At 65.3% G+C, this 56271-nt stretch carries 50 protein-coding genes, 1 tRNA gene and 1 pseudogene (2 of these 52 cut by a window edge); 23 read left to right on the top strand and 29 right to left on the bottom strand.

What is annotated here, in order from left to right; genetic code table 11:
- On the top strand, positions 1–645 hold the 3' portion of the coding sequence (locus NA2_RS12250) for a multidrug effflux MFS transporter (protein ID WP_008597226.1). 618 nt of this gene lie to the left of the window's left edge; 645 of the gene's 1263 nt are visible here — the last part of the coding sequence; its start codon lies off the left edge, out of view; the stop codon is at positions 643–645.
- Positions 646–660: 15 nt separating this feature from the next.
- Here the strand turns inward: NA2_RS12250 and NA2_RS12245 are convergent, their stop codons facing one another.
- The 3 genes from NA2_RS12245 to NA2_RS12235 form a co-directional block, all read right to left on the bottom strand.
- Positions 661–1302, bottom strand: coding sequence for a carbonic anhydrase (locus NA2_RS12245; protein ID WP_008597224.1), 642 nt, complete (start codon positions 1300–1302; stop codon positions 661–663).
- Between the two features lie 61 nt (positions 1303–1363).
- Positions 1364–2248 carry a pyridoxal kinase PdxY gene (gene pdxY / locus NA2_RS12240; RefSeq protein WP_008597223.1) on the bottom strand — a complete coding sequence of 295 codons (885 nt, stop codon included), beginning with the start codon at positions 2246–2248 and terminating at the stop codon, positions 1364–1366.
- Between the two features lie 6 nt (positions 2249–2254).
- Positions 2255–2491: a hypothetical protein gene (locus NA2_RS12235; protein ID WP_008597221.1), complete on the bottom strand. Its 237-nt coding sequence runs from the start codon at positions 2489–2491 to the stop codon at positions 2255–2257.
- Between the two features lie 126 nt (positions 2492–2617).
- Between NA2_RS12235 and NA2_RS12230 the strand changes: the two genes are divergently transcribed.
- The 5 genes from NA2_RS12230 to ppa all read left to right on the top strand — a co-directional run bounded on the left by NA2_RS12230 (position 2618) and on the right by ppa (position 6112).
- Positions 2618–3247 carry a LemA family protein gene (locus tag NA2_RS12230; protein ID WP_008597220.1) on the top strand — a complete coding sequence of 210 codons (630 nt, stop codon included), beginning with the start codon at positions 2618–2620 and terminating at the stop codon, positions 3245–3247.
- Between the two features lie 14 nt (positions 3248–3261).
- A complete protein-coding gene (locus NA2_RS12225) occupies positions 3262–4119 on the top strand; it encodes a TPM domain-containing protein (RefSeq protein WP_008597219.1) in 858 nt (285 codons plus the stop codon).
- 1 nt (position 4120) lies between these two features.
- A complete protein-coding gene (locus NA2_RS12220; protein ID WP_008597217.1) occupies positions 4121–4765 on the top strand; it encodes a TPM domain-containing protein in 645 nt (214 codons plus the stop codon).
- An 87-nt stretch (positions 4766–4852) separates the two neighbouring features.
- Complete coding sequence (locus NA2_RS12215) at positions 4853–5359, top strand: GNAT family N-acetyltransferase (protein WP_008597216.1); 507 nt, start codon at positions 4853–4855, stop codon at positions 5357–5359.
- 213 nt (positions 5360–5572) lie between these two features.
- Positions 5573–6112: an inorganic diphosphatase gene (gene ppa / locus NA2_RS12210; protein WP_008597214.1), complete on the top strand. Its 540-nt coding sequence runs from the start codon at positions 5573–5575 to the stop codon at positions 6110–6112.
- A gap of 8 nt (positions 6113–6120) precedes the next feature.
- Here the strand turns inward: ppa and NA2_RS12205 are convergent, their stop codons facing one another.
- From NA2_RS12205 to NA2_RS12195, 3 genes are all read right to left on the bottom strand, one after another.
- Positions 6121–6720, bottom strand: a complete 600-nt coding sequence (locus tag NA2_RS12205) for a hypothetical protein (protein ID WP_008597212.1) — start codon at positions 6718–6720, stop codon at positions 6121–6123.
- 64 nt (positions 6721–6784) lie between these two features.
- Complete coding sequence (locus NA2_RS12200; protein WP_008597211.1) at positions 6785–7114, bottom strand: DUF167 family protein; 330 nt, start codon at positions 7112–7114, stop codon at positions 6785–6787.
- An 18-nt stretch (positions 7115–7132) separates the two neighbouring features.
- The gene (locus tag NA2_RS12195) at positions 7133–7423 is read right to left on the bottom strand and encodes a YggT family protein (protein ID WP_008597209.1); all 291 of its coding nucleotides are present in this window, start codon (positions 7421–7423) and stop codon (positions 7133–7135) included.
- A gap of 258 nt (positions 7424–7681) precedes the next feature.
- Here NA2_RS12195 and NA2_RS12190 point away from each other — a divergent pair.
- Positions 7682–7757: transfer RNA gene (locus NA2_RS12190), tRNA-Ala, on the top strand.
- 352 nt (positions 7758–8109) lie between these two features.
- Here the strand turns inward: NA2_RS12190 and NA2_RS21965 are convergent.
- The 4 genes and pseudogenes from NA2_RS21965 to NA2_RS12175 form a co-directional block, all read right to left on the bottom strand.
- Positions 8110–8223 (bottom strand): annotated as a pseudogene (locus NA2_RS21965) (IS6 family transposase); the annotation flags it as partial.
- Positions 8224–8294: 71 nt separating this feature from the next.
- The gene (locus NA2_RS21290; protein WP_244423639.1) at positions 8295–12041 is read right to left on the bottom strand and encodes an autotransporter domain-containing protein; all 3747 of its coding nucleotides are present in this window, start codon (positions 12039–12041) and stop codon (positions 8295–8297) included.
- Positions 12042–12043: 2 nt separating this feature from the next.
- On the bottom strand, positions 12044–14347 hold the full coding sequence (locus NA2_RS12180; protein ID WP_008597206.1) for a Calx-beta domain-containing protein: 2304 nt from the start codon (positions 14345–14347) through the stop codon (positions 12044–12046).
- A 711-nt stretch (positions 14348–15058) separates the two neighbouring features.
- Positions 15059–15796 (bottom strand): GntR family transcriptional regulator, encoded by a 738-nt coding sequence (locus NA2_RS12175; RefSeq protein WP_008597205.1) that lies wholly within the window; start codon positions 15794–15796, stop codon positions 15059–15061.
- 148 nt (positions 15797–15944) lie between these two features.
- On the opposite strand from NA2_RS12175, the gene NA2_RS12170 reads away from it, so the two are divergent.
- The 4 genes from NA2_RS12170 (at position 15945) to NA2_RS12155 (ending at position 20234) form a co-directional block, all read left to right on the top strand.
- Positions 15945–17516, top strand: a complete 1572-nt coding sequence (locus tag NA2_RS12170; RefSeq protein WP_040677630.1) for an ABC transporter substrate-binding protein — start codon at positions 15945–15947, stop codon at positions 17514–17516.
- Between the two features lie 109 nt (positions 17517–17625).
- A complete protein-coding gene (locus NA2_RS12165; protein WP_040677628.1) occupies positions 17626–18573 on the top strand; it encodes an ABC transporter permease in 948 nt (315 codons plus the stop codon).
- A gap of 64 nt (positions 18574–18637) precedes the next feature.
- The gene (locus tag NA2_RS12160) at positions 18638–19477 is read left to right on the top strand and encodes an ABC transporter permease (protein ID WP_192814181.1); all 840 of its coding nucleotides are present in this window, start codon (positions 18638–18640) and stop codon (positions 19475–19477) included.
- A 22-nt stretch (positions 19478–19499) separates the two neighbouring features.
- A complete protein-coding gene (locus NA2_RS12155) occupies positions 19500–20234 on the top strand; it encodes an SDR family oxidoreductase (protein ID WP_008597200.1) in 735 nt (244 codons plus the stop codon).
- Between the two features lie 51 nt (positions 20235–20285).
- Here the strand turns inward: NA2_RS12155 and NA2_RS12150 are convergent, their stop codons facing one another.
- Genes NA2_RS12150 through NA2_RS12140 form a run of 3 tightly spaced genes read right to left on the bottom strand, consistent with a single transcriptional unit; the run spans position 20286 to position 22986 of the window.
- Positions 20286–21131, bottom strand: a complete 846-nt coding sequence (locus NA2_RS12150) for a fumarylacetoacetate hydrolase family protein (protein WP_008597198.1) — start codon at positions 21129–21131, stop codon at positions 20286–20288.
- Between the two features lie 15 nt (positions 21132–21146).
- Entirely contained in the window at positions 21147–21893 is a 747-nt protein-coding gene (locus tag NA2_RS12145) for an SDR family NAD(P)-dependent oxidoreductase (RefSeq protein WP_008597197.1), read from the bottom strand.
- A 49-nt stretch (positions 21894–21942) separates the two neighbouring features.
- Complete coding sequence (locus NA2_RS12140) at positions 21943–22986, bottom strand: mandelate racemase/muconate lactonizing enzyme family protein (protein ID WP_244423637.1); 1044 nt, start codon at positions 22984–22986, stop codon at positions 21943–21945.
- A 264-nt stretch (positions 22987–23250) separates the two neighbouring features.
- Here NA2_RS12140 and NA2_RS12135 point away from each other — a divergent pair, with 264 nt between their 5' ends.
- The 3 genes from NA2_RS12135 to NA2_RS12125 are packed head-to-tail and all read left to right on the top strand — an operon-like array spanning position 23251 to position 27004.
- Positions 23251–24291 (top strand): succinylglutamate desuccinylase/aspartoacylase family protein, encoded by a 1041-nt coding sequence (locus NA2_RS12135; RefSeq protein WP_008597195.1) that lies wholly within the window; start codon positions 23251–23253, stop codon positions 24289–24291.
- A 25-nt stretch (positions 24292–24316) separates the two neighbouring features.
- Complete coding sequence (locus NA2_RS12130; RefSeq protein ID WP_008597194.1) at positions 24317–25807, top strand: M81 family metallopeptidase; 1491 nt, start codon at positions 24317–24319, stop codon at positions 25805–25807.
- Positions 25808–25828: 21 nt separating this feature from the next.
- Positions 25829–27004, top strand: coding sequence for a mandelate racemase/muconate lactonizing enzyme family protein (locus NA2_RS12125; protein ID WP_008597193.1), 1176 nt, complete (start codon positions 25829–25831; stop codon positions 27002–27004).
- Between the two features lie 42 nt (positions 27005–27046).
- Here NA2_RS12125 and NA2_RS12120 read toward each other — a convergent pair whose 3' ends face one another.
- From NA2_RS12120 to NA2_RS12110, 3 genes are all read right to left on the bottom strand, one after another.
- Positions 27047–28033 carry an ABC transporter ATP-binding protein gene (locus NA2_RS12120; protein WP_008597192.1) on the bottom strand — a complete coding sequence of 329 codons (987 nt, stop codon included), beginning with the start codon at positions 28031–28033 and terminating at the stop codon, positions 27047–27049.
- A complete protein-coding gene (locus NA2_RS12115) occupies positions 28020–29069 on the bottom strand; it encodes an ABC transporter ATP-binding protein (protein WP_008597190.1) in 1050 nt (349 codons plus the stop codon). The genes NA2_RS12120 and NA2_RS12115 overlap by 14 nt, the downstream gene beginning before the upstream one ends.
- A gap of 790 nt (positions 29070–29859) precedes the next feature.
- A complete protein-coding gene (locus NA2_RS12110) occupies positions 29860–31092 on the bottom strand; it encodes a glycosyltransferase family 4 protein (RefSeq protein WP_008597189.1) in 1233 nt (410 codons plus the stop codon).
- Between the two features lie 104 nt (positions 31093–31196).
- Between NA2_RS12110 and NA2_RS12105 the strand changes: the two genes are divergently transcribed.
- On the top strand, positions 31197–32963 hold the full coding sequence (locus NA2_RS12105) for a DUF2194 domain-containing protein (protein WP_008597188.1): 1767 nt from the start codon (positions 31197–31199) through the stop codon (positions 32961–32963).
- A gap of 19 nt (positions 32964–32982) precedes the next feature.
- Here the strand turns inward: NA2_RS12105 and NA2_RS12100 are convergent, their stop codons facing one another.
- Positions 32983–34383 carry a hypothetical protein gene (locus NA2_RS12100; protein ID WP_008597186.1) on the bottom strand — a complete coding sequence of 467 codons (1401 nt, stop codon included), beginning with the start codon at positions 34381–34383 and terminating at the stop codon, positions 32983–32985.
- Between the two features lie 141 nt (positions 34384–34524).
- Here NA2_RS12100 and NA2_RS12095 point away from each other — a divergent pair, with 141 nt between their 5' ends.
- Positions 34525–36102 carry a bifunctional helix-turn-helix transcriptional regulator/alpha/beta hydrolase gene (locus tag NA2_RS12095; protein WP_008597185.1) on the top strand — a complete coding sequence of 526 codons (1578 nt, stop codon included), beginning with the start codon at positions 34525–34527 and terminating at the stop codon, positions 36100–36102.
- Positions 36103–36136: 34 nt separating this feature from the next.
- Here the strand turns inward: NA2_RS12095 and NA2_RS12090 are convergent, their stop codons facing one another.
- The 6 genes from NA2_RS12090 to NA2_RS12065 form a co-directional block, all read right to left on the bottom strand.
- On the bottom strand, positions 36137–37066 hold the full coding sequence (locus NA2_RS12090) for an isoaspartyl peptidase/L-asparaginase family protein (RefSeq protein ID WP_008597184.1): 930 nt from the start codon (positions 37064–37066) through the stop codon (positions 36137–36139).
- Positions 37067–37147: 81 nt separating this feature from the next.
- Positions 37148–38197 carry a P1 family peptidase gene (locus tag NA2_RS12085; RefSeq protein WP_008597183.1) on the bottom strand — a complete coding sequence of 350 codons (1050 nt, stop codon included), beginning with the start codon at positions 38195–38197 and terminating at the stop codon, positions 37148–37150.
- An 8-nt stretch (positions 38198–38205) separates the two neighbouring features.
- Entirely contained in the window at positions 38206–39072 is an 867-nt protein-coding gene (locus NA2_RS12080) for an ABC transporter permease subunit (RefSeq protein ID WP_244423636.1), read from the bottom strand.
- A gap of 39 nt (positions 39073–39111) precedes the next feature.
- Positions 39112–40032, bottom strand: coding sequence for an ABC transporter permease subunit (locus NA2_RS12075; RefSeq protein ID WP_008597181.1), 921 nt, complete (start codon positions 40030–40032; stop codon positions 39112–39114).
- Positions 40033–40089: 57 nt separating this feature from the next.
- Positions 40090–41622 (bottom strand): ABC transporter substrate-binding protein, encoded by a 1533-nt coding sequence (locus tag NA2_RS12070; RefSeq protein ID WP_008597179.1) that lies wholly within the window; start codon positions 41620–41622, stop codon positions 40090–40092.
- Positions 41623–41665: 43 nt separating this feature from the next.
- Positions 41666–43528 carry an ABC transporter ATP-binding protein gene (locus NA2_RS12065; RefSeq protein WP_008597177.1) on the bottom strand — a complete coding sequence of 621 codons (1863 nt, stop codon included), beginning with the start codon at positions 43526–43528 and terminating at the stop codon, positions 41666–41668.
- Positions 43529–43712: 184 nt separating this feature from the next.
- Here NA2_RS12065 and NA2_RS12060 point away from each other — a divergent pair, with 184 nt between their 5' ends.
- Positions 43713–44663 (top strand): LysR family transcriptional regulator, encoded by a 951-nt coding sequence (locus NA2_RS12060; RefSeq protein ID WP_008597176.1) that lies wholly within the window; start codon positions 43713–43715, stop codon positions 44661–44663.
- On the opposite strand, the gene NA2_RS12055 is transcribed toward NA2_RS12060, so the two are convergent.
- From NA2_RS12055 to NA2_RS12040, 4 genes are read right to left on the bottom strand one after another with little or no spacing between them, the layout of a single operon-like run.
- Positions 44637–45182, bottom strand: coding sequence for a TetR/AcrR family transcriptional regulator (locus NA2_RS12055; protein WP_008597175.1), 546 nt, complete (start codon positions 45180–45182; stop codon positions 44637–44639). The two genes, NA2_RS12060 and NA2_RS12055, sit on opposite strands and share 27 nt — an antisense overlap.
- Positions 45183–45209: 27 nt before the next feature.
- The gene (locus NA2_RS12050; RefSeq protein ID WP_008597174.1) at positions 45210–46253 is read right to left on the bottom strand and encodes a saccharopine dehydrogenase family protein; all 1044 of its coding nucleotides are present in this window, start codon (positions 46251–46253) and stop codon (positions 45210–45212) included.
- The gene (locus tag NA2_RS12045; RefSeq protein WP_008597173.1) at positions 46253–46924 is read right to left on the bottom strand and encodes a class I SAM-dependent methyltransferase; all 672 of its coding nucleotides are present in this window, start codon (positions 46922–46924) and stop codon (positions 46253–46255) included. The genes NA2_RS12050 and NA2_RS12045 overlap by 1 nt, the downstream gene beginning before the upstream one ends.
- A complete protein-coding gene (locus tag NA2_RS12040) occupies positions 46921–48120 on the bottom strand; it encodes an MFS transporter (protein WP_008597172.1) in 1200 nt (399 codons plus the stop codon). Before NA2_RS12040 ends, NA2_RS12045 begins: the two co-directional genes overlap by 4 nt.
- 709 nt (positions 48121–48829) lie before the next feature.
- On the opposite strand from NA2_RS12040, the gene NA2_RS12035 reads away from it, so the two are divergent.
- The 4 genes from NA2_RS12035 to NA2_RS12020 all read left to right on the top strand — a co-directional run bounded on the left by NA2_RS12035 (position 48830) and on the right by NA2_RS12020 (position 53105).
- Positions 48830–49816 (top strand): TRAP transporter substrate-binding protein, encoded by a 987-nt coding sequence (locus NA2_RS12035; RefSeq protein WP_157188217.1) that lies wholly within the window; start codon positions 48830–48832, stop codon positions 49814–49816.
- A 67-nt stretch (positions 49817–49883) separates the two neighbouring features.
- On the top strand, positions 49884–50378 hold the full coding sequence (locus tag NA2_RS21285) for a TRAP transporter small permease (RefSeq protein ID WP_008597170.1): 495 nt from the start codon (positions 49884–49886) through the stop codon (positions 50376–50378).
- Positions 50375–51661 (top strand): TRAP transporter large permease, encoded by a 1287-nt coding sequence (locus NA2_RS12025; RefSeq protein ID WP_008597168.1) that lies wholly within the window; start codon positions 50375–50377, stop codon positions 51659–51661. The genes NA2_RS21285 and NA2_RS12025 overlap by 4 nt, the downstream gene beginning before the upstream one ends.
- 40 nt (positions 51662–51701) lie before the next feature.
- Positions 51702–53105 (top strand): FAD-dependent oxidoreductase, encoded by a 1404-nt coding sequence (locus NA2_RS12020; protein WP_008597166.1) that lies wholly within the window; start codon positions 51702–51704, stop codon positions 53103–53105.
- Positions 53106–53127: 22 nt separating this feature from the next.
- Here NA2_RS12020 and NA2_RS12015 read toward each other — a convergent pair whose 3' ends face one another.
- Complete coding sequence (locus NA2_RS12015) at positions 53128–53787, bottom strand: GntR family transcriptional regulator (RefSeq protein ID WP_051011630.1); 660 nt, start codon at positions 53785–53787, stop codon at positions 53128–53130.
- 395 nt (positions 53788–54182) lie between these two features.
- Between NA2_RS12015 and NA2_RS12010 the strand changes: the two genes are divergently transcribed.
- Together NA2_RS12010 and NA2_RS12005 are read left to right on the top strand one after the other, a co-directional pair.
- Positions 54183–54620 (top strand): MerR family transcriptional regulator, encoded by a 438-nt coding sequence (locus tag NA2_RS12010; protein WP_008597162.1) that lies wholly within the window; start codon positions 54183–54185, stop codon positions 54618–54620.
- Positions 54535–55722, top strand: a complete 1188-nt coding sequence (locus tag NA2_RS12005; RefSeq protein WP_202803243.1) for an MFS transporter — start codon at positions 54535–54537, stop codon at positions 55720–55722. The genes NA2_RS12010 and NA2_RS12005 overlap by 86 nt, the downstream gene beginning before the upstream one ends.
- Positions 55723–55740: 18 nt before the next feature.
- Here NA2_RS12005 and NA2_RS12000 read toward each other — a convergent pair whose 3' ends face one another.
- Positions 55741–56271: the 3' portion of a Gfo/Idh/MocA family protein gene (locus NA2_RS12000; RefSeq protein ID WP_008597160.1), read on the bottom strand. 576 nt of this gene lie beyond the right edge of the window; the window shows 531 of its 1107 coding nt (coding positions 577–1107); its start codon lies beyond the right edge, outside the window; its stop codon occupies positions 55741–55743.

The raw sequence follows: 56271 nt of genomic DNA, 5'->3' as shown, positions 1-56271 counted from the left end.
ATCCGACCGGCGGCGCTGATCCAGTCCTACGGACTGCTCCTGCGCAGCGGTTACTTCATGCTGTCGAGCATCGTCATCGCCGGCTCGGTGGGCGCGCTCTACACGCAGGCGACGGTGCTGCCCTTCATCCTGATGGGGCGCGTCGGTCTTTCGCCCTCCGAGTTCGGCATCGGCATGCTTGCGCAGACCGGCATGTACTTCACCGGCTCGCTGATCGTGCGGCAGTTGATGAAGCGCTACGGGGCCTATCGGCTGGTGCCGGTGGGGCTGACCTTCATCGGCATCGGAAGCACGGCGGTGGCGCTGTCGCTGACCTTCGTGCCCCTCAGCTTCGTCAGTGTGATGGCGCCGGTGGGCGTCTATGCCTTCGGCATCGCCTTCGTCACGCCGGCGATGATGACGGCTTCGCTGGCGCCATTCCCGCGCATCGCCGGGTCAGCCTCGTCGCTGACGGGCTTCCTGCAGATGGGCATGGGGCTTCTGGGCGGAACGCTGGCGGCGCTGATCGGCGACCCGGTGCTGGGCATGGCGATCATCATTCCGTCCCTGGGCGCGACGGCGATCATCGCGTGGCTGATCTGGCACCGCCTGCCGGAGCCAGAGCTGGCGACGGCGGTCCATCCGACGCCCTCCACACCGGTGTAGCGCCGGCAGAAACGTCTACTTAAGCTGCGGCCGTTCGAAATCGCCGGTTTCCGGGTTCATCACCCACAACTCGCCGGTCGAGATGTCGAACCATGCGCCATGCAGGGTCAGGCGTCCCTTGCCTTCCAGGATCTTGACGCAGGGAAAGCTGCGCAGATTGGCCACCTGGTAGCGGATGGAGATGCGCTCCAGCGCGGTCTGGCGCTCGGCGGCGGTCATCAGATTGCCCGACAGCGCCTCGGCGGCAGGCGCCACCAGCCCCATCCACTTGCCGATGAAGTCGCCGGGCGAGAGCGGTTCGGCCGACGGGTTGAGGGCCGCGCCGATGCCGCCGCAACGGCCATGGCCCATGACGACGATGCTGCTCACCTTCAGGCTCTGGACGGCGAATTCGAGCGCCGCCGACGTGCCGTGATGCTGGCCGTCCGGCGCATAGGGCGGCACGAGATTGGCCACGTTGCGCACGACGAACAGTTCGCCCGGACCGGCGTCGAAGATGGTTTCGGGCGCGGCGCGTGAATCGCAGCAGGCGATCACCATGGTTGTCGGAGACTGGCCATCCTTGGCCAGCGAGCGATAGCGGTCGCTTTCGGCGGAATAACGCCCCGCCATGAAGTTGCGATAACCGGCGAGAAGGCGTTCGGGCAGATGGGTCATGGAATGCGAGATAGCGGGAAATGCGCCATCAGGCAATGCGCTTTGTGCGCGGTGCCGAGGCTCAGGCGGAATGCGCGTATGGCTGCCGCATGGGTTTCACCTCGATGGCGGTTTGCGGACGGGTCAGGCTCGGCCGGTCGGTTTCCAGCATCAGCTCGTCGGCCCCGCGCGCGGCTGCCTTGCCCAGGATCTCGACCACGGAACCGGTGGTGAGCGCAAGCGCCTGTCCGGCATTGTCGCCCTGCAGCGTGTGCGCCAGGAACAGGGCGGCCGTCAGGTCGCCGGTGCCGTTGGGCGCCTTCGCGATGGCATCGTGCTCGGCGCGCAGCGCATCGTCACGCCCGACGAGCAGATTGGCCAGCCGTCCCTCGCGGTCGGTCGGTGCGGAGGTCACCAGCATGCGCGGCGGCGCGGCCTTGCGGGCGGCGGCGACGGTGGCGGCGGTGTCGGGCGTTGCGCTGCCCGTCAGCCATTCCAGCTCGTAGCGGTTGGGCGTGGCGAGATCGGCCAGCGGCATCAGCGTGTCGCGGATGGCGATGGCCGTCTGCTCGGGCACGTAAAGCCCCTGCCGATCGCCCAGCACAGGGTCGCAGACATAGAGCGCCGAGGGATTTTTCGTCCTGACCTTCTCCACGAGGCTGGCGACGGCGTCCGCCTGGCTCGCCGCGCCGAGATAGCCGGTCATGACGGCGGCGACCTCGCCGAGCCACGGGGCGTTGCCCAGATCGGCGAGGAAGGCGGCGAACTGTTCCGTATCCGGAACGATCCTCGTGGCCGGGCCGTGGCCCGGATGCCAGGGCAAGAGAACGGTCGGGACGGCCCAGACGGGGAAGCCCAGGGTCTCGAGGGCGAAAACGGCGGCGCGATTGCCGACGCTGCCCCGCGCCACATGGCTGGAGATGACGATGACGGCAGGCGGAGCGCCTTCGGGAAACGGTTTGCTCATGGAGTGCTATCCACCAAAAACATTGAGGAGGAGCCACAGGATCGTCGCCGCAAGAACGGCGAGGGCGATCACCCGGCCGATGCGCGTTCCCCACAGCTCGATCGGATCGTCCTGCCGGGCATCGTCGGCGGCCACGTGTCTGCGCATGCGGTGCAGCAGGGCGTTCTCGCTCTCCTGGCCGACGCGGTCGAGGATGCGGCGCGATTCGCTCCGCTGGTCGTCGTCCGACTGTCTTCGCGCCATAATACAATCCGCTTGATACTGCCGAGGGCAGACCCTACAGCAAGCCTCCCGCGATCGGAATTGGTTTCCTATCACTGGACCATGTTCTAAGGTCGTCGAGATCCAAGTCCGATGAGAGGTCGCTTCATGTCCGCCGCCAAGATGTCTGCTGTCCGGCCGGTTTCCGCCCTCGTGGCGCTGTTCGTCATGCTGCCGCTGCTTTCCGCCTGCGGCTTCAACACGATCCCGACCCGCGAGGAACAGGCGAAGGCCGCCTGGAGCGAGGTGCTGAACCAGTATCAGCGGCGCGCCGACCTGATCCCCAACCTGGTCGAGACGGTGAAGGGCTTCGCGGCGCAGGAGCGCGAGGTTCTGCAGGGTGTCGTGGAAGCGCGGGCGAAGGCGACGCAGGTGCAGGTCTCGCCCGAGATGCTGAGCAATCCGGAAGCCTTCAAGGCGTTCCAGGAGGGACAGTCCGGTCTGACCGGCGCCCTGTCGCGGCTTCTGGCGGTGGTCGAGAACTATCCGGACTTGAAGTCGAACCAGAATTTCCTCGCCCTGCAGGCGCAGCTCGAGGGGACCGAGAATCGCATCGCCGTCGCCCGGCGCGACTATATCGAGGCCGTCCGCCTCTACAACACGTCGCTCAGGACGCTGCCCTCGATGCTGTGGGCGAAGTTCTGGTTCACCGGTGCGCAGCCCTATGAGACCTTCAGCATCGCCGAGGACAAGATGTCGGTGCCGCAGGTGAACTTCGGCACGAACAGCGGCGGCTGAGCGGGGTCCGGCAGATGGGGGATGCGATCGGGTCGGTCCCGGCGCGGCTTCAACAGGGTGGCCGCCGTCCGGTGAGGGCGCTGCTGCTGGCGCTGCTGGTCGGCCTGCTGCTGCCCGTCCTGGTGTTGTCGGGGGCGCTGTCGGCCGCCGAACTGCCGGCGCTGACGGGACGGGTCGTCGACAATGCCGGCATCATCGACGCGGCGAGCGAGGAGGCGCTGACCGCCCGTCTTGCCGCCTTCGAGCAGAAATCCTCCGATCAGATCGTCGTCGCCACCATCAGGAGCCTCGATGGCGAGGCGCTGGAGCCTTTCGCCAACCGCCTGTTCCGCGCCTGGGGGCTGGGGCAGGCCGGGGAAGACAACGGCGTCCTCGTGCTGGTTGCCGTCGACGACCGCAAGATGCGCATCGAGGTGGGCTACGGCCTTGAAGGTACGCTGACGGACCTGCACTCCAAGCTGATCATCGAGAACACCATGGTGCCGGCCTTCCGGGCCGGCGACTTCGCCGGCGGGATCAGCGGCGCCGTCGACGACATCGTCATGGTGCTGGAGGGCAATGCCGCCGAGCTGGAAGCGCGCGCCGAGCGCAATTCCGACGAGAGCTCGGATATGGACTGGCCGGGCATCCTGTTTCTCATGGTCTGGTGCTTCTTCTTCTTCGGCGGTCTCTCCATGACGATCCTGCCGCCGATCTTCGGCCGGAAGATCGGCCCGGGCCGTTATCGCTGGCTCGGCATGAATGTGAACTACAACAAGTCGGGGGGACGCTCGTCCGGCGGCGGATGGTCTTCGGGGGGCTCCTCGTCCGGTGGTGGATTCTCCGGCGGCGGCGGTTCGTCCGGCGGCGGCGGTGCTTCGGGGAGCTGGTAGGATGGCAGGGCGCAAGACGATGCTTTCCGCGGAGGAACATGCCCGGGTCACTGCGGCGATCGGCGCGGCCGAGCGCGGCACCAGCGGCGAAATCTACTGCGTGCTGGCGCGCGACAGCGACAGCTATCTCTATCCGGCCTGCCTGATGGTCGCGATCGCGATCCTGATCCTCGGTCCGCTCCTGGCGATCGGCTTGCACACATGGTGGATCGACGTCGGACCGGTGCTGTTCGCCTCGGCGCAACTGGCGGCGTTTGCCGCCGCGGCGCTGCTGGTCGTCGCGCTGCCTGGCCTGCGCGCCTGGCTGGTGCCGCGCGCGCTGAAATATCGCCGCGCGCACGACAATGCGCAGAAGCAGTTCCTCGCCCACAACATCCACGTCACGGAACACCGCACGGGCGTGCTCATCTTCGTCTCGCTCGCCGAGCGTTACGTGGAAGTGGTCGCCGATCGCGAGATCGACGCCTGCGTCGACCAGAGCGTGTGGAACGAGACGGTGGCCATGCTGCTCGCCCACGGGCGGCGCGCCACGCTCGCCGACGGCTTCGTCGAGGCCGTGGCGCGGGTCGGCGCGGTGCTTGGCGAGCACTTCCCGGCGCAGGCGGGCGACCGCAACGAAATCGACGACCGTCTGACGGAAATCTGAGCCGTTTTGCCCATCTGTGCGCTACCGGAATGAGGGGGGTTCTAATGCTTGCGCATACCCCGCCGGCGCAGCTATGGTTAAGAAACCATGAACACGCTGACGATCGACATCAGACGGGCAGAACCGAGGGACGCGGAAGCGGTGGCGGAGGTGCATGACAGCGCCTGGCGCGGCGCTTATACCGGCATCATCCCCTATCAGGCGCTGAACCGGATGATCGGCAGGCGCGGCCCGAAATGGTGGTCGAACGCGATTCGCCGGTCGGCGACGGTGCTCGTCATCGAGATCGGCGGCGAGATCGCCGGTTATGCGACGCTCGGCCGCAACCGCGCCCGCGAATTATCGCAGGAAGGCGAAATCTACGAGCTCTACCTCCGGCCCGAGTATCAGGGCGTCGGCCTCGGTTCCCGGCTGTTCAGGGCGGCGCGCGAGATGCTTTCGGCACATGGCCTGAAAGGACTCGTCGTGTGGGCGCTGGAAGACAATGGCAATGCGCTGGCCTTCTACGCCGGCGCCGGCGGCCGCGACGTGGCCGAAGGGGTCGAGGTTTTCGACAACAGGGCCCTGCGCAAGCTGGCCTTCGTCTGGGACTGATCTTCCGGTTTCATCACCGTCATCCAGGGTTTTGACGTGCCTGCGGAACGCCAATTGTTTCGCAGTGCAACATCGTGCGCATTGCCATGCGGCGCATGACGCGATAAAGCGCACCCATTCATTTCCTGGCTGCACGTCCGGCTGGTCGTCATCCGTAGCGACCGCACCGGGGAGAACAGCCGCCACCTGCCAGAACGAAGGGTTTCTCTTTCCATGCGCATAGACGCCATCGCCATCGGCGATAATCCCCCCGAAGACGTCAACGTCATCGTCGAAGTGCCGGTCGGCGGCCAGCCGATCAAGTACGAGATGGACAAGGAGTCCGGGACGCTGGTCGTCGACCGCTTCCTGTACACGCCGATGACCTATCCGGGGAATTACGGCTTCGTCCCGCACACGCTGTCCGACGACGGCGACCCGATCGACGTTCTGGTCTGCAACACGCGCCAGCTCATTCCCGGCTGCGTGATCAATGTGCGGCCGATCGGCGTGCTGGTGATGGAGGACAATTCCGGCCAGGACGAGAAGATCATCGCCGTGCCCTCGCCGCACCTGACGCGCCGCTACGAGGACGTCAAGAACTACACGGACATGCCGGAGATCACGCGGCAGCAGATCCAGCACTTCTTCGAGCACTACAAGGATCTGGAACCCGGCAAGTGGGTGAAGATCGGCGACTGGCTGGATGCCGCGCATGCGCGCAAGCTGATCGTCGAGGCGATCGATCGGGCAAAGGCGAAGAAGGCCGGGTAGACCCTCTCCTATTCCCCGCCGGAAGGCTCCGGCAGCGGGACCGTTCCGGCGTCGATCACGGGCTGATCGGCGCCGCAGGCGAAATCGAAGGCCTGCTCATCGGCGATGCGGCGGGCCTTTTCATTGGCGCCTTCGTTGCCCGTCGCCACCACATAGCCCATGACGCAGCCCTCGTGCTGCAGAAGCTGCCCGACCCTTTCCACCACCAGAACCTCGATGTCCTTCTCGGTCTCGTCGGCGTTGGCGACGAACCAGCGATGGATCGTGGCGACCGGCGTGCGGCGGTTTCCGTCCACGAGGATGCGCCACTCGATGGTCGGCCCCGTGTTGTTGAAGCCGGCGAAGCTCTCCCATTCCGGCGCCATCTCGCCGGCCGGCGGGAAGCCGTAGAAGACGGATTCGCGCAGGTCGCTGTAGTAGATCAGGACCGGGTAGCCGCGCCAGCCGGGGCAGACGAAGTTCGTCCAGTCGCCCCCGTCGTCGCCGGCATTGGCGAAAGGCGCGCAATCCTTCTCGACGTCGATCTCGGTGTAGGCGCTCTCCAGTTCCGCCGCGCCGGCAAGTCCCGCCGTGGCAGCGAGAAAGAACGCGCATAGGGTCAGCCGCATGGACGATGCTCCCGAAATCTCCAACGATCCTCGCGCGCACCATAGCGGGTTTCGCCGGCGGCTTCTATCGGCTGTCTTGCACCAGTTGCGTGAGCCGGGCAAGCAGGGCCGATGTCTCGCCACGCAGCGCGATGGTCTTCAACCGTGCCGTCGCCCCGGCTTTCAGGGAAACGGCACCGGCAGGGATGCCGAAGGTCTTCGCGAGGAGCTTTTCGAGCGCGGCGTTGGCCTTGCCGCCTTCCGGCACGGCGCGGACGCGTGCCTTGAGATGGGCGCTGCCATCATCGGCGCTCACCATCCCTTCCACGGCGTCGCGGGAGGATTTCGGCGTCAGCCGGACGAACAGCAGCAGCCCGTCTTCAACGGGCCGGCAGCATGCGGGATGATCGGCCATGTCTCCGATCAGGCCGGATCAGATCAGGGCCGGGGCAACCGTTGTCAGGATGAACTGGCGCACGAAGAACAGGATCAGCAGCAGGATAATCGGCGAGATGTCGATGCCGCCGAGATCGGGGAGGATCCTGCGGATCGGTCGCAGCGCCGGCTCCGTCACGCGGAACAGGAAGTTGCCGACAGAGCCGACGAACTGGTTGCGCGGGTTGACCACGTTGAAGGCGTAGAGCCAGGAGAAGATGGCGGAGGCGATGATCAGCCACCAGTAGATATCGAGCGCCATGACGATGGTCTGGATTAGCGCGATCATGCCGGTCTCCTGATGGGTGTTGGGCCTTGTCCGGGTGCGACGCGTGAGCGCCGGACGGGATGCCGTCCTGCGCCGCCGCGACGCGAATTCTGCGACATGTAGCCATTGCAGCCAAGCCCGACAAGTCTGCATGGTTTTTTTGCCGCGCGGGAGCATCTTCGAAAGATGCCGGCGCGACGCATCGTCCCCGGCCCCGACACGCACTCGCTGCTTGACAGGCGGGGGGAGGCGGACCTAAATGCGGCCCACCGGCGAAACGGGGCTGTAGCTCAGATGGGAGAGCGCGTCGTTCGCAATGACGAGGTCAGGGGTTCGATTCCCCTCAGCTCCACCAACCGTCCGCCGGTTAAATTTCGCCCACAAGTCTCGATCCGAACAGCGGCGGGTTTTCTGTCGACACACGACCTGCCGTTCAATGGGTCCTGAGCCTTGGTTTGCGATAGAATCCTCGAAAGGGGTGGCCGTGTTGGTGAAAGGCGTTGGGCCGAGCCAAAAAGCGCCTGATGTTCTGCATCCACCTTCCCGTGGCTCATAGGTGGCAAAGACCGTCAGGATCGCAATTTCCCCGACGTCCGCCGACCGGTTGAAGCCGAGCCTTGATCGGACTGGGTGCTTCATGCGCCGGTGTTCCTGCTCCGTCTGATTGCTGAGGTGCTGGCTCTGCCGGATGCGGATCGGCTTCGAGGAATGCAGCGCTCGGCCATCATCTCTTCCAGATCGCGAAGGCCGAGTTTGTAGGCAAGGTACCAGCGTACGGAAAGCAGGATCGCCGGGCGATCAAAATGATGGGCCTCGAACATGACGAACGCTGCCGAAACCACGGAGCCTTCATGCTCCCCTGGCCATCACCCGATGGTTTGCGACAGAGCCGCTAGAACTGTTTGCCGACTTTCAGCCCGAACGTGTGATCCTGGCGCGCATTTCCGAAGGCGGTCCGATAGTCGACGCCGAGCGTCCATGCCTGCGGCAGTTCCGCATCAAGTGAGAGCCCCAGCGTCACGTAACTCCTGCTGGAGGCCTCGACGTCGAGCCAGTAGGGTAGGTGATCTAGGTCGATATAGCCCAGCTTCGCTTGGCTCGACCCGGCGAAATCATGCGTGTATTCGATACGCGCGCCGGGCGTCAGCGTGCCCCAGCTCCTTTTGAACGCATATTCCGCACGAAGACCGATGACGCCGGAAACCGTGTCGATGGTCTGGTCTCCATAGCGCAGGCCGAAAGTGCCTCCGCCTTCCTCAGCGAAGCCGTCGAGCCATGTCCGGGACATCTCGATGCGGCCGTAGGGTGACAGGAGCCATGTTTCGTCGCGGAACTCGTAAGCGGCGCTCAACGATCCGAAGACCTGCTGGCCCGACCGGCTGCCCATGGCGAAATCGCCGGTGGCGGTGATATAGCGGCGGCTGTCGAAGTCGAGCCAGCTCGCACCGATGAGCCCGTCGATGAAGAAATTGTCGGCCGGCTTGTAGCTTCCGTAAAGTGCGGCGCTGTAGGCAAGTCCCGTGCTTTCGGTGCCGTTTGCGCCGATATCGGTACGGTCGCGGCCAAACCCGACGCCGAACCCGCCGATGAACCTGTCGGAAAAGCGGTAGTCGATGCCGGCGCTTACCCCGACGAGCGTGCCGTCAAGATCGATGCCGCCATTGTCGCTTTGGCTGAAATCGACGAAGCCACCCGTCCATATGGCGTAGGGTCCGAGGTCCATGCTGCCATCCGAGGCACCCAGCCCGTTCGCCTTGCCCGCAGCAAGCCCCCCTTCGCTGGCTCCGCCGGAAGATTGAGGAGCATAGCCGAGAAGACCGGGCGCATCGGCTCCTGCCTCGTTCAGTGATCCGGCCGTGCGGTCGCCGCGCTCCGCACTCTCACTATAGCCCAACCGCACATTCAGGCTGTTTCTGCGGCGGTCGCCCTCGTCGTGAAGCTGCTCGAGCCGCCCGTTGAAATTGCGTGTCTGCGCCTGCGCGAAGCGCTTAGAAGCATCGACCTGAGCTCTCAACAGTCCAAGGACTTCGGCATCCAGTGCGGGGTCGGGCCGTGCGAGAACAGTGAAGGAGATCGTTCCGGGAGCCGAAGTTCCATGAGCGCTCGAAAGTGTGAACCGGACGTCGGCGCCACCTGAAAAGGTCGGGCTGGATGCGAACACAAGCAGGAAACTCTGCCCGTTCTGTTCGATGTGAGCGGAACCGGCGCTGCTGTCGGATATGTCTATAATCGCCGCGCCGGTGAACGGACCGCCCGTCGCGCCGTCCGTGAGTTCGACAGACGCCGTCTGGCCCGCGTTGATCGCGACGATGCGGGACACAACGGTCGGGGCGGGGGAAGCCCGCGTGACCGTGACCGTATAGGTGCGCGTGGTTGCGCCGTCCTGTGCCGTGACCACGACAGGGATCGCCGTTGCTCCGACTGAAAGGGTGATCGGCTGGCTGACGTTGCCGGAAGCAACCGCCGTGCCGTTGACGGTGATCGTCGCGTTGGCGTCATCGGCGGTCGGGGTCAGGGTGAGGCTTGCAACCGAATTGGCGACAGCAACGGCATAACCGAACGTAGCCGCATTGAACGCGGGATCGAGGGCACCAGCACTCGGTGCAAGGCCGGCCAGCGAGGCGTTGGAGGATCCGCTGCGCACCCAGGGCGTTCCGGACGCGTACGCTGCGGTCATCGGATTGCCGGGCGTATCGGTAATCGATCCGTCCGCCAGAACATCGAGCCGCAGCGAGCCTGTTCCGGAAACACCAGTGACGCTGACCGTATATGTCACGTTGTCCGAGGTGGCGACGTTGGTGACCGCCCCTGAGGCACTCCCCGTCCTCGTCAGGACGAAATCCGATGAATCGACGCCATTTACCGGCTTCGAGAATGTCACCAGGAAATCAACGGCGACCGCATCCGGCGCCGGACTGCCGCTCACCGAGCTGGAGGTTGCCGTCGGCGCTATTGTGTCAACGAGGACACCTGTGGTGCTCCCAACGTTGTTGAGGGCCAGGTCGGCAGGCGTGCTGAAGGCGTTTGCAATTGCGCCGCCGTTCAGACCGATGACGCCTCCGATCTGAATGCCGTTCAGGTCCAGATCGCCCGGATCGACCAGATACTGGAAGACAAGTGCGTTCGATCCGCTTCCGGACACATAGCTGGCATCGACCGTTGCAGCGCCGATTACCAGGGGAACGCTTGGCGAACCGCCCGACGTATCCACCAGAACGGTTTCGTTGAAATTGACCGTGAAGGAAAGAACCTCCCCCGCGCGATAATACCCGTTGGCGGGAACGCTCACGGAACCGACCACCGGCGGAGTGCCGACGCCTATCTGGAACGAATAGGCCTGGCTGCCGCCATATGGACCGTTGCCGGTGCTGCTGTCAGTGGCGGTGATGGTGAAGTTGAATGTTCCGTTTACAGTTGGCGAGCCTGAGAGCACACCGGTGCTGCTCAGGCTCAGGTTCGAAGGCAAGCCGCCGGCGGTAACTGAGTAAGTATAAGGCGCCGTGCCGCCGCTGGCAGTTATGGTCTGTGAGTAGGGGACACCCTGGGTGGCGGGTGGCAACGTGGTGGGGCTCACGGTGATGACGGGCGCTGCAACGGTGAGCGTATAGGCCCTGCTCCCGCTGTACGGCCCGGTTCCGCCGCTGCTGTCGGTGGCGGTGATGGTGAAATTGAACGTCCCGCCGGCCGTGGGGGTACCGGAAAGTAACCCCGCTGGGCTCAGGTCTAGGCCCAGGGGTAAAGCGCCGGTCGTAACTGCATAACTATGCGGTGCTGTTCCGCCAGTGGCGGTCACGGATTGGCTGAAGGGCGTGCCGACGATTGCGGCAGGCAATGTGGCTGGGCTCACGGTCACTGTGGGCGCAGCGACGTCAATCGTGTAGGCCCTGCTGCCACTGTATGGCCCGGTTCCACCGCCGCTGTCGGTTGCGGTGATGGTGAAGTTGACTGTTCCCTCATTCGTCGGCGTGCCGGATAGCACGCCCGAGGCGCTCAACGTCAAGCCCCCGGGCAAGGCGCCCGCGGTGACGGCATAGGTGTAGGGCCCTGTTCCGCCGCTGGCGGTCACGGTTTCGCTGTAGGGCGCCCCGACTGTTGCTGCTGAAAGGCTGGCAGGAGTCAGAGTGATCGTGGGTATGGAATCGTCGTTGACGATTGTGCCCAGTCCCTGGAGATCGGCCCCGGTAGCGCCTGTCAGGTTGGTGATGTTGACGAAAAACGTCTCGGTGGTTTCATGGGTTGTATCGCCGTAGAGATCAACGTTGAAAACATAGGTGTTCTGCCCTGCGGATATGCTGGCGCCCACGATGCTGGTTGCTGCGTAGTCCTCGCCTGCTGTTGCCGTGCCGTCGGCGGTGGCGATATCGAACGTTACACCACCGGGTCCGGCGGGACTGCTGAGCGATATTGTGAACGGTATCGCTTGAGTTCCGGAGTCATCCTCGGAAAAGGTGACATTGTTGATCGTCAGAACCCCAAGGTCGTCGTTCAGGATCGTGCCTGTGGCAGAGGACGGCGCACCGATGGTATAGCCTGAGCCGCTCTGTATGCTAACGGTTACAGTCTCGTCCGCCTCCACGGTGACATCGGCGGACGGGTTTATCACCACGATGCCGCTCGTCGAGCCGGACGGAATGGTCACGGTCAAGGTCGCACCGGTATAGTCGCTGGCATCAGCGCTGCCCGTGTAACCGAGATTGACGATCGTGGATGACGACAGGTTCTGGCTGCGCGTGACCGTGTAAACCCCCCGCCGGTACCGGCGGGGCTGCTGAGCGTCACTGTAAATGGTATTGATAGAGTTCCGGTGTCACCCTCGGGTAAGGTGACGTTGTTGATCGACAGGGAAGGAGGAACGGGCGGATTGTAGGTGAAGCCACCTGTTTCCGTATCCGTGCCGCCGGGTGTCGTCACCGCCACATCCACCGCGCCGGCCGTCCCGGCCGGCGTCACTGCCGAAATAGTCGTGCCGCTGTTGACCGTGAAACTCGCAGCCGCCGCGCCGCCAAAGGTCACGGCCGTTGCGCCGGTGAAGTTCGTTCCGGTGATCGTCACTGACGTGCCGCCTGCCTCCGGACCATTGTTCGGCGAAATGGAAGTGACCGACGGGCCCGCAAGGTCGTCGTTGACGATGGTGCCCACGCCCTGGCCATCGCCCGTGATAGCGTTTGTCACGTTGGTGATGTTGACGAAAAACGTCTCATTGGGTTCGTTGGACGTATCGCCGTATACATCAACAGAGAAGACATAAGTGCTCTCCCCCGGCGCGATGGTGGCGCCCACGATGCTTTTCGCCTGATAGTCCTCGCCTGCTGTCGCTGTGCCGTCGGCGGTTGCGATGTCGAACGTTACACCACCGGGTCCGGCGGGACTGCTGAGCGATATTGTGAACGGTATCGCTTGAGTTCCGGAGTCATCCTCGGAAAAGGTGACATTGTTGATCGTCAGAACCCCAAGGTCGTCGTTCAGGATCGTGCCTGTGGCAGAGGACGGCGCACCGATGGTATAGCCTGAGCCGCTCTGTATGCTAACGGTTACAGTCTCGTCCGCCTCCACGGTGACATCGGCGGACGGGTTTATCACCACGATGCCGCTCGTCGAGCCGGACGGAATGGTCACGGTCAAGGTCGCACCGGTATAGTCGCTGGCATCAGCGCTGCCCGTGTAACCGAGATTGACGATCGTGGATGACGACAGGTTCTGGCTGCGCGTGACCGTGTAAACCAGATCGGCTGCGCCGTCCTCACTCACCGAGGCCGGGCTGGCGCTGATGGACACGGACGGTGCCGGTGCCACCGTCACAGTGAAGCTCTCAAGCTCGAAATAGGCACCCGGTCCGGTGCTGGAATCCGTGACCCGCAGCATCAGAGGGTAAGATCCGGGCGCGCTGGAGGTGGTGCCGCTGAAAAGGCCGGTGTTGGACAGGGACAATCCCGCGGGCACAAGACCGCTCTCCACGGAGAAGGTGTGCGGGCCGACGCCGCCGCTGGCGAAGATGGTCTGCGAGAACGATACGCCCTGGATGGCTGTCGCCGATGTCGGGGAAATGGAGATCGTCGGATTCAGCACCGTGCCGGTGTAGCCCTTGTCGACAAACTGGCCGATGTTGTCGATCGCCCTTACGGTAAATGCGTAACCTCCGCGCTGCGTTGGCGTTCCGCTCAGCAGTCCCCCGGAGGTTAGGGAGATTCCGAGAGGTAACGATCCCGACTGCAGGCTGTAGGTGTAAGGCGCCGTACCGCCACTTGCCGACAGCGCCTGGCTGAAGGCCGTTCCCGCGGTCATGGCCGGCAGCGTCCCCGGCGAGACCGTGATGGGCGAGGCCGGCGGATCGATGGTTATGTTGACCGTCACGACCCCGAGGTCGTTGTCCTCCAGAAAGAACTGGTCGCTCGTCGCCGAATCGCCGCTGTGCGCATAGGTCACGAACTGCGTGCCGCCGCTGTTGGTGCCGATGGTCACCGTGCCGTGCTGGGCATCTGGCAAGATCGGCCCGCTCATACCCCCATCTGGCGGTCCATCGCATGTGCTGACATCGATGGCCACCGATCCGCCATTTGCGACAGTGGCGTTCAGGGTCGGGCAGTAGACAGACGGTGCGGCGAAAGCCGTCGCTGGCGAGACCAGCAGGCCAATCAGAAGCGTAAGACCCAAGAGGATGAACCGGCTCTCGGCGAACAACTGCGTAGACCAAGTTGGCCTCTTGGTCCCGAACGCCGCTTGCTGAATCACGGCCGAAAGAACGAGCAGGGCTGTACCCAAGAACAGGCCTAATCCACACATCAATAGCGTAAAATCGGCCATCGTGAGCTTCCTCTCCCGCCGTGCGAATGCATCCATTTGGATCCCATCGCTCGACATCATCCATTGCCGGTTGACTGCCATCCGGTGACTAAAAGACTCTTTCAATCGCTTCCAAATCTGCCGGTTCGGAAGAAGATCATCCATTCAACCCTTCTTCTATTACAGAGTGTCATGCACCAGATTCCACCAATCAATTCTGACTAATTCTGACGAAATCTAGCGGTCAGTGCTTTCTGTAAGAAGTGCATCGTGTGTGAAACTGATCACCCCCATCTGAGTGGTCCAGTAGGTAAGTCATGAGCAACGAGCTCCGAACCGTTGTCGGATCGTATGAACGCGGGCACATCGCGCAGGATGAACAGATTGCTCAAGACTTCGAGGATGTTCAGCGTTTAGAAGATCTTGCCGCCATCGGTGCGGCAATAGATGCTGCGACGCTTGCACTGGGTCATGCCATCGACACGGTTCCCCGGGACGGGAGACCGATTTCAGGATGCGATTGGTGGACGCCTGGAAAGCTCGACAACAGAATGAACGGACGATCGAACGCTCCGATAAATGCCCGGCCTGCTCACCGCATTCGAATTAATCATCCGTCCGCCACCCGCTACTTGTGGGTGATGCTGAAGGGGTCGCGACTGGCCGAGACTTGGGCAGCCACGGCCTTGTCACGCGCTCGGCGGAACGTTTGCTTACGGCAAAGGCAAGTCTCGCTGAATGCCCGCCATCGTTGCTGCTGAATTATTGCATCTGCCGGGACCGGAACGGGTTCCGTATTCTGCGAACGGGGCTTGCAGCCATTGGCGCCGGGCGCCAGCAACCAAGATCGGCGCGGCTTTCCGTTGTTCCGGGCGATCAGGATTTGAGCGCCTTGTCGCGCTCGCTCCGCCGCGCCGTCACCAGGCCCTCGTAGTCGAGCGCGCGCGAGTAGTCGAGGATGTGCACCTTCATCAGCTCGATGAACTGATCTCCATCCCCCGCCTTCAGCTTGGCGAGAAGCTCGTCATGCTCCTCGACGATCAGATGAAGGTCTTTCTGCAGGGTCGACAGGCCGAAGATGATCGTCAGCTGGCGCGACAGCGGCTCCCACATGCGCAGCAGAACGTCATTGCCGGACAGGCGGCACAGCGTGCGGTGGAATTCGGTGTCGAGACGGGCGACACCGAAGGAATCCTTCTGCTTCATCGCCGCATGCAGTTGCCGCACCACATCCTCCAGCGGCTCGACAATTGAGGGGTCGTTCTGCATCTGCTCGAGAACTTCCTGGGCCGCCAGCGTTTCGAGCGCCGTGCGCACCTTCAGGATCTTCTCCAGCCGGTCGATGCTGACATCCATCAGCCGCATGCCGCGATAGCGCGTGCTCACCACGATGCCCTGGCTCTCCAGCAGGCGCAGCGCCTCGCGCACCGGCACCCGGCTGACGTTCAGCGAGCGTGCCACTTCCGCCTCTACGACCCGGTCGCCGGGCAGGAACACACCGGTGGCGGTGGCCTCGACAATCGCATCGACAACCTGGTCGACCAGGGTTTTCGCCTCGAGCGGCAGAAGCTTCGGCAAACTGCCCTTGTTGGAGCTGGCGCGGTCTATGGACATTTTCCTGTTCTCACGGTTCTTGATCGCCTCGGTAAAATCGTATACGATTATACGATAAGTGCAAAGTCCAGCATGTCCGTTTGTGCTCGGAAACGCCTGTAGTCTGCACTTGAGTGCCTAAAAGATCACATACAGAGGGAGACGAAAAATGGCAAAGACCGGTAGGCTGGGAAGAGCCAGGCACATGTGCCTGGCAGCGGCCGCTGCAGCGTTCCTTGGATTGTCGTCGGCAACAGCCCTGGCGCAGACGGCGGGTGGAGACCTGGTCGTCGTACAGAGCTCGAACCCGCCCAGTCTCGATGCGATGGTGACCTCTTCACAGGCATCGCGCAACATCACGATGAACATCTACGAGCCATTGTTCGGCTTCAGCGAGAAAATCCAGCCGATCCCGATCCTCGCGGAATCCGTCGAGATCTCTGCCGATGGCAAGTCGTACCGCATCCCGCTGCGCCAGGGCGTCAAGTTTCACAACGGCAAGGAAATGACGGCGGAGGACGTGAAAGCGTCGCTCGACCGCTACGTGAAGCACGGCGCCACGCAGAGCATGCTGAAGCCGGTCGAGAAGATCGAGATCACCGGTCCCAACGAAGTCACCCTGACACTGAAGGAGGCGACCCCGACCTTCCTCGAGGCCTTTGCCTCGCCGCGTGCGCCGGCCGTCATCATTCCGGCCGAGGAAGCATCCAAGGGTCCCAACGAGATCGAATTCATCGGCACCGGTCCGTACAAGTTTGTCGAGTACGTTCCCGACAGCCATGTGAAGCTGGCGCGGTTCGAGGACTACAGCGCCAACGAAGCCTTTGAGGGCATCGACGGATTCGGCGGCAAGAAGACGGCCTATCTCGACACGGTCACCTTCCGGGTCATTCCGGAGCCGGGCGCTGCCGTTGCCGCGCTGGAAACCGGCGAGGTTCAGTTGCTCGAGCAGCTTCCCGTGCCGACGGCGCGCCGCCTGGCCTCGAACGAGAACATCGAGATCTACGAGAACATGCCGTGGGCGTTCCTGACCTTCATCTTCAACATGAAGGAAGCGCCGGGAGACAATCCGAAGTTCCGCGAAGCGGTGCAGGTAGCCCTGAACAACGAGGAGGTCATGGCGATCGCCACGGAGGGCCTGTTCCAGCTCTATCACGGCTGGATGTACGAAGGTTCCACCTATGACGCGGGCGATGTCGGCAAGGAGTACTACAATCTCGCCGATGCCGACCGGGCCAAGGCGCTGCTGAAAGAGGCCGGTTACAACAACGAGCCGTTCTCCATCCTGACCGACTCGACCATTCCCGAGCATGGCAAGGCCGCCGTGGTGATCGGAGAGCAGCTGAAGGCGGTCGGCATCAACGCGGTCATCAACCAGGTCGACTGGCCGACGGCACTCAACATCCGCCTGCAGGATCAGGGCTGGAACGGCTGGACCCTGATGATGGGTATCGAGCCCTATCTCGGACCGGCTGCCCTGATCTCGACCCTGACCGGGGAGGCGCCGCACTTCCGCGCCAACGACGAGCAGCTCGATGCGCTCTACAAGGAGCTGATCGCGACGGACAGCGTCGAGGGACGCAAGGCGGTGTTCGCCGAGATCCAGAAGCGGCTCTACGCGTTCTTCGGCGTCATCAAGGTCGGCGAGACCGGCCTGATGCAGGCTGCCCGCGCCGATGTGAAGGGTTTCAAGCCGTTCCGCTTCCCGCGCGTCTATGACGTGTGGATCGAAAAAGAGTAGGCTCTTCACAGCATCCGGGGAGGGACATCGCACCATCCCCGGATCGCCACCCGCAGGCTGAAATCCGGCCCGCCGCACGTGCGGGGGCTGCCCTACCGGAGCATGAATATTGATTGGGTTTCTGGCTCGACGTCTCTTGAGCGCTCTGCCGGTGCTGTTTGTCGTCTCGCTTGTCAGCTTCGTCATCATCGCCATCGTGCCGGGCGATGTCACGGCGGAGATCGCCGGCAGCGACTCCACGGAAGCGCAGCGCGCCGAAATCCGTGAGAGGCTTGGCCTGGACCGGCCCATGGTCGAGCAGGCGGTGCGCTGGTACGGGCGGCTGCTGCAGGGAGATCTCGGCCAATCCTACCTGCTCAACAAATCCGTCACCGAAGCGGTTCTCGAAAGGCTGCCGATCACGCTGTCGCTGGCGGCGATCGCGCTCGTGCTCGCGGTGATGCTCGGCGTTCTGCTGGGCATCCTGGCGGCGATCAAGCATGACAGCTGGCTCGACCAGGGATCGATGTCGATCGCCCTGTTCGGACTGTCGATCCCCGACTTCTGGTTCGCACTGATCCTGATCTCCGTCTTTGCCGTCGGACTCGGCTGGCTGCCGACGGGCGGCTATGTGCCGGCCAGCGAGAGCCTGATCGGCTGGGCGCGCTCGATGACGCTGCCGGCGCTGGCGCTGGCCATCACCCAGATGGGTGTCGTGGCTCGAATGACCCGCTCGTCGATGCTCGAAGTGATGAGCCAGGACTATATCCGCACCGCGCGCGCCAAGGGCATGCGCCGCCATACGGTCATCTTCAAGCATGCGCTGCGCAATGCGCTGGTGCCCATCGTCACGGTGGTGGGGGTGATGACCGGTGTGCTTCTCGGCGGGGCGGTGGTCATCGAATCCGTCTTTTCGCTGCCGGGCGTCGGGCGCCTGATCATCGGCGCGATCCAGCGCCGCGACTACCCGATCATCCAGGGTGGCCTGCTGATCACCGCCGCCACATTCGTCTTCGTCAATATCCTGGTCGACCTCGCCTATGGTTGGCTTGATCCGAGAGTGCGTGATGGCCGTTGAAGCAAATGCCGACAACGCCGCAATCCTGCGGCAGGAGATTGCCCGGGCGCGCCGGCGCGGCTGGATGCTGTTCGGACGCCGTCTCGCCAGACACCGCTCCTTCCAGGTCGGCTTCGCCCTTTTCTTCGTGATCGTGCTGCTGGCCGTCTTCGCCGACCTGATCGCGCCCTACGATCCCAACAAGAACGATTATCGCAGCCTCCTGGCGCCGCCCTCCATGGCGCACTGGTTCGGAACCGACGGTTTCGGCCGTGACATCATGAGCCGCGTCATCCACGGGACCCGGGTATCGCTCGGCATCGGCATTTCCGTCGTGGTGATGACCGGCATTCTCGGCGTCTTCCTCGGGATGCTGGCAGGCTATGTGCGCTGGCTCGACAATGTGCTGATGCGCATCATGGACGGGCTGATGGCGTTTCCCGGCGTGCTCCTCGCGATCGCGCTGGCCGCGGCACTCGGACCGTCGACGATGAACGCGGTGATCGCGCTCACCATCACCTTCACGCCGCGCACGGCCCGCGTGGTGCGCTCCAGCGTGCTCGTGATCCGTGAGCTTCCCTACGTGGAGGCTGCGATGGCGGTGGGCGCCGGCCATGCGCGCATCATCTTCCGCTATATCCTGGCCAACGCGCTGTCGCCGCTGATCGTGCAGCTCACCTTCGTGTTCGCCGTATCGATCCTGGCCGAGGCGATCCTGAGCTTCCTCGGGGTCGGCCCGCCGCCGCCGGCACCCTCGCTCGGCAACATCATCGCAGAGGGGCGCAACTATCTGCAGGACGCGAGCTGGATTGCCTTCTTCCCCGGCATCGCCATCGCCGCCGCCGTGCTCGGCCTCAACTTGATGGGCGACGGCCTGCGGGATGTGACGGACCCACGCCTTGCCGCCGAGCGCGGTGCAGGTTGAACAGACTCTGGAGAACATGACCATGGACCAGCCACTCAAGGGCAAGCGTGTGTTCGTCACCGCCGCCGGACAGGGGATCGGACGCGCCAGCGCGCTGGCCTTTGCCCGGGCCGGCGCCTCGGTGACGGCAACCGACATCGACGAAACCTTGCTCGGCGGTCTGGCTGCGGAAGGCGGCATCGCCACGCGCCGTCTCGATGTGCTGGACGATGCGTCCGTCGCAGGCGCGGCGCGCGAGGCCGGTCGCATCGACGTGCTGTTCAACTGCGCGGGGATGGTACATTCGGGCTCGATCCTCGACATGGCGGATGGCGATCTCGACCGTGCCTTCGACCTGAACGTGAAGGGAATGGTGCGCACGATCCGCGCCTTCCTGCCCGCCATGCTCGAGCATGGGGATGGCTGCATCATCAACATGGCGTCCGTGGTGTCGAGCCTGAAGGGAGCGGCCAACCGTTTCGTCTACGGCACCACCAAGGCGGCGGTCATCGGCCTCACCAAGGCGGTTGCAGCCGATTATGTGACACGCGGCATTCGATGCAATGCGATCTGCCCGGGCACGGTGGAAAGCCCCTCACTGCAGGAGCGCATGCGCGCCCAGGGCAACTATGAGGCGGCGCGGCAGGCCTTCATCGCCCGCCAGCCGATGGGGCGTCTTGGAACGCCGGAAGAGATCGCAGCCCTTGCGGTGCATCTGGCCGGTGCCACCTACACCACCGGACAGGCCTATGCCATCGATGGCGGGTGGTCGATCTAGGGTCAAGGTCGCCGCCCGGTCGGGCGGCGATCCCCTTTCCCGTTCGCCGTTTCAAAGGTCGGCGGCGACTGCCTGTGTCTGTTCGCCAAGCCCCTCGATGCCGAGGCGCATGGTCTGACCCGGTTTCAGATAGCGCGGCGGCTTTTGGCCCATGCCGACGCCGGGCGGCGTGCCGGTGGAGATGATGTCGCCGCTCTGCAGGCTCATGAAACGGCTGACATAGCTGACCAGCTCGGCGACGCCGAAGACCATCGTCCGCGTCGAGCCGTCCTGCAGGCGCTCGCCGTCGACCTCAAGCCACATGCTAAGATCCTGCGGATCGGCGATCTCGTCCGTCGTTACGAGCCACGGGCCGATCGGGCCAAAGGTGTCGGAGCCCTTGCCCTTGTCCCAGGTGCCGCCCCGCTCGAGCTGGAATGCGCGCTCGGAAACGTCGTTGACGACGCAGTAGCCGGCAACGTGTGACAGCGCATCCTGTTCGGCAATGTATTTCCCCGGCTTGCCGATCACGACGCCGAGTTCGACCTCCCAGTCGGTCTTCTCCGATCCGCGCGGGATCAGAACCGTGTCGTCCGGGCCACAGATCGCGCTCGTCGCCTTCATGAAGATGACCGGCTCGGCGGGAACCGGCTGGCCGGCCTCGGCGGCGTGATCGGCGTAGTTCAGGCCGATGCAGATGAACTTGCCGACCTGGCCGACGCAGGGACCGTAGCGTCGCGCGCCATCGATGACGGGCAGGCTCTCCGGATCGACCGACCGCAGGGCGTCGATCCCCTCCGGCGTGAGCGCAGCGCCGGCGATGTCGGCGACCGTGCCTGAAAGATCGCGGAGCGTCCCGTCATTGTGAAGCAAGGCCGGGCGTTCCAGGCCCGGCTCGCCGAGGCGCAGCAGTTTCATGAGATCTCCCTTCGTTCAATAAGTTGCCCGGCCGCCGGAAAGGTCGAAGACCGCGCCGGTGGTGAAGCTGTTTTCCTCGCTGACCAACCAGGCGATCATCGCGGCGGCTTCGCCGACTTCGAGGAACCGTCCGCGTGGGATCTTGGCCAGCATATAGTCGATATGCTGCTGCGACATCTGGTCGAAGATCCGGGTGCGGGCGGCGGCGGGCGTCACGCAGTTGACCGCGATGTTCCGGTCCGCCAGCTCCTTGCCGAGCGATTTGGTGAGCGCCATGACGCCGGCCTTGGAGGCCGAATAGGCTGCCGCGTTGGGGTTGCCCTCCTTGCCCGCGATGGAGGCGACGTTGACGATGCGCCCATAGTTGCGGGCGATCATCCCCGGCACCACCGCCTTGCAGCAATGGAAGACGCCGTTGAGGTTGATGTCGACGATGCGGTGCCATTCGTCGACCGGATAGTCAGCCACCGTGGCGTTGGCTCCGGCAATGCCGGCATTGGCGACCAGAATGTCGATGCCGCCGAGTGTCTTCTCCGCATCCCGTGCCGCCGCTTCTATCGCTGCGAAATCCGTCTGGTCGACGGGCTGGAAATGCGCGGCATCGCCCAGCTCTGCGGCTGCGGCCTCGCCGAGCGCGGCATCGCGGTCCCAGATCAAGACCGTTGCGCCCGAGGCGATCAGGCGTTCGGTGACGGCGCGCCCGATTCCCTGCGCGCCTCCGGTCACGACAGCATTGCGGCCCTTGAGATCGATCTCGTTCATTGTCCTCTCCTGTCTGTGATTGATGGGCGCGGCGGACGCGGTCCGCTGCTCAGCCGGTGAAGAAGCGGGCAGCGCCGGGTGCGTAACGGGCAACGTGATCAGGATCGAGATCGATGCCGAGGCCGGGCCGGTCGGGGATGGCAAGGAAGCCGTCGCCGTCGAGCCGGAAGGGTTCGCTTGCCAGCCGGTCCACATAGGCGCTGCCGCCGATATACTCGACGAGGTCGCAATCGAAGATCGCCGAGGCGAGCTGGAGGTCTGCGGCCAGGCCAAGGGCGGTGTTCCAGCCATGGCCGATGTAGCGGATGCCGAATTCCTGCGCCATCCAGGCGATGCGCCGCTGCTCGCTGATTCCGCCGACCTTTGTGACGTCCGGCTGCACGATGTCGAGCGCGCCCTGCACCAGCCAGGGTGTGTAGGACTGCCGGCGCGTCAGCACTTCACCGCCGGCGATGGGGACTGGACTTGCCTTGCGCAGCGCGACGAAATCGTCGAGCGCGTCCGGCCGCAGCGCTTCCTCGAACCAGCCGACGCCGTAGTCCTTCAGCATATGCGCGGTGTTGAGCGCCCATTTCAGCCCGTTCGGCCAAAAGGCGTCGCTGGCGCCGGCATCGACGAACAGGCGCGCATCTTCGCCGGCAGCCTCGCGGGCCGCGCGGACGATCGCCTCGTCGAGCTTCGGGTCATCGCGGCGGCCGAACGGACCCCAGCCGATCTTGAAAGCGCGGAATCCCTGGTCGCGGTGCGGGGCGATCACGTCGCCCATGCGGGCCGGCTCGTCCATGAGGAGCGAGCAGTAGGGCTGCACCCGGTCGCGGTAGCGGCCGCCGAGAAGCCGTCCGACGGAAAGGCCTGTGGCCTTGCCCAATATGTCCCAGAGGGCGATGTCGATGCCGCTGATTGCATGGGTCAGCGTGCCGCCGCGCCCCATCCAGAAGGTGTTCTGGTGCAGCGTTTCGCTAAGGCGCTCCGGCTCCAGCGCGTTCGCGCCGATGAGATGCGGCATCAGCACGTCAATGGCGGCCTCGACAAGGCGGCCATTGGTGAAGACGCTGCCATACCCCGAAATGCCGGCATCGGTATGGACAGCCACCAAAGCATGTACGGAATCTTCCGCCGCGATCTCACTGCTCCACCCGCCTTGCGGACTCTCCCCCTGGAGTGACGCGACACGGACCGCGGTGATGCGCAGCGGAGACAGGGCCGCCTGATCCTGCCGGGGGGAAGGCCTGTCGGTGGGCGAATGCATGGTCTACTCCAGGAAGAATTTGCCGATCGAGCGCCGGGAGGCGTCTTGACAGTCATCAATATAGTATACAATCATACGAAACAAGCTTCTTCTGAGAGGAACCATGACATGAGCGACACAGCGGCCCGGAGCCGGATCGTCTGCACCATCGACTTCGACAAGAATGGCAGGCAGGCGGGCTATGCGCGTGCGCCATTGTCGCGCAACAATTCTGGCTGGGGCACGGTCGAAATTCCGATCGTCGTCGTGAAGAACGGGAGCGGCCCGACGGTGCTCCTGACCGGCGGCGTTCACGGCGACGAGTATGAGGGGCCGATCGCCATCTCCCGGCTCGCCAGGAGTCTGAAGGTGGAGGAGGTTCAGGGACGGGTCATCATGATGCCGGCCGTCAACATCCCAGCGATCATGTCCGATACGCGCCTGTCGCCGATCGATGGCTGGGACATCAATCGGTGCTTCCCGGGCAATCCGAAGGGAACGTTCAGCCAGATGCTGGCCCACTTCCTCGACAGCGTGATCCTGCCGATGGCAGATATCTCGGTCGACATGCATACGGCCGGCCATTCCTTCGATTCGGCGCTCTCGACCAACATGCACCACGTCGCCGACCCGAAAATCCGCGAGAAGACGCTTGCCGCCGCTGCCGCCTTCGGCGCGCCGTTCAATGTCGTCTTCGGCGGTGTCGACGAGGATTCCACCTTCACTTCCTGCGTCGAGCGACGCGGCATCGTTTCGCTGGGGACCGAGCTTGGCGGCTGGGGCCGGGTGAACATCGAGGGCGTTCGGATCGGCCGGCGCGGCATCGACAACATCCTGAAGCATATGGGCGTCATCGAGGGGGAGCCGGACACGGCGCAGCGCGATGGGGCGGCAGCGACCCGGCACATGATGGTGCGCGATCCCCTATCATATGTCTTCTCGCCGCGCGCCGGGCTGTTCGAGCCGACCCATTATGTCGGCGAGGAGGTGCGCGCCGGGCAGGTCGCGGGGTATCTGCATTTCATCGAGGATGTCGATTCCGAACCGCTTGTGCTGACCTATGCGAAGGATGGCATTGTCTGGTTCGGCGCAGGGCCGGGACGCGTGGCGCGTGGCGACGCCGTGGCCATCGTCATGGAAGACTATGCGGACGACTGGTCGGATCGCTGACCTGAAGCCGGAGCAAGGACCGACAATGAGAAACATTCTGATCGTGGAATGCATGCAGGAGATCTCCTCCTTCAATCCCGTTCCATCGGAGTATGAGAATTTCGAAATTGAGCGCGGCGGCGCGCTGTTCGGCCAGAGGGGCAAGAACACCGCCATCGGCGGGGCGCTGTCGGTGTTCGAGGGCGCTGAGGGGATCGGGATCGTCCCGACATTCGCCGCCCGGGCGGGAAGCGCGGGGCTTCTTTCGGCAGCCGGATGGAGCCGGCTTTCCGGCGAGTTGCTTGCAGCCGTCGGCGAACGCATCGACGAAGTGGACGGCATCTATGTGTCGCTGCACGGGGCGATGGGGGCCGATGGAGAGCTCGACCCGGAGGGTCATCTCCTGGCGGAAATCCGCAAGATGGCCGGCCCGGACAAGCCCATCGTCATCTCGCTTGACCTGCACGGTATCCTGACGGACCGGATGATCCGCCAGGCCGACGCGATGGCGATCTACCACACCTATCCGCATGTGGATTTCGCGGATACGGGCGCGCGGGCGGCGCGCCTGCTTCTCGACCTGATGCAGGGTGGACGGCGCCCGACCATCGCGCGGGCCGTCATCCCGGCGCTGGTGCGCGGCGACGAACTGATCACCCGCACGGGCTGTTATGGCGACCTCATCCGCGAGTGCCAGAGGCTCGAGCGCGAGGGCAGGGCGCTGGCCGCCGGCATCATGATCGGCAATCCCTTCACCGACGTGCCGGAGCTGTGCAGCCAGGTGATTGTCATCACCGATGACGACCCGGACACGGCGGCGGCCGAGGCGGAGCGCCTGGCGTCCGAGTTCTGGCCGATGCGGCATCGCATGCAGGGCAAGCTGATCGCGCTCGACCGGGCTATCGCGCAGGCGCGGACGATCGAAGGGACCGTCTGCTTCACCGACGCCGCGGACGCGACATCCTCCGGCGCCACCGGCGATTCCAACAGCATTCTGCGCGCGCTCAGGGATGCCGGCTATCCGAAGCGCGTTCTGGCGCAGATTGTCGACCCGGCAGCGGCCGAAGCGGCGCACCGCGCCGGCGTCGGCGCGACGATCGAGGTCACGCTCGGTGGCGCGATGGACCCGGAACGGTTCCAGCCGATGCCGGTCAAGGCGCAGGTCAAGCTCCTCTCCGACGGCTCCGGCCGGCTGGAGACGATGCGCCTGGCGCTCGACGCCGGGCCGACTGCCGTGCTGGCGTTCGACAATGTCACCGTCGTCGTGATGAGCCGTTCGGTCAGCCTGTTCGACCGCGCCATGTATTTCGCCAACGGCCTGAACCCGGTCGATTTCGACCTCGTCGTCGTGAAGTCGCCGCACACCGAATACGCCATGTATGACCAGTGGGTGGAGAAGAACTTCAACATCGACGCTCCGGGGGCCACCTCGGCCGACATCCGCCAGCTCGGGCATACCATCTGCGCCCGGCCCATGTTCCCTCTGGACGATATCGACGGCTTCGTTGCGCAGGCAAACCTTTATCACCGTCACTGACAGAAGCACTGGACGCAAAGAATGAAAATCGAGGCGGTCGACCTCTTCTATCTCTCCATGCCTGAAATCACCGATGAGGCGGATGGCAGCCAGGACGCGCTTCTGGTCCGCGTCAGCGGCGGCGGGCTCATCGGCTGGGGCGAATGCGAGGCGGCGCCGTTGCCGTCCATCGCGGCCTTCGTCTGCCCGAAGTCGCACGGTGTGTGCCGGCCGGTCGGCGAATCGGTGCTCGGCCAGACGTTGGAGACGCCGGCCGACATCGCGCGCATTTCGGCACTGGTCGGCTACAATTCCATGGACCTCCTGCAGGCGCCGCACACCCTTTCGGGAATCGAGATGGCTCTGTGGGACCTGCTCGGCAAGAAGCGCGGGGAACCCGTCTGGCGGCTCCTCGGCTATCGCCAGGCGCTTCGCAAGACACCCTATGCCTCGCTGCTGTTCGGCGAGACGCCGGACATCACGCTCGAACGGGCGCGGGCGGCGCGGCGGGACGGGTTTTCGGCGGCGAAATTCGGTTGGGGCCCGGTTGGACGCGGCGAAGTGGCGGCTGATGCCGACCACTTCGCCGCAGCGCGAGAGGGGCTCGACTGGGACGCTCATCTGATGGTGGATGTCGGCCAGATCTTCGGTGAGGACATCGATGCGGCGGCGGCCCGGCTGCAGCCGCTCGACGACGCCGGGGCGCTGTGGTTCGAGGAGCCTTTCGACGCCGGCGCTTTCGAGGCCTATGCGGCGCTGGCCGCGCGCGGCGCACAGGTGCGCGTGGCCGGCGGCGAGGCGGCGCATAATGTGCATATGGCGCAGCATCTGATCGATTATGGCGGGATCGGCTTCGTGCAGATCGATTGCGGCCGCATCGGCGGGATCGGTCCGGCCAAGAAGGTCGCCGACATGGCGGTGGCGCGCGGCGTCACCTATGTGAACCACACCTTTACCTCGCATCTGGCGTTGTCCGCCTCGATGCAGCCTTTCGCGGGTCTTTCGGAAAGCCATATCTGCGAGTATCCGGCGGCGCCGAAGCAACTGGCGGAACAGATCACCGCCAATCATATCCGGCTGGATGGCGACGGCCTGATCGCGGCGCCGGATGCGCCAGGCCTCGGCATGGAGATCGATCCGGCACGGCTTGTCCCCTATCTCGTCGAAACCGAGATCCGGGTGAAAGGGCGTGTCCTCTACGCCACTCCAACCCTCTGAAGGAAACTGCCGCGCGCTTGGCCCGCCGTCTGCACCAGACCTTCAGGCAGCGATGGCGCCCGGGAAATGGCAGGCCGCCTGGTGCTCGCCCTCGGCCACCGATGCGAGCGGCGGCGGCGTTGTCTTGCAGATGTCGCGCGCAATCGGGCAGCGTGTGTGGAAACGGCAGCCGGCGGGCGGGTTGGACGGGCTGGGGAGATCGCCCTTGATTGCCGAATAGCGCGTCTTCCCCCGGTTGCGCGAGGGCGCCGAGCGCAGCAGCGCAATGGTGTAGGGATGGGCCGGCGTATCGAAGATCGCCTTCTTGCTGCCCGTCTCCACCACCTTGCCCAGATACATCACCATGACGCGGTCCGAGATGTGGCGAATGACGCCGAGGTCGTGGCTGATGAACAGATAGGTCAGCCCCAGCTCCTGCTTCAGGTCCTGAAGCAGGTTCAGGATCTGCGCCTGGATCGATACGTCGAGCGCTGACGCCGCCTCGTCGCAGACGATGAAGCGCGGGTTCAGCGCCAGCGCGCGGGCGATGCAGATGCGCTGCCGCTGGCCGCCCGAGAACTCATGCGCGAAACGCCCGGCATGGTAGCTGGCAAGCCCGACCAGTTCGAGCAGTTCGCCAAGCCGCTTCTGCTGAGCGACCGCGTCGCCGACCCTATGGATGACCAGCGGCTCCATGATCAGATCGCCGACGCTCATGCGCGGGTTCAGTGCGCCAAGCGGATCCTGAAAGATGATCTGCAGATCGCGGCGCATGGCGCGCATGCGTTCAGCATCCAGGGTGCGCAGGTCCGTACCGTCGAACTCGACCGTGCCGGCCGTCGGCTCGAGGAGGCGCAGCACCAGCCGTCCGACGGTGGTCTTGCCGCAGCCGCTCTCGCCGACGAGTCCCAGCGTTTCACCGGCTCCGATGGCAAACGATACCCCGTCGACTGCCCGCACGCTGCGGCTCTGCGAAAACAATCCGCCGCCGGTCTCGAAGCGTTTCTCCAGGGCCTCGACGCGCAGCAGGGGTGGATTATCGACCGCCATTCATGTCCTCCGGAAAAGTGTAGCCGGTGTTGCGGATGCAGGCGGCCATGTGATCCTCGCCGCAGGCGATCAGCCTCGGCCGCGCCGTCCGGCAGGGCGGCCTGGCGTCGGAGCAGCGCGGCTCGAAGCGGCAGCCGGGTGGCAGGTCGAAGGGTGGCGGCACGGTGCCGGGAATGGCGTAAAGCCGCTCCGTGTCTTCCTCGCTCGAGGGGATGCTGGCGAGCAGGCCCTCGGTGTAGGGATGGCGCGGACCGCTGAAAACATTTTGGGCCGGTGCATCCTCTACCACCTGACCCGCATACATGATCATCACGCGGTCGGTGAAGGATGAGACGACGCCGAGATCGTGGGTAATCATCACCGTGCCCATCCGGAACTCCTCCTGCAGGTCCTGGAGCAGTTCGAGAATCTGCGCCTGGATGGTCACATCGAGGGCCGTGGTGGGTTCGTCGGCGATGAGGACGCGGGGGTTGCAGGCGAGCGCCATGGCGATCATCGCGCGCTGGCGCATGCCGCCCGACATCTGATGCGGATAGTCATCGAGGCGCTGGGCCGCTGCGGGAATGCCGACCCGGCCAAGCGCGTCGAGCGCACGCTGCCGCGCGATGCGCCGGCTGACGCCTTCGTGGCGGCGGACCGTCTCGACGATCTGCTCGCCGACCGTCAGCACCGGATTGAGCGCCGTCATCGGCTCCTGGAAGATCATGGATATGGCGGCGCCCCGCAACTCCTCGTAGCGGCGCTCGCTGGCGGAAAGCAGATCCTCGCCCATGAACTCCAGGCGCGAGGCGGTGATGCGCGCCTGACGCGGCAGAAGACGCATGATGGCGAGAGAAGAGACGCTCTTGCCGCTGCCCGATTCGCCGACGATGCCCACCACCTCGCCCTCGTGCAGGGTGAAGGAAACGCCGTTGACGATGGGCAGGTCACCGAACGACACGCACAGGTCGCGCACATCCAGCAGGCATGTGGCGTCGGCTTTCCGGTCGGGTGTCTCTGTCGCTGTGCCGGTTCTGGAGCGGGTCGAAGTCTGCATGGTAAAATCGTATACTATTATACGATAATTGCAAGAGTGAAGGCGACTTTGTCGCGATGGTGCCGAGTGTTGGTTGCCATTGAGAACTGACTTGGCGTTTCCACCGAGAATTGACCCGCCTCTCAGGTATGATTCGGGTCTGCGGCCGTGGTCAAGTTTTCTCCTTTGTCGTTCCGGAGCCGTGCGTGGAACAAGTCTTGAAGCGAAGCTGTCGCTTCCGGTTCCGCGGATAGGGCAATGGTGAGCGAGGCAGTCGAGTAGCGCCGTGGTCGTCATGGCATCGCAGAAGGCACTGTCGTCACTGGCATTTTGACAATCAAGACATCGGCAGATTGGCAGAACCGCAGCCCGATCAGTATTTACATTCAGGACAGGCTCCAATCTGGGGCCGGCTTTGCGTGCCGATTCACATTGTCAAACCGACGTTTCAGCCGTCCTCGCTTCAGTGGCACTCGACATGCGTCAGTCTGAACTGGCAGCCGGAACGGTTCGAGAATCTGGCATTCCAAGGCTGTAGCCAGTTGCTCAAGCACTAGGACGATGGGATTCTTGGAGCCACGCTCAAGATGCCCCACAGAGGCTCGTTCGACCTCCGCTCTCGATCAACCCAATTTGTTCCCATCAGCACTGACGCCGGACACACCAAAATTCCCTGTAGAGGCGAGTCTGTTTCGGACTGGAAACACCACCAACCATTCGCCGGTTCGTTCAAGCCCGTAAGGGTCGGCCCGAATGCGGACGCCGCATCCTGCTGATTTGCCGGCGCGCGGGCTGCATCTGCCGCCCGACGCTACCGCTTCAGTGAGGCGAGGGCGCGGCGCAGGCTCCAGCAGGCGCCCGGCCCGCCCCTGTCGCTCCGGCCGAGATGGTTGAAATAGGCGTGGCATCCCTGAAGAAGCGCCTCTCGCCGCCGGCCGGCGAGGCGCGGATCCCGGGCCCGGCGGGCGGCTTCAGTGAAGAAGGGCCACCATCCGCGAACGGTTTCCTGCCACGACCATGCGGAGATGGTTTCGAGGTTCTCGCGCGCGAGATCGCGCAGCCGGCCGCGATCGGCGGCAAGCTGCCGGAGCGCCTCGGCCAGTGCTTCCGGCGTCGCGTCCCGCAGCAGGTACCGCGACTGGAGCGGCCCGAACAGTTCCGGCACGATGCCGACGTCGGTCGACACGACTGCGGCGCCCGATGCCATGGCCTCCAGCACCGGATTCGGCGTGCCTTCCATCGATGCCGTGCAGGCCAGCACGTCGATGCGGCGATAGAATGCGGGCATTTCGGCAAAGGGTATGCGCGACAGCTGCGGATCGGCGCGGTGGATCTCGACCGGAACGCCCGCGTTTCTCAACAGGTCGATGGCCGGCTGGAACAGCCGATGAAAGCCCTTCGGGTCGCCGCCCTGGCTGCGGCCCCAGTTGCTGTTTCCGACCCAGCCGATGGACAGCGGTTTTTCCGGCCCCGCTCTTCCGGTTTCGCCACCGGGACCGAACATGGCGAGGTCCACGCCGTCCGGGATGATGGCGTCGGGGAGCGGGAACAGGCGCTGGGCGCCGTAGATGGCTTCAAGCTTGCCCGAGCAGACCGTGTAGCCATCGATCAGCCGGAACGCGGCGGCCCGTTCGTGCATGCTTTCCTCGGAGGCATGCAGATGATCATAGACCGAGGTCGTGAGGGCGCGCGCGCCGACGAGGTCGATCAGGTCACCGACCGGCATGCGCAGCTGTCCGGCGATGTCGATCAGCATCCGGGGGCGCAGGATCTCGAACATGTCCTCGCGCCAGAACATGTGAACGACATCGACATCGTTCAGAATGATCGTCTCGATCAGTTGCCCCAGATCGCGCTGCCCGGGCTTGCCCATGAAATGGATCGAGACCTCGAAGCCGTCGGGCGCGTGGCGGACGATGTTGCGCGCGATGTTGTGAAAGGCCCAGTCGGGCTCGTCGGGGCAAAGGAGAACGCGCAGCGGCCGGCGAAATGACGCCGCTTGTGCTGCTTCACCGGCAGCGTGCCGGCTCACCGAACCATCCATGCGATCAAATTCCTAGCGAACCCAGCGGTTGAACGGTAGTGTCGTCTACCCATCGCGTAGACCGCGCCGCCCGACAAATCACCCCCCATCTGGGTTAGGTCATCATGCTCACAACGGCCCGCAACGGCATCAGCGGCTGGCTTTCCGGATGGCGCACAGGCGCCAGGAGGGAGCGCGAGCAGCGCATCCTGCTCCTGACGAACAGCGCGGATGCCTATGCGTCGGGATTGCGCGACAACGCGCTGAAGGCGCTCGACTACGCGCGGCTTCGCGCCGACTGCTGGGACATGGCGGGTGCGGAAATGATGCCGCGGCTCGACCGCTACAGCTGCCTGCTCCTGTGCTCCGAGTTCCTGAACAGGCTGGACCGGCACGCGGTCGGGCGCATTCGCGCCTATGTGGCCGCCGGAGGCGGGATCGCCGTGATCTATCGCGGCTGGCACCGGGAACTGGCGGACCTGTTCGGCATCGACGACGACCGGCAATGGCCGGGTTTCCGCCTGGCCGGAGACGCGGGCCTGTCGTTCGTGAGCGATCTCATGCCGGGGTTCGCCGGACTTTCCCTGTCCGGCGAGGATATGGCCGGCCACGCGCCCTATGATTTTCTTCCGCAGTCGGCGGCAACCATTGTCGCGACGGACGGGGAAGGCCGGGCCCTGGCGTGGCTGAAAAGGGCCGGGGAAGGCCGCGTGCTCTACTGGAACACCGCCGTGCTCGCCGTGCCGGCGGCGAGGGGACTGATCGTCCAGTCGGTCGCCTGCGTCCAGCAAAGGACTGTGCTGCCGATCGCCAATGTCGGGCTGGTTCATGTGGACGACTTTCCGCCTGCCGACATGGACACGCTGCCGGAACCGGCCGCCTCGGAGTTTCCCGGCATGAAGCCGGCGGCGTTCTACTACGACGTCTGGCATGCCGACATGACGGCGCTGGCGCGCCGCTTCGGCATCACCTACACCTATTTCGCGATTCTCGATTACGCTGGCGCGAACCCCGGGGATGGAGGCTCTCCCGCGCGGGCGATGCCGCCGCAGTTCGAGCGGACAGCCGTCCGGGAGGCGGCCCGGGACGGCGAGCTTGGCCTTCACGGCTACAACCACAATTCCCTGACGGTGGAGCACTGGGACTCCCCCGAGGCCATGCGCACTTCGCTCGAGACGGTGCGCGGGGCCTGGCAGGATTGGCCCGGCCAGAGGCTTCCCTTCTCCTACGCGCCGCCCAACAACGAATACGACGAAACGGGTGCCCGCGCCCTGGCCGCGGCGTTTCCCGAAATCGGTGCGATCTGCAGCACCTACGGGCATGGCGACTACGAGCACGGGGGAAGCCGCGAATTCGGCCCCGAGCCTTGGGCCGAAACGCTCTTTGCCGTGCCACGGGCGACGAGCGGCATGGAGATGCATCCGCAAAGCCGGTTCGAGATGGCATCGCAGATCGAGACATTCGGCGTCTGGACCCATTTCATCCACCCCGACGACGTGTTCGATACCCCCGAGCGGGAACCGGGAGCGGGGCAATGGCGCAATCCGGAAGCGCTGCCCTGGCGCGGCGCGCATGGTCTTCTCGGCAGGTTCGCCAGCTGGCTCGCATCGGTCGGGCAGGCGTATCCCTGGCTGCGCTACATGGATACGCGGTCGGCGGTGCCGATGCTCGAGGCACACCTGCGACGGGACTATGCCGTCGGCTTCGGGGAAAACCATGTGCGGGTGGAGGCCGGCGAGGGCGCCTATTTCCGCTTCCGTTCGAACGACCTGACGCGCATCAACCCGGCAGGCGTGGCGAATGCCGAACTCATCGACGTGGACGAGCACGACGGATTTGCGGTCTACACGCTGCGCGCGACGGCGCCGGAAGCTGTGATCGAACTGATCTAGTCGCCTTAGCGATGTGACTCTATTCGCCGTAGGCGGCGGTCCCCGTGGATGGCAGGCCGTCCAGCATGCGCGTGGGCAACAGATGGGAGCGGAACGTGTCGTTGCGGTGCCGCTCCTTCAGCGTTTCCGACTGGCCGAAATAGAACCGGATGCCGGCAAAGGCGCGGTTGTAGTCGTTCGTTCCGACGGCGCCTTCGGCGAACAGCGACAGGCCCGGCAAGGCATCGAAGCCCGGACGGTATTCCGCGCCGAAGCGGCCCAGCCAGTCGACCTGCGGATTGGTCTCCACGCCGGTGACGAGCATCAGGTCGTCGGTGAGGTACCATTCGAAATCGAGGCGGCCGACAAAGCCCTCGTCATGGTCGGAGAACTGGTAGCCGGCGAGGGCCGCGACCGTGAGCTGGTTGAAATAGACCTCGCCTTCGGCGGCGATGATGCCCACTTCGCGGGCGGTGCCGACCACCGCGCCGTCGGCGCGCACATAGCCGCCGGCCAGCCCGACCAGTCCGACGCCCGGATCGCGCCAGAACAGGTGCGCGGCGCCGCCTCCGACAAACTGCCCGTCTATCGTGCCGGCGACGCCGTCCCAGCGCGTGCCGAACCTGTCGCCCAGCGGCGCGACGATCGCGCCTTCGACCAGGCCCGCACCCTCTCCGTCATGGACCCCACCCATGACGGAGAGTTCACCGTTGAAGCCTGAGACGGCACGGTGTTGCGTGTCATCCGCCCTGGCCGCCGCGGCGCCGAAGCCGAAGCCGGCGGCCATGAACGCGATGTAAGCCCTGCGCCCGAAGCGGGTCCAAGGAGTGTCGGGCCTGTGAACCGAGCGAACGTCGATGGGGGTGGCCGGCAGGCGCGGCGGCTGCAGGCCGATCCGGACCGCCTTCACCAGCTGGTCGCCGGCGGCCTCGATCTTGCGGATCTCGCTCCTCAGGATGCGTTCGACCAGCGCGAGATGCGCCGACCGGTCATGGGCGGAGGCAGGGAGATGCCGCGCATTGAGCACGAGATGCAGAGACCCCGTGGCGGAGTGCCAGAGCACGTGCCTGATGCTGTCGCCGCCGACCCGCCGGACGGCGCGCGCCAGCGCCACCAGCCTCGTTCCGCGCTCGAACACCCCGGTCGGGTCATACACGATCCGGTCATGGGCGAAGGGCTGGAGAAACGCCTCGAGGCTCTTCGCCCGGCTCAGGCTGTGCGCGCCATGCCTGCACACCCTGACGCGGGCTCCGCCGGGCACAGCCCCCAGCTTCCGGCGGAGCTCCCGCGCCTGTTCCCTCGACATGGCCGAACGCGCTGCGTGGACGACGATGGTCTGGCCGTTGCGGCGGTCGGCCGCATCCAGCGACGCCAGGAAAGGCCTTCCCGCCCCGGGCGCCTGCACTATCCGCATGATGGCCGACTGAAAAGACTGATGCATGAGCGGCACCCCAAATTCCCCGCGCGAAAAGACAGTTCGACGGGAAGCTAGCGGCGCGGCGCGACGTCTACATCACCCAGATGGGTATTTGAAACCGGTTAATGGTGTGAAACAGTTCATGGAAGCGGTGGGGCGCAGGATATGGACGACAATCTATCCCAGGAACTCGACGCTGCCTTCTCGCTGCTTCCGGGCGACTTGGCGCAGCAGGCGAAGGCTCGCCTGCTCGAGGCGCGCAACAACGCGGCACAATTCTCCCTGCCCCTGAAATGGACCGAGCACGACCTCGCCGGGAACTTTCTGCGGGGCGGCATCACCGACATGATCGGCAAGTCGACCAGGATGGTCGCCAATTCGCAGGAAGACCCCGACATCAACGAGCTGGCGCGCGAAGCCAAGGGGACTTCCGCGCTCGCCGGAGCGTTCCATATGCTGTCGGACGGCAAGCGGTTCGCGTTCTATCTGCCGTTCACGCCGTCGCATTTCGACCGCGAGGCGGAGCGCCGGACCCGCGGTTTCATGGTGAGCGAGGCGGTTTTCCGCGAGGTGCTCGAACTGATGCGGCCGGGGGTCGGCCTCACCGTCGCCGAACGTAGGGTCGTGTTCCAGCTCGTGGCCGGCATGGCCCTGCGCGAGGCGGCGACGACGGACGGCGTGTCGTTCGAGACCAAGCGCGCGCATCTGAAGGTCGCGAGCGCCAAGCTTCATTGCTCGGGACAAAGGGACCTGGTGCGCGTTGTGGTGGCGCAGCTTGTCCATCTCCTTTCCGTGAGTTCCAGCGAGGCGCTGCATGGAGAGCCGGCGGAGACATTCGCGGCGCGCCACCTGAGCGACGACGTCACGTTGACGGTCAAGCGGCTGCCGAACGGCCGGGTGATCCGCGTCTACGAATGCGGCCCCCATGACGGGCGACCGCTGATCATGATCCACGGGATGATGTTCCCGATCTCCCTGGTCGGCATCTCGCGCTATCTCGACACCGCCGGGGTGCGGCTGATCGTTCCGATCCGGTCCGGCTTCCTGGAATCGCGCCCGCCGGGAGAACTGGCGGCCGAGGGCGGGATGATCTCCGAATCGCTTTCCGACCTGGCGGGTTACATCGCAGAGGAATGGAACGGCAGTCCGGTGGCCATTCTCGGTCAGTCGCTCGGGGCCGTGCTGGCGATCCGTTTCGCCAACAGATATCCGGGCCTCGTCTCGCGGCTCATCCTGCAATCCATCAACCTGACGCAGGGCAGCGGGTCCAATGGCGGCGGCGCCGCCGCGTTCTACGGCAGCCTGAAGCGGCTGTCGCGCGACGGGCTGACCTTCAAGCTGGTCAACTGGCAGTATCAGAAATACTATGCCGACCACCGTACCGGCCGGGAGATCCTCGCCCGCCTGTTCGGCAATTGCGACGTCGACATGGCTGTCCTCGACGGCAAGGCGACCGGGAAACAGGCCTATGGAATGTTCTCCGACCTCTACCGCAACTCCGTGTTCGGGATGAGCAACGATTTCGACTTCGTGATGAATTCGTGGGAGGCCGAGGCGCGCAAGTCACGGAAGCCCATCTCGTTCGTGCACGGCGAGGACGATCCTCTGACCAAGCCGGGCGAGCTCGAGCGTTTCGCGGCCGCCGACGAGAACCGCTCCCTGATCGTCATCCCGGGCGGCGGGCATTTCATCGCGGCATCGCATCCGAGGGAGTTCTGGCAGGCCATCGAGCGTTTCGCCTGAGCCACGCGGGCACGGCGCTTCGACGGCGAATGCGTCAGGCCTCGAAGATCGCGATCTGCTCGCTTTCTCCGGCGCACCGGCTGGCGCGGTACATTCCCGGCGTGTTGAAGCTGAGGACCGGGAGGCCTTCGGGGCCGACCGCGATCAGGCCCCCGGCCCCTTCGAGCGCCGGCAGCTCGTCGTGCACCTTGCGGCGAACGGCTTCCTCGAGATCGAGGCCGAGATACTCCATCATGGCGGCGATGTCGCGCGCGACCGTCAGGCGGATGAACATCTCGCCATGCCCGGTGGCCGACACCGCGCAGCCACGATTGCTGGCATAGGTTCCCGCGCCGATCAGCGGGGCGTCGCCGACGCGGCCGGGCGCCTTGTTGGTCATCCCGCCGGTCGATGTTGCGGCCGCGAGATTGCCGCCCATGTCCCGCGCGACGGCGCCGACCGTGCCGTATTTTCCATCATTGTGGTCGAGCGAAACAGCCTGCGTCTTCCGCGCCTCCTCGAGCTGGTTGCGGCGGCGCTCGGTGACGAACCAGTCGGTCGGCATCGACTGAAGGCCGCGCTCCCGCGCGAAGGCTTCCGCGCCCTTGCCCGCCAGCACGACATGGTCGTTCTTCTCCATCACCAGTCGGGCGAGGCTGATCGGGTTCCGGACCGTGTTCAGCCCGATCACGGCCCCGGCATCGAGATTGCGGCCGTCCATGATCGCGGCGTCCATCTCGATGCCGCCCTCCGACGTCAGAACGGAGCCGCGCCCGGCGTTGAACATCGGGTTCTCCTCGAGCGCGATCACGGTGCGCTCCACGGCGTCGATGGCCGCGCCACCCTTTTCAAGGACGGCGGTTCCGGCGCGCAGCGCGTCGGCCAGCCCCTCGCGGAAGCGGGCCTCCTCCTGCTTTGTGAGCTTGCTGCGCAGGATGGTACCGGCGCCGCCGTGCAGGGCCAGCGCCCAAGGCGTGTTGTTCATCTCAAACCTCGATGGCTGCGATCGTTGCGACCCTTTATGAGGGTGGCCGGCACGGAAGGACCAATGCCGTTTCGGCCCAGGCTATGCCGGATGCGCATGTGCCTTCACATGGCTCGACATGGTCTCGCGGAAGGAGGGGAGAAGGCTGCCGTCATAGCCGCGATGCGGCTCGGCGTGCCAGAGGGCGTTCAGGATCGCTTCCTCGGTCGCCTCCACGGCGGCCTTGAAGAAGGCGTTCATGCGGCTCTCGCAGAGGCGTGACGCCGGGTGCGTGTCGGCCGTGTCGCGGTCGAACGCGTTGGCGGTGGAGAAGGCGACGGCGATGTCGCCGCTCTGATGCCCGAAATAGCTGCCGAGCCGGCCGAGGGCCGCGCCGCCGCGCTGGCAAAGCCTGCGCAGCTGGCGCGATTCCATCGGCGCGTCGGTGGCCAGGATGATGATGATCGAGCCCTTGTCCTCGTCCTCCGGCGTCTCGGGTTTGCGCAGGGCGACAGGGTCGCCGAAGACGCGCATGTCGGACTGCTGTCCGAAGTTGGAGAGAACGAGCGCGCCCAGCGTGAAATGCGCTCCCTCCTTCAGGGCGATCCCGCGCGATGCGGAGCCGACGCCGCCGGAGAAGCCGAATGTCTTCATTCCGCTGCCGGCGCCGACGGTGCCCTGCCCGAAGGCCGTGCCGGTGTTCGCGAGCGCCTCGCGGGCCAGGGCCTCGTCCACATGCAGGGCCTGGATGTCGTTGACCTGGCCGTCATTGCATTCCAGCACCAGCGGGTTGACCGTCGCCGACTTCCTGCCGATGCCGGGGTTCTTCGCGATCGCGTCCCTGATCAGCGCCGTGGCGCAGGCCGGCACGCCGAACGTGTTGGTCAGCAGGATCGGCGTCTCGATCTCGCCAAGCTCCATGAGCTGGACGAGGCCAAGGCTCTTGCCGAAGCCGTTGAGGATCGATGCGGCGGCCGGGACGGGCCTGCGGTAGAGATCGCCGCCATGCGGCAGGATCGCCGTCACCCCGGTGCAGGCTCCCTGTTCGTGCAGGGCCGCGTGGCCGACGGTGACGCCGGGGACATCGCAAATCGTGTTGGCGGGGCCGGTCGGTATCTGCCACCAGCCCTCTCGCAGATATGTGTTTCGCATGAATTGACTCAGTTATCGTCCAGTTTCGGGTCGAGCGCATCCCGCAGCCCGTCCCCCAGTATGTTGAAGCAGAGCACCGTCAGGAAGATCGCCAGACCGGGGAAGAAGGTCAGGTGCCATTTTCCGGCCAGCATATATTCCCGGCCGGTGGAAAGCATCGCCCCCCACTCGGCCACCGAGGGCTCGACGCCGAGGCCGATGAAGGAAAGGCTGGTCGCCGTCAGGATGGAGGTGCCGATGCGCATGGTGAAGTAGACGATCACCGCGCCCAGCACGCCGGGCAGGATATGCCTGAACATGATGATGGCGTTGGGCGCGCCGGCCGCGCGGGCGGCCTCCACATAGGTCGTTTCCTTCAGGCCGAGCGTTCCGGAACGGACGATGCGGGCAAAAGCCGGGACGCTGAACACCGCCACGGCGATGATGACGTTGGTCAGCCCGGCCCCCAGGATCGCGACGATGCCGATGGCGAGCAGGATGCCGGGAAAGGCGAACAGGACGTCGGAGATGCGCATCACGATGGAATCGAGCCAGCCGCCGTAATAGCCGGCGAGAAGACCGGCGACGACGCCGATCACCGCACCGATCGTGACCGAGAGGAAGCCGATGAACATGGACAGTTTCGCGCCGTTCAGGATGCGCGCGAAGATGTCGCGTCCGAACTCGTCGGTGCCGGCCCAGTGCAGGGCCGAAGGACCGGAGAGTGTGTTGCGGTAGTCGAACTCGTCCGGACCGAAAGGAAGGATCCACGGGGCGATCAGCGCCATCGCCAGCATGAGCAGGAGAAAGAACCCGGACGCCAGCGCGGCGCGGCGCGTCACGAAGCGGCGCCGAAACTCGCTGAAGGGCGATCGTGCCGTTTTCTCTTTCGGCACGACGGGCGATGTGTCGGAAGCGAGAGCCATTGCCGAAACCTATTTGTAGCGGATGGCGGGGTTGATGAAGCCGTAAAGCATGTCGACCGCCAGATTGATCAGGAGGAATTGCAGCGAGAAGAGCATGATCTCGGCCTGCACCACGGCGTAGTCGCGGAAGTTGATCGCATCGAGGAGCAGCGAGCCCAGCCCCGGCCAGCGGAACACCTTCTCGACGACGATGGAGCCGCCCAGCAGGAAGCCGAACTGCAGGCCGGCCATGGTGACGACCGGAATGAGGGCGTTGCGCAGGGCATGCTTCCAGATGACCACCTTCTCGCGAAGTCCCTTGGCGCGCGCGGTGCGGATGAAGTCCTCGCGGGCGACGTCGATGACCGCCGAGCGCGTGAAGCGCGCCATCACGGCGGCGACGCCCGCGCCGAGCGTTATCGAAGGCAGGATCAGGTCGGAGGGTTCATCGAAGCCGCTGGTGCCGACCCAACCGAGATTGACCGAGAAGAACTGCATCAAAAGCAGGCCAAGCCAGAAATTCGGCATCGATATGCCGGAGACCGACAGGAACATTCCCGCATGATCGCCGGGGCTGCCGCGCCGGACGGCCGAGATCACGCCGGCCACGAGCCCGAACAGGAGCGACCAGGCGAGCGCGCAGACCGAAAGCCAGAAAGTCGGCATGAAGGCGCGCGCGATCATGGCGGAGACGGGCTCCCCGGTGCGCAGGGAGGTTCCCAGATCGCCGGTCGCCAGGTTCTTCAGGAAGTCCACATATTGCGTGAGAAGCGGGCGGTCGAGCTTGAGCGCCTTGCGGACGGACTCCACCTCTTCCTGCGTCGCCGCTTCGCCAGCGAGCAGCCGTGCGGGATCACCCGGCAAAGCGTGGATGAAGAGAAAGACGAAGATCGAGATCAGAAACAGTACCGGCACGAGCGCGGCCAGTCTGCGCAGGAAATAGTGCAGCATCGACATTATCCCGAGGCCGGCCCGGCAGGACATGCCGGGCCGGCGTGAAGAGCGTTCTTATTCGAAGGCGGCCTTGCTGTACTGCATGGTGCCGTCAGGCATCTGGAACACCCCGCTCAGCCCCTTCTTGCGACCTGCCATCTTGTTCTCGATGGCGAGCCAGACGACGGGATTGTCCTTCCAGATCTGCTTCTGGGCGATGGAGTAGGCGGCCTGGCGCTTCTCGGGATCGGCCGTATTGAGCGCGTCCTGGATGGCCTTGTCCACGGTCTCGTTGGAGTAGAACGCCATGTTGTAGATCTTGGGGATCCAGCCTTCCGTCGCGTAGACCGGACGCAGATGCCAGTCGGCGTCGCCGGTCGAGGGCGACCAGCCCCCCATCAGCATGTCGAAGGTGGATTCCTCGGGCACCATGGACGAGAAGACCTTCTCGGACCGGGTCGCGCCTTCCATCGGAACGATCTTGGCACGCACGTTGATCTGCGAGAGCTGCTGCTGAAGGAACTGCAGCATGCGCACGCCGGTGGAGCTGTTGGTTCCCCAGATCTCGATCTCGAACCCGTCCTCGTAACCCGCTTCCTTCATCAGGCGGCGGGCTTCCTCGACATCGGTCTTCAGGGGCTCCTGGGCTTCGTAGAAGCGGGTGTCGGGGGCGATCGGCGAATCCGGCACGATGCCGTGGCCGGAATAGACCACGTCGACAAAGGCCTGCTGGTCGACGGCAAGGTTGAAGGCGCGCCGGACGCGCTCATCCTTGAAATGCTCCTTGAGCATGTTCAGCGATGCCGTCCAGACGGTGATGCCGGGAACCTCGAGCACCTCGTAGCCGCCGGAAGACTGAACCCTTTCGGACAGCTCGGCCGGCAGGATATGAACGAACTGCACTTCGTCGGATAGGAGCATCGACGCGCGGGTCGCGCTCTCGGTCACGGGGAAGAAGGTCACCTTGTCGACCTTCGGCCAGCCGCTGTCCCAGTAGTTCTCGTTCTTTTCAAGGACCAGCCGCTCGCCGGGAACCCATTCCTTGAACTTGAACGGACCGGTGCCCACCAGCTTCTTCTCGACGCCGGTGCCGAGTTCCGCGAGCGCCTTGGGGCTGTGGATGACGACGGAGGGATGCGCCACCGTGTTGATCATGGCGCCGAACGGCTCCTTCAGCTTCAGGACGACCGTGAAGTCGTCCGGCGTCTCGACGCTCTCCACCACCTTGAACAGGCTGTTCTTGGCGAGGTTCTGCGACTGGTCCGCCAGCCGGTCGAAATTGGCCTTTACCGCCGCTGCGTCGAACGGGGTTCCATCATGGAACGTGACGCCCTCGCGCAGCTTGAAGGTGAAGGTCTTGGCGTCGTCGCTGCCTTCCCAGCTCGTGGCGAGCTGTGGAACGAGCTTCATGTTCTGGTCGAACCCGATCAGGCGCTCGACGACACCGCTCGCGGCCACGTAGTCGACATTGTAGTTGGAATTGTGGGGATCCATCTTCTGAAAGATCTGGTCCATCGCGATGCCGAGGTCCGCCGCCATGGCGGGCATGGCAAAGGCGGTGCCTGCCAGAAGCGCGGCGCCGAAAGCGGCGCGTTTCAATACGTTCATGTCATCTTCCTCCCAGGTTGATCGTGTTTCTCAAAGGGGTGTCTCATGCGGCGCGGTGCGCTGGCCGCCCGCCGTTCTCCTCGCGCGCCACGAAGTGCCGTGGCCCGACTTCGAGCATCTCGTTGATGGCCGGCGGATTGCCGATCGGATGGACGGGGCTCGGCACCTCGCCGGTAATCAGCGGCCGGTCGGTGATCCGCTTCTGCGGGTCCGGCACCGGGGCCGCCGACATGAGCCGCCTGGTGTAGGGATGCCGCGGATCCTCGAACACGGAAGCGCGCGGTCCGGTCTCGACGACCTGCCCCAGATACATGACCGCGACGCGGTGGCTGATCCGCTCCACGACGGCCATGTCGTGCGAGATGAACAGATAGGCGAGGCCGAAACGCGCCTGAAGATCCATCAGCAGGTTGATCACCTGCGCCTGGACCGAAACGTCGAGCGCGGAAACCGCCTCGTCGGCGATGATCAGCTTCGGATCGGTGCCGAGCGCGCGTGCAATGGCGATGCGCTGCCGCTGGCCGCCGGAAAAGGCATGCGGATAGCGGTTCGCATGGTCGGCCTGGAGCCCGACCTGCTCGAGCAGCCAGACGGCCTTGTCGAAGGCATTGCGCCGGTCCTCCAGCCCATGCAGCAGCATCGGCTCGGAGATGGAGTATCCGACGGTCAGCCGGGGATTGAGCGACGCATAGGGGTCCTGGAACACGAACTGGATGCGACGGCGCAGCTTCTGGAGGTCGCTCTTCGACAGGCGGGTCAGGTCTTCGCCGTCGAAGCGCAGCTTCGTCGCCTCGGCTTCCACCAGACGCAGGATCGAGCGGCCCGTGGTGGATTTTCCGCATCCCGATTCCCCGACAAGACCCAGGGTCTCGCCCGGCCAGATGTCGAGGTTCAGGCCTTCGACCGCGTGAACGCGTTTCGTAATGCGGCCGAACAGGCCTTCGCCGATGTCGAAACGGGTCGTCAGGCCGCGAACGGAAAGGAGCGGTTCGCTGTCATAGGCGATGGGCGCCGCCGGAGCGGCAGGCGCAGCCGGAGCCTCGTCGCTCTTGCCCGGCACCGGGAAGGGCGCCGGGGCGCTGGTGCCGCGCATCGCCCCCAGATGGGGAACCGCCTTCAGAAGCGCTTTCGTATAGGGATGGCTGGGCGAGCGGAAGACCGTCTCGACGTCGCCTTCCTCCACCTTCTCGCCGCGATACATGACCACCACCCGGTCGGCCACTTCCGCAACGACGCCCATGTCATGCGTGATGAACACGACCGACATGGATTGTTCCTGCTGCAACTCGCGGATCAGCCGCAGGATCTGCGCCTGGATCGTGACGTCGAGCGCCGTGGTCGGTTCGTCGGCGATCAGAAGCTGCGGCTTGCAGGACAGGGCCATCGCGATCATGACGCGCTGGCGCATGCCACCCGACAGCTGATGAGGGTGCCGCTTCATCACCTGCGCGGCATCGGGGATGCGGACGCGCTGGAGCATGTCCAGCGCGATCTTCGCCGCCTCGCGCCGGCTTTTCTTCTGATGCGTCACAATGGCTTCGACAATCTGGTCGCCGATGGTGAAGACCGGATTGAGCGAGGTCATCGGCTCCTGGAAGATCATGGCGATCTCGTTGCCGCGAATGCGCCGCGCCTCTTCCGGATCGAGCGACGCCAGGTCGATTTCGCGTCCGTCGCGCCGGCGGAAGCGAATCCTGCCGCCCTCGATCCGGCCGCCACCGAATTCCACCAGGCGCATGATCGACAGCGCGCTGACGGATTTTCCGGATCCCGATTCGCCGACGATCGCCACTGTTTCGCCGCGCTTTACCTCCAGCGACAGGCTGCGAACGGCGTTGAACGTGTAGTCGCCGTGGCCGAATGAGATGTCGAGGCCGGCGAGTTCGAGAACGTTCGCCGCCGCCATGTTGGACTGTGCTTCCACCCGTACGCCGTTCCCTCTCCCGAATACCGCAGCGCTTGTTGCCGCGCCGTGCCGCCAGTGAAACCGTCGGGAAGGAAGGTGGCCAACGCCATTTTCGCATGGACTATGCCGATTCGGCATAATTTGATGCTTGTCTGTTTCATGCTGGCATGGTGCTTTCCGGACCATGGAAACCAAATGGCTGGAAGACTTCCTGACGCTCGCCCAGACGCGCAATTTCTCGCGCGCCTCGGAAGAGCGGAACGTTACCCAGCCCGCCTTCAGCCGCCGCATCAGGGCGCTGGAGAGCTGGCTGGGGGTCGCGCTCTTCGACCGGCGCACCTATCCGGTGACGCTGACGGACGAGGGGCGCGCCTTTCGCGAGACGGCCGAGAGCATCGTTTCCTCGCTTTATGCGGACCGCGCGCAGTTTCAGCAGAGCGTCCACGTGAACCGGCCCGACCTGCGCATAGCCGCGGCGACCACGCTGAACCTCAACTTCATCCCGGACTGGCTGCACGGGCTGGAACCTCTTACCGGGCATTTCACGACGCATATCTTCACCCAGAACTTCCACGACATGGTGCATCACCTGGCCGAGGGCGAGATCGACCTGGTGCTGCAATATGCGCATAGCGACGTGCCGCTCCTGTTCGAGGCTTCGCGCTTCGATTCGAGGGTCCTGACCTTCGAACCCATGCTGCTGGTGTCGCCGACGATGGAAGACGGAACGGCGCTCTACGATCCGGCGTCGCCGGACGAGGCGCAGGGTTTCCCCTTCATGGGGTACTCTCCCGACGGCTATTTCGCCGGTGTGGAGCAGCTCCTGCTGCGGAGAAACAGGGCGACGCCGGTCGTCTTTCGACGGTTGGGAGAAAGCCCCACTTCGGAGGTGCTGAAACGCATGGCGCTGCGCTACAGGGCGATGACGCTGCTGCCGGAGAGCTGCGCCCGGGACGCGCTCGACCGGGGTGAACTGATCGGCGTCGGCGGCCCCGAATGGCAGGTCAGCCTGGAAGTGAGGCTGTTCTCGCTGCGTGAAACGCGGCGTTCTTCCGTCCGCAAGCTGTGGGCGGCGCTCGACCAGCAGGCCCGGATCTTCGCGGAGGAATCAGGGGTCGCCGGAAGGCGGATCTAGGGTCAGGCCATGCTTGCCTGCAAGGGTGCGCAACTGCCCAAGCCCGTCCCTCGCCAGCTCCGGAGACATCAGCGCCCGCAGGGCAAAGCCGCGCAATTCGTCCACGAAGGCGAGGATGTCCGGATCGTCCGGCCCGCGGCCAAGCCGCGCCGCGATCTCGGCGGCCAGCCCCGCGGCATGGTCGCGCATGACCGGCAGCAGATCCGGGTCGCCGCCCACTTCCAGCAGGATCGATAGAAAGAAGCGCATCCGCTCCGGTTCGAAGAACAGGGTGGCGAGCATCGCCTCCAGCGTCGGGGGTTCCCCGCCGCCGGTGCGTTCGGCCCGCTCATGCGAGGCGTCGAGCAGCGCCAGATAGAGCTCCGCCTTGCGGGGGAAGTAGTAGGTCAGATGCGACTGGCGGATTCCGGAGAGCCTGGCGATCCTCGGCTGCGTCAGCGCCTTCATCCCTTCCGTCTCGACGATGTCGAGCGCGGTGTCGAGGATCAGCTGGCGGGTGTTCTTCTGCTGGCTGGGCAAGATCAGGACTCCCGAATGCGCGTTCTTCTATCCCGCTCCGTTCCCGGGCGCCGGACGGTCCGGCAGGCGAAGCACGACGCCATGCTCGCGAAGAGCCGGGGCCAGGGTTTCGATCGACAGGACCTGTTCTATATGACGCACGCCGGCCGGAGCGCCAGTGCGAAGGATGTGCTCGACCGCGAGTGCGGTGACCAGCGCGGTGATCCGCGCCTCCTTGCGTCCCTCAAGCTGCGCCCGCTGCGATCCGTCGCGTCCCTGCACCTCGACGGCGAGAGCGGCGCGATCGGACCCGACGCGAAAGCGGAGCATGGCCTTCGCGGCGAACCTGCTCAGCCACGGGGTCGCGGCGATGAACCTCAGTAGGGGAAACGTCAGGCGGGCAAGAAGAGGCGAGTCGAACGTCAGCAGGGTGCTCGCCGCGGTCAGGCCAAGGGTGCGGCGCACCACATGCTGGTCAGCGAAATCGAAGGGAATTGCCGGATGGTTCCGCGGCGGCGCGCCGAAGGGCATCGTTTCCACCGGCATGGCTCTTCCGCGGAAGGAGCGGAACTGTTCCAGCGTCCAGGCGATCGCGGCGGGTCCATGCGCGTCGCCGAGGCCGAGCATGATGCCGATACGCGCCCGCATTGGGTGCTCCAGACCGTCGGCGCATGCCTTGACCAGGAGGTTGGTCAGGCCGGGCGCGAGGCCGACGGACAGGATCGCGCTGCCGCCTTTTTCCCGGGCGAGCTCATCAAGCGCTTCGACCTCCCGGAAGAAGGGATCGCTTGCGGTGATGTCGACATAGGCCATGCCCCTTGCCAGGAAATGGGCCGGGAAGCGGGCGTCGTCCTGGTCGATGCAGACCACCACGACGTTGATCCCCTCGAGCGCGTGGTCCCAGGTCGTCTGATCCTCGAGATCGATGTGGACGCCGCCGCAGCCGAGGGATGCCGCCGCCTCGCGTGCCTTCGCGGCATTCCGCCCCGCCAGCCTGACGGGTGGGAACTGCGGGCGCGAAAGCCGGGTGGCGATGTCCAGCCCGACATGGCCATAGCCACCGACGATGAGGATTCCGTCCTTGCCGCTCATCAGGCCTGCCTCCGTTCCGCACAAACACCGTGAAAGCCGCACGCCCGAAACCAGGTCCTTGCCTCGCCGAAACCCGCATCGGCGAGCAGCTGGTCCAGGCGTTCCGCTGTCGTCCGGTACCATTGCCCGCGCATGCGCCGGAGCACGGATTCGACCGTTTCCGCGTCATGCCCCTGCGACTGCAGCCAGATGCGCAGCGTATCGTCGTCGCCGTTCCTGTCGATTGCATCGAAGAGCAGGAGCGGAGCGCCGGGAACCAGACGGCGCGCGATGCCGGTCAGGAATGTCAGCTTGGTTCCGTCGTCAGGCAGGAAATGCAGCACGAGCGAGACGGTCGCCGCATCGTGATGGGGCTCGTCGGGGAGGTCGTGCAGCATGCCGTGCGTGAGCGCGGTTCGCTCCCCGATGCCCGCTGCCGCCGTGCGTGCCCGCGCAACGCCGAGCATTCCTTCCGAAGGATCGAACCCCGTGAAGCGGGCGTCGGGGAGATGCCGCGCCAGCGCGATGATCTCTGCCCCGGTGCCGCAGCCCGGCACGAGGATGCGGGGCTCGCCGGTTGTCCTGCTCGCCAGTTGGCAGGCCATCAGGTCGAGGGCCACCCGGTAGCCGGGCACCAGCCGCAGGATCCTCTTGTCGTAGTCCAGCGCCGCCTGGTCCGGAAACGCGGTCATCGGCCATTCTCCCTGCGGGTGGTCAGTATCACGAGTGCGGCGGTTGCCATCATGCCGGCTGCCGCGAGCGAAGGAGCGACCGGCGACAAGCGATGCAGAGCTGCGCCAGCGATCGGCCCCGCGGCCATTCCGAGTCCCTGCGCCACGGCGTTGACGCCGGCGGCGCGGCCTTGCGCCCGCTGTCCGGCGGTCAGGCTGAGCTGCGCGAGATTGCCCGGCAGCAGCAGTCCGAGCGCTGCGCCCATCGCCAGCAAGGCGATGGTGAGGACAAGCGCATCGGTCGCCAGAACCATGCCCGTCATCGCTGCCCCTGCGACGCCGGCACCAAGCAGGGCAAGCCGGCGCGGCGGGAGCCTCAGCCGTCGCAGTCCGTAGGTCTGGACGAGCGCCATGACCAGGGCGGCGCCCATCAGCGCGCCGCCTGCCCGCGAGATCGCGTCGGTGCGGGCGAAGCCGAAGCTGTCTTCGAGCCGCAATGCGGTGACATGCTGCGCGACGCCGTAGACGGCGACGCCCAGGAACGTCACGCACAGGAAGGGCCAGACCAGACGCAGGAGCGGAAGGATCCTTGCGGGCATGCCGGGGGTCGCGTCCTCGCGCCTGCGGTCGAAAACCGAGCGCCGGACCAGAACGAAGCCGACGAGGACGGTCGCGGCGAGCCCGGCCAGTGCCAGGGTCGGCGCGGTCCCGCCCAGAGCGTAGGCGACGCCCGCGCCGGCGATGCCGCCGATCCCATAGGATGCGCCGAGAAGCCCCATGCCTTCGGCGCGGCGCTCCTGCGTCGTGCGGTCCGACATCCAGGCCTGGGCGGCGGGCAGCAGGCCGCCAGCGAGGAGGGATTGTCCCGTCCTCGCCGCAAACAGCAAGGCGAATGCCGGCAGCTGGTCGAGGGCGCCGTCGAGCCGGAGTGCGATCACGGCCGCCATCAGGGCCGGGCCGAGCGCCGCGCCGGCAAGTCCCGCCAGCAGCACGAAGCGGCGGCCGCGCGTCTCGCTCACATGGCCCCAGACCGGAGCCGATATGAGCAGAACAAGCGCCGTCAGGCCGAGCAGAAGCCCCGTTTCCATCGGCGAGAAGCCGAGGTCGCGGCCAAGCGGGGGCAGCACGACCAGAATGAAGGATTGCGCCGCTGCGTTGGCGGCGAGCGCGCCCAGCAGCGGCAGCGCTTCGATGCGGAAGCTTTTTTCCCGGGTCATCAGAAGCGGACCCGGGTTTCGCCGAAACGGCGGGCGCAGCAGGTCTGCGCCGGGGGAGGCACGCGCATCGGAGACGAGCTGGTGACGCATGTCATCCCGCGGATACCGAACGGGTTCGCCACCCGTCTTTGCCGGCCGCCTTCAGACGCCAGCCTGCTCCGAACTCCCATCGTCATCTCCGAGATATTGGTATGTTACCAACCAATCGGTTAGCACCGGATCCTGCCCTGCGCAATAGCTGATTAGAATTATCATGTTTGTCGCGCATGCGGTCCGTGGTCGCGTCATGCTGGGTGGGCGGGACCGTGACGGTAGAGGAAGCATGGCTTCGTTCCCGAGGGTCTTGCAACCATGCGCCCAGGCGGCAACAGGGAGCGGCGGCGGGGGGATCGTCAGGCGGCGGCGCGCTGGCGCTTGCGGATGGTCGGCTCGATACCGGGGCTGGGACCCGTGCTGAACAGGGGCGCGGTCGGCAATCATCTGACGAGGCGGGTCACTCCCGGCCGGAGTTTCCTGTCCGGCTCGCGACCATAGGGAAACTCCGGGAACCGTGCGCCGTTTCCGGCTCAAAAGCATGGTTCGGCGCTCCAGGCCGAGGAGCGGCGACTTCCGGCCGCCCCAAAGGGGCGACTGCTTCCGCTTGACATGGATCATTGATCCATGATCTTTTGTCGCAGAGATTTTGATTCAGCTTGTTGGGAGGATGGACGTGAGGATCAATTCAAACTGGCTGGGAGCGATGGTTCTCGCCGCTTCCGCAATGATGGCCCCGGCAGTCAACGCCGCTGCGCTGAAGCTGGGCGGTGTTCATGCGCCGAACAGCTTCGAGGTCCAGGCGCTGGAACGCTTCGCGGAGCTTGCATCCGAGAAGTCCGGGGGCAGCGTCACCGTCACCGTGTACCCGGCCGGGCAGCTGGGTGACGAGCGCTCGATGATCGACATGATCAACACCGGCGCCATCGACATGTTCGCCAATGTGGCCGACTGGAACCAGCATCTGGTGAAGGACTTCGCCGTCCTCTCCATGCCTTTCGTGTTCGAGAACCTCGATCACCTCAAGGCGTTCCAGGCGTCGGGCACCTATGCGGCCATGCGCGACGAGATGCTTGCCCAGAAGGATGTGCGTATCCTGGCCGACAACTGGTACCGCCTGCCGCGCGTCCTTTTGACACGCGACGCCGTCGGCTCGATCGATGACGTCAACGGCAAGAAGCTTCGGATGCCGGACATCGAGTCCTTCATCAGCACCTGGTCGGCCTTCGGCGCCAAGCCGACGATCATCCCTTTCGCGGAAGCTTTCCTCGCGCTCAAGACAGGCATTGTCGATGGTATGGAAGCGCCGTTGAGTTCCGTCTACGCGCAGAAATTCTACCAGGTCGCGCCGCACATCACGATGACGAACCACGGCCTTGCCCCGTTCAACATCATGATGAACGAGGGCGCATACCAGAAGCTCTCGGCCGAAGAACGGGACCAGCTGGTCCAGGCGGCCGTCGAGGCCGGCGACTTCTACACCTCCCTGATCCAGGACCAGTTCACGGAACAGCGCGAGAAGATGGTTGCCGAGGGCGCGACGCTGACCGACATCGACCTTGAGCCCTTCGGCGAGCGTGCCCGGGCCGTCGCCCAGGATTTCGAGACGCGCGGCCTGTGGCGCGCCGGCCTGTTCGAGGAGATCCAGGGACTCCGCCAGTGAAGGCCCGCCCGGGCCTTTACCGGACATTGGGCAGGACGCAGGCAACCGAACGCGCAACGGGATCGCAATGCTAAGCTTCAACAGTGTCGGTCGCGCCATCCAGCGCGTTGAAATCGCGGTCGCATGCGTGGCGCTGGTCGTCATCGTCGTTGCGACCGCCATCGGGGTCATCTCGCGCTCGGTGTTCGATTCTCCGGTGATCTGGACGAGCGAGCTGTCCCTTCTGGCTCAGGTCTGGCTCACCTTCATCGGCGCCAGCGCCATCTACAAGAAGCGCGGGCATGTCGGGGTAACGGGCGTGCTCGAGGCGATGCCGCCCCTTCTGGCCGACATCGCCGGCCGGGCGCTCGACGCGGCGCTGGCCGTCCTGCTCGTCCTGGCCGGCCTTGCCCTGTTCGAGCTGATGGGCAGGCAGTGGGAGCAGACGCTGTCGACCCTGGGCCTGCCGCGTGCGCTGACCTCGCTGCCGGTGGTCTGGGCCATGTTCTCCATCGCCGCCTCGGCGCTGCTGGCGGTGATCGGCGGCCGGGGTGCCGTCTCCACGGAGGCCGTATCGAAATGAGCCTCACCCTTCTGCTCGGCGGTTTCGCGCTGTTCATGACGCTCGGCACGCCCGTGGCGCTCGCCTTCCTGGTGGCGGCTGTGCTCTATCTCCTGTCCTCCGGCATTCCGCTGTCGGTTGCCGGGCAATCCCTGATCGGCGGCATCTACAACTACACGCTGCTCGCCGTTCCGCTCTACATTCTGGCGGGCGAGCTGATGAACAGCGGCGGCATCACCCGGCGGCTGTTCGATTTCGCCTCGGCGCTGGCCGGGCATGTCCGTGGCGGGCTCGGCCATGTGAACGTGGTGGCCAGCATCATCTTTTCCGGGATTTCCGGCTCCTCCTCCGCCGATGCGGCGGGGCTCGGCCGGGTCGAGATCGAGGCGATGCGGAAGGCCGGCTACCGGGCGGAGTTCGCCGCCGCGATCACGGCGGCTTCTTCCGCGATCGGCCCGATCATCCCGCCCAGCATCCATCTGGTTCTTTATGCGGCCATCGCCGAGGTGGGCGTCGACTACCTGTTCCTGGGCGGCATCCTGCCCGGCCTCGCCATGGGCGCCTGCCTGATGTCGGTCATCTACCTGCTCGTCCTGTTCAAGCGGGAAGACTGTCCGGTGCAGGAATGGGCGGGCATGCGCACGCTCGCGCGCGCCTTCTGGAACGCGCTCCTGCCGATCACCGCTCCGCTGGTCATCGTCGGCGGCATATTGAGCGGGTATTTCACCCCAACGGAAGCCGGTGTGACGGCGGTTCTGTACGTGGCGGCGCTGGGGTTCATCCTGCGCGAGCTGCGGGTCCGGCAACTGGCCGAGGCGGTTGTGCGGTCGGTGCATTCCTCGGCCGTGGTCCTGTTGATCCTCGCCGCAGCCCAGGCGTTCGCCTGGGGGCTGACGGTGGAACAGGTTCCCGAGGCGATCGCCCATGGCCTGCTCTCGATCAGCGAGGACACGACCGTGGTGCTCGCCATCATCCTGGTGGTGCTGGTCATTCTCGGCATGTTCGAGAGCGCGTCGGCGAACCTGGTGATCGTGACGCCGATCCTCCTGCCCATAGCGATGCAGCTCGGGATCGACCCGGTCCATCTGGGCATCATCATCGTGCTGGCGCTCACCATCGGCGTGGTGACGCCGCCGGTCGGCATGTCGCTGTTCATCGTCGCCGACATCTCGGGGCTGCCGGTGGGCCGCATCGCGCGGGCGACGCTTCCCTATGTGCTGGCGCTGATCCTGGCGCTCGTGCTGACGACCTATCTTCCCGACCTGGTTCTGCTGCTGCCCCGTCTCTACGGCTATGCCGGCTGATCCAGCTCCCAGACATCATCCACATCGAGGTTTGCCAATCATGTCCAGTCCGATCGATCATCACTCCTATGACGTCGTCGTCGTCGGCGCGGGAAGCGCCGGCGTGGCGGCTGCGATCAGCGCGGCCGAGGCCGGCGCGCGCACGGCGCTCATCGAGGCAGGCGGCATGCTCGGCGGCGAGCTGCTGACCGGCATGACCATCGACGGGGCGATCAATGCACGCGGCGAACAGATCTCCGGGGGCGTGCTGGACAAGCTGATGCAGCGCTGCGAGGCGCTGGGCGGGTTCGTGCGCCGGCTCAGCGACTGGCGGCTCATCCAGTATTTCGCCTATGACCCGGAGATCATGAAGATCGCGGTTCCGCAGCTGGTCCACGAGGCGGGCGTCGATGTCTATCTGCACAGCTATGCGGAAGACATCGTCATGCATGACGGCAGGATCGACGGCGTCATGGTGCGCAACAAGTCGGGGCGGAACCTCCTGACGGCACGGACGATCATCGACTGCTCCGGCGACGGCGACATCTGCGCGGCGGGCGGCGGGACGTTCCTCGCCGCCGGCGAAAAGGAGCGCATGCAGCCGGTCTCGATGATGTTCCGCATGGCGGGCGTCGATACCGCCGCGCTGCTGGAATTCGTCCGCAGCCATCCGGAGTATGTCGCGGTCGGGGAGAGCGAGGCGATCCGGGGAAACCGGAGCGACGCCGAGCTGGTCGAGGAGATCCATCGGCAGGGGCAACCCTGCGTGTTCTTCAAGGGGGACGGCCCCCTGCTGGGCCAGGCCATCGACAGCGGCGAGCTCTACCCGACGGCGCTGATCATGATCCAGCCGACCTCCGAGGCGCGACGCGAGGTGTGCGTCAACAGCACGCGGGTGACGCTCGACAACCCGATGCACACGCGCGAGCTTTCCGGCGCGCTGGGCGCCCTGATGGGGCAGGTGCACCAGTGCATGTCGTTCCTGCAAAGGCGCGTTCCCGGGTTCGAGGGCGCGACCCTGTCCGGTCTTGCGCCGAAGATGGGCATCCGCGAAACGCGCCGCGTGGCGGGAGAGTATGTGCTGACCTCGCAGGACGTGAGAACGGGCCGCAAGCGCGCGGACGGCGTCGCCAAGGGCTGCCACCATATCGACATCCACCAGGAAGGAACGGGCCAGGTCCGCATTCCCGTGGCGGACGGCGGGTCCTATGACATTCCGTTCGATTGCCTGGTGCCGCTAGGGCTGAAGAACGTGCTGGTCGCCGGCCGCTGCTTTTCGGCGGAAAGGGAGGCGCATGCCTCGGCGCGCGTCATGGGGGGCTGCATGGCGATGGGGCAGGCCTGCGGCATCGCCGCCGCCATGGCCGGCGAGCGGAACGCGGATTTCGACGTCCGCGACACGGATGTCGTCGAGCTGCGCCGGCGGTTGACGGAAGTTGGCGCGGTCCTGGAAGGCACCCACTGACGGCAGTCCGGCCGCCGGATGTTCAGGCGTCGATCCTGCTTTCCACCGAGAGCTGGGTCGCGCCGTTGTGCCGCGCGGCGGCGGCGAGAAGACCTTCGAGGCTGTCATCCTCGATGGCCTTCAGCATGTCCGCATGATGGGTGTTGGAAAGCTGCATGCGTCCGGGCTGCTGGAGGGACGTGCGCTGGTAGCGCTCGGAGAGGTCGTAGAGCTTGACGATGATGCTCTGCAGATGCCGGTTGCCCGCCGGCGCGTAGGTCTGGAGGTGGAAGTTCCGGTTGGCGACCATGAAATCGTCCAGGTCTCCGCGCTCCGCCGCCGCCTCGCACGATCTCAGGCTGTCCCTGAGCGTACCGACGACATCGGGCGTGTAGTGCGGCCAGGCATCCGTCAGCGCCCATGCTTCCAGACGCTGGCGCGCCGCGTAGAGCTCGACCATGTCCTCGAGCGTGAGGGGCGAAACGATTGCGCCCCTGTGCGGCAGCATGTCGATGAAGCCCTGCTCCTTGAGCCGGTCGAGCGCCTGGCGTATCGGGAGCCTGCTCATGCCGAGCTGTTCGGCGATCTGCTCCTGCTCGAGCCGCTCCCCCGCCGGCAGTTCGCCGTTCAGGATCATGCGCCGGATCTCCGAGGTCGCGTACTCGGCCGCACTCGAATATGCTCGTTTGCCTGTGATCTTCATGCCTGAACGCTGGGGTTGCGCAATTTATTGATCCTTGATCCAAGACGAGAGAGTGGCATCTTTTCGTTTCAAGGTCTAGGTCGTGGACGCACTCCGCAGCGGACGAGCGTCTGCTCCGGCGGGAGGCTCGCAGCGTCGACATGCGACGCGGGTGGCACGGCGCCCCGATGCCTTCGCGCGACACCCTTTTGCGTGACGGGGCGGCCAAGCAGGCGTCGATGCCACGCGCAGGCATCCGGTTTTCCCCATATCAGAGCACATGACGGCGCGCCAATGCCGATCCGCACATGCGCTTACCTCAGGCCCTTGGCGCAGCGCTTCCGTTTTATCTGGATTGCGGCTTGACATTGACACTAGTGTCAAGGGGCTAGAACAGCGCTCGAAAGGGAAGCACGATGCTGATCCAGGATGCCGCGAAAGCCCTTCAGGTGAGCCCGCGAACGTTGCGGCACTACGAGGGCAAAGGGCTGCTCCACCCGGGCCGCGACGCCAACGGCTACAGGCGCTACACGCCGGCCGACATCAGGCGGGCGGCGCGGATTCGCGACCTGATCGCGACCGGCTATTCGACGCGGGAGATCATGGCGATCGCGCCCTGCCTCGACGACGCAAATGCCGGCGCCTGTCACGATGCGGTGGCAGGCCTCGCGCACAAGCTGCAGCAGATCGACCGGCTGATGGCCGGGCTGTCGAAGACACGGCAGGCGGTGATCGAACAGCTGGATTCGCTGAAGGCTTCCCTTGGTGATGAAAACCAAGCGAGTGAGCCTGTTCATGAACGCCTTCAAGCATCCGTTTCTCTTCCTCGTCGCCTTTCTCGTGGGGGCCGATGAGTTTCTGCTCGGACCGATCCTCACGCCGATAGGCAACGACCTGGGCGTCGTCCCGGAAAGGGTGACGCTGTTCGTGACGGCCTACGCCCTGCCGCTGGCGCTGCTCGCGCCGCTGTTCGGCTTCCTGTCCGACCGGCACGGGCGCCTGGCCGTGCTGCTGCCGTCGACGGCGGTGTTCGCCTTGGCATCCGTCCTGACGGGCTTCGTCTCCAGCTTCGAATGGGGCATCGCGACCCGCGCCCTCACCGGCGTCGCCAGCGCCGGCATGCTGCCCATCGCCTTCGCGCTCGCGGCGGACGAGAGCGAGGAAGCGGCCAAGAGCATCGCCTTCGTGATGAGCGGACTGACGACCGGCCTGATGGCCGGGCCGGGACTGGGCGCGTATCTGACCGAACTGTGGTCGTGGCGCGCAGCCTTCGTTGCGCTTGGGCTTGCAGCACTGGCCGTGGGTGCGATCGGGCCGGCCGTCCTGCGGAATGGAAGGAGGCCGGAACGTCAGCGTCGAACCGGGCCGGGAGGCGGCAGGCTCCTGGTGCCCGGCACGGTCGGATCGCTGTGCGGAATGTTCTTCGGCCTCGGCGGCGCAGTTGGAATCTATTCGCTGGTCGGCGAGCGGCTGCGCGACGGCCTGTATCTGGACACGCAGCAGGTCGGCCTCGTCTATGTGGGGTTCGGCGTTCTTTCCGTCGCCGGAAACGCGCTGGCGCCGGCCGCGATCAGGCGGATCGGCGGCGGCAGGCGCGCGATGCGGCTGGCCATGGCGCTCGTCATCGTCTGCCTGGCGGTTGTGTTCGCGCTTCCCGATCCAGCGCTCCTTGCTGTCGTGCTGGCGCTGGGCGTCTGGGCGGTTGCCGGAGGGATCGGCGCGCCGGGGCTGGAAGCGCATATCGCAGGTCTTTCGCAGACGCATCGCGGCGTCCTGCTGGCCCTCAGCACCAGCGCGGCGAATCTCGGCGTCGCATTATCCGCCGCCCTGGCCGGAGAGGCCTATCTGCGCGGCAGCCTCTGGGTCGCCGGGCTCGGCTTCGTGCTTCTGTCCATATCCGTCATGGCGCTGGCCAGGCCGCGCGGCGCGGCCAGCGCGACGGAGAATGCCGGTTGAGCGCGGCGCGGGACACTCCTATTCCACGCGGTAGTCGCCGGTTCCGATATCGACGCTGCCGCGCCTCAGGATGGACTCCTGCGCCGCCAGTCCCATGACGACTGCCTTCAGGCCGTCGGACAGGGAGACGTCCGGCTCACCGCCCTCGCGCAGCATCCTGTTGAAGCGCTGGTGCTGGATGAAGGTCGAACCGTGATGGTCCCCGCGCTTCAGAAGCTCGGGATCGACCTCGATGGTCTCGACCGTTTCGGCGCGCGTGTCCCGGCGCGCCACGACGAATTCGGCATTCTTGTGCCGGCCGTCGGGTTCGAACCGGCCGGGGCCGGGCACGCGCGCCTCGAGCAGGGCGCTGGTGCCGATGGCGCTGACGCGCTCCTGAAAATGCGAGCCTTCCGCGAACATGCACAGTTCGAGCATGGCGCTGACGCCGTTGGCGAACTCGACGAGGGTGAAGGCATGGTCGAGAACGTCCGGCACCCTGCCGTCGTAGCGCTCGTCCAGATGGTTGACTGCCTGGCCGCCGATGGACTGCACGCGGACCGGCTCGCT

Source organism: Nitratireductor pacificus pht-3B, from assembly GCF_000300335.1.
In the GTDB taxonomy this organism is placed as follows: domain Bacteria; phylum Pseudomonadota; class Alphaproteobacteria; order Rhizobiales; family Rhizobiaceae; genus Nitratireductor; species Nitratireductor pacificus.
The sequence above is the reverse complement of the archived record's forward strand: the minus strand, read 5'-3'. Positions and strand labels throughout refer to the sequence as shown.

What these genes read in the sequence shown, in the direction of transcription:
- NA2_RS12245 (WP_008597224.1), bottom strand. Translation starts at nt 1,302, where the DNA reads ATGACCCATCTGCCCGAACGCCTTCTCGCCGGTTATCGCAACTTCATG.
- pdxY (WP_008597223.1), bottom strand. Translation starts at nt 2,248, where the DNA reads ATGAGCAAACCGTTTCCCGAAGGCGCTCCGCCTGCCGTCATCGTCATC.
- NA2_RS12235 (WP_008597221.1), bottom strand. Translation starts at nt 2,491, where the DNA reads ATGGCGCGAAGACAGTCGGACGACGACCAGCGGAGCGAATCGCGCCGC.
- NA2_RS12230 (WP_008597220.1), top strand. Translation starts at nt 2,618, where the DNA reads ATGTCCGCCGCCAAGATGTCTGCTGTCCGGCCGGTTTCCGCCCTCGTG.
- NA2_RS12225 (WP_008597219.1), top strand. Translation starts at nt 3,262, where the DNA reads ATGGGGGATGCGATCGGGTCGGTCCCGGCGCGGCTTCAACAGGGTGGC.
- NA2_RS12220 (WP_008597217.1), top strand. Translation starts at nt 4,121, where the DNA reads ATGGCAGGGCGCAAGACGATGCTTTCCGCGGAGGAACATGCCCGGGTC.
- NA2_RS12215 (WP_008597216.1), top strand. Translation starts at nt 4,853, where the DNA reads ATGAACACGCTGACGATCGACATCAGACGGGCAGAACCGAGGGACGCG.
- ppa (WP_008597214.1), top strand. Translation starts at nt 5,573, where the DNA reads ATGCGCATAGACGCCATCGCCATCGGCGATAATCCCCCCGAAGACGTC.
- NA2_RS12205 (WP_008597212.1), bottom strand. Translation starts at nt 6,720, where the DNA reads ATGCGGCTGACCCTATGCGCGTTCTTTCTCGCTGCCACGGCGGGACTT.
- NA2_RS12200 (WP_008597211.1), bottom strand. Translation starts at nt 7,114, where the DNA reads ATGGCCGATCATCCCGCATGCTGCCGGCCCGTTGAAGACGGGCTGCTG.
- NA2_RS12195 (WP_008597209.1), bottom strand. Translation starts at nt 7,423, where the DNA reads ATGATCGCGCTAATCCAGACCATCGTCATGGCGCTCGATATCTACTGG.
- NA2_RS12180 (WP_008597206.1), bottom strand. Translation starts at nt 14,347, where the DNA reads ATGGATGATCTTCTTCCGAACCGGCAGATTTGGAAGCGATTGAAAGAG.
- NA2_RS12175 (WP_008597205.1), bottom strand. Translation starts at nt 15,796, where the DNA reads ATGTCCATAGACCGCGCCAGCTCCAACAAGGGCAGTTTGCCGAAGCTT.
- NA2_RS12170 (WP_040677630.1), top strand. Translation starts at nt 15,945, where the DNA reads ATGGCAAAGACCGGTAGGCTGGGAAGAGCCAGGCACATGTGCCTGGCA.
- NA2_RS12160 (WP_192814181.1), top strand. Translation starts at nt 18,638, where the DNA reads ATGCTGTTCGGACGCCGTCTCGCCAGACACCGCTCCTTCCAGGTCGGC.
- NA2_RS12155 (WP_008597200.1), top strand. Translation starts at nt 19,500, where the DNA reads ATGGACCAGCCACTCAAGGGCAAGCGTGTGTTCGTCACCGCCGCCGGA.
- NA2_RS12150 (WP_008597198.1), bottom strand. Translation starts at nt 21,131, where the DNA reads ATGAAACTGCTGCGCCTCGGCGAGCCGGGCCTGGAACGCCCGGCCTTG.
- NA2_RS12145 (WP_008597197.1), bottom strand. Translation starts at nt 21,893, where the DNA reads ATGAACGAGATCGATCTCAAGGGCCGCAATGCTGTCGTGACCGGAGGC.
- NA2_RS12135 (WP_008597195.1), top strand. Translation starts at nt 23,251, where the DNA reads ATGAGCGACACAGCGGCCCGGAGCCGGATCGTCTGCACCATCGACTTC.
- NA2_RS12130 (WP_008597194.1), top strand. Translation starts at nt 24,317, where the DNA reads ATGAGAAACATTCTGATCGTGGAATGCATGCAGGAGATCTCCTCCTTC.
- NA2_RS12125 (WP_008597193.1), top strand. Translation starts at nt 25,829, where the DNA reads ATGAAAATCGAGGCGGTCGACCTCTTCTATCTCTCCATGCCTGAAATC.
- NA2_RS12120 (WP_008597192.1), bottom strand. Translation starts at nt 28,033, where the DNA reads ATGGCGGTCGATAATCCACCCCTGCTGCGCGTCGAGGCCCTGGAGAAA.
- NA2_RS12115 (WP_008597190.1), bottom strand. Translation starts at nt 29,069, where the DNA reads ATGCAGACTTCGACCCGCTCCAGAACCGGCACAGCGACAGAGACACCC.
- NA2_RS12110 (WP_008597189.1), bottom strand. Translation starts at nt 31,092, where the DNA reads ATGGATGGTTCGGTGAGCCGGCACGCTGCCGGTGAAGCAGCACAAGCG.
- NA2_RS12105 (WP_008597188.1), top strand. Translation starts at nt 31,197, where the DNA reads ATGCTCACAACGGCCCGCAACGGCATCAGCGGCTGGCTTTCCGGATGG.
- NA2_RS12100 (WP_008597186.1), bottom strand. Translation starts at nt 34,383, where the DNA reads ATGCATCAGTCTTTTCAGTCGGCCATCATGCGGATAGTGCAGGCGCCC.
- NA2_RS12095 (WP_008597185.1), top strand. Translation starts at nt 34,525, where the DNA reads ATGGACGACAATCTATCCCAGGAACTCGACGCTGCCTTCTCGCTGCTT.
- NA2_RS12090 (WP_008597184.1), bottom strand. Translation starts at nt 37,066, where the DNA reads ATGAACAACACGCCTTGGGCGCTGGCCCTGCACGGCGGCGCCGGTACC.
- NA2_RS12085 (WP_008597183.1), bottom strand. Translation starts at nt 38,197, where the DNA reads ATGCGAAACACATATCTGCGAGAGGGCTGGTGGCAGATACCGACCGGC.
- NA2_RS12075 (WP_008597181.1), bottom strand. Translation starts at nt 40,032, where the DNA reads ATGCTGCACTATTTCCTGCGCAGACTGGCCGCGCTCGTGCCGGTACTG.
- NA2_RS12070 (WP_008597179.1), bottom strand. Translation starts at nt 41,622, where the DNA reads ATGAACGTATTGAAACGCGCCGCTTTCGGCGCCGCGCTTCTGGCAGGC.
- NA2_RS12065 (WP_008597177.1), bottom strand. Translation starts at nt 43,528, where the DNA reads ATGGCGGCGGCGAACGTTCTCGAACTCGCCGGCCTCGACATCTCATTC.
- NA2_RS12060 (WP_008597176.1), top strand. Translation starts at nt 43,713, where the DNA reads ATGGAAACCAAATGGCTGGAAGACTTCCTGACGCTCGCCCAGACGCGC.
- NA2_RS12050 (WP_008597174.1), bottom strand. Translation starts at nt 46,253, where the DNA reads ATGAGCGGCAAGGACGGAATCCTCATCGTCGGTGGCTATGGCCATGTC.
- NA2_RS12045 (WP_008597173.1), bottom strand. Translation starts at nt 46,924, where the DNA reads ATGACCGCGTTTCCGGACCAGGCGGCGCTGGACTACGACAAGAGGATC.
- NA2_RS12040 (WP_008597172.1), bottom strand. Translation starts at nt 48,120, where the DNA reads ATGACCCGGGAAAAAAGCTTCCGCATCGAAGCGCTGCCGCTGCTGGGC.
- NA2_RS21285 (WP_008597170.1), top strand. Translation starts at nt 49,884, where the DNA reads ATGCTAAGCTTCAACAGTGTCGGTCGCGCCATCCAGCGCGTTGAAATC.
- NA2_RS12025 (WP_008597168.1), top strand. Translation starts at nt 50,375, where the DNA reads ATGAGCCTCACCCTTCTGCTCGGCGGTTTCGCGCTGTTCATGACGCTC.
- NA2_RS12020 (WP_008597166.1), top strand. Translation starts at nt 51,702, where the DNA reads ATGTCCAGTCCGATCGATCATCACTCCTATGACGTCGTCGTCGTCGGC.
- NA2_RS12015 (WP_051011630.1), bottom strand. Translation starts at nt 53,787, where the DNA reads ATGAAGATCACAGGCAAACGAGCATATTCGAGTGCGGCCGAGTACGCG.
- NA2_RS12010 (WP_008597162.1), top strand. Translation starts at nt 54,183, where the DNA reads ATGCTGATCCAGGATGCCGCGAAAGCCCTTCAGGTGAGCCCGCGAACG.
- NA2_RS12005 (WP_202803243.1), top strand. Translation starts at nt 54,535, where the DNA reads ATGAAAACCAAGCGAGTGAGCCTGTTCATGAACGCCTTCAAGCATCCG.